This is a genomic window from Crocosphaera sp. (assembly GCF_030064895.1).
Classification (GTDB): Bacteria; Cyanobacteriota; Cyanobacteriia; order Cyanobacteriales; family Microcystaceae; genus Crocosphaera.
In genome coordinates this window covers 1-57,671 of sequence record NZ_JASJEB010000029.1, presented here as the reverse complement: position 1 = coordinate 57,671, position 57,671 = coordinate 1, and the positions used below count along the sequence as shown (strand labels likewise).

The following is a 57,671-nucleotide window of genomic DNA, read 5'->3' as shown; positions in this document are numbered from 1 at the left end:
AAAAAAGTAAATTCTCCTCAATCTTCAGAGACAGCTTTTAAACAGCTTGAAATAGAATTATAAAATTTTTATAATAGCTTTAGTATTATGTTTTTTCCTGGACTAATAATACATTGAAGCTGTTTTTGTTGAATGATTTTTCTGGATCTTTGTTGTTCATATTGTGACCAAACTACAGTAGTTTTTTCTTCACATTTCTCAAATAACCCAACTAGACGAATAGGGCATCAAAGACTTTGTATTGGGTTAATGCTGCAAGTTGTTTAACAGCTTGTTCGTAGTACAATGTATTATTAGACGCGGGAAACATTTTGTATATTTAGTACACATTATGCCCACATTGAGCGATCGCGGATTTTCTGAGAAATGCGAGCATATCATGAAAAGCCTTACTTTGTTGTATTATTAGGTTTAAATATTCTTTAAACAGTTCCAATGAAAATTTCTAATTTCCTCAAAAACTTGAATTTTCCAGCTTTAATAACTGGTTTTATCGGTATTTCCTTAGTTTTAGGTATATTTTTTAGGTTTTATCATTTAGATACAAAATTTTATTCTTATGATGAAACTCATTCCTCTCTAAGGGTTTCAGGATATTATAGTCGTGAAATGTTTAGTGAGCTAGAGAATCAAGATACAATTTTTAGTATTGATGAGTTCCAGAAGTATCAACAGCCTCAACCTAATAAAGGAATTGATAAAATTATTATTGGCTTATCAGAAGAAGATCCCAATCATACTCCGGTTTACTTTATATTGGCTAGATTGTGGTCACAATTTTTTCAAAGTTTCCTAAACCCAGTACAAGCTATTCGTTCATTTTCAGCTTTTTGTGACCTCCTATCTTTGGTTGCAATGTATCTACTATGCCGAGAATTATTTAACTCATCAAGAGTTGCGGCCATCGGTGTTGCCTTAATGGCTGTTTCTCCTTTTCATATATTATATGGTCAATATGCTAGACCTTATAGTATTTTTACGACAATGATTTTATTCTCTAGTTTTTCCTTGTTATTAGCTCTGAGAAAAAAATCATTTTTAAGTTGGTTATCTTACACTATAATTTCTATTTTTAGCTTTTATACTAATCTCTTCACAGCTTTAGTAATATTCAGTCATTTTATCTTTGTTTTTGGGGTAGAAAGATTCCGATTTACTAAAGTATTCTGGTCTTTTATGCTATCGAGTTTAGTGGTATTATCGTCCGGGTTTGTCTGGTTATCTGGAACTCTGTCTGATAATAGTGACAAAGGAAGAATTGGCAGTTTGCAATTTTTAAAATTATCTCACGTTGTTAAAACGCACCTACATAGAATTGCTAGGGTTTTTGTAGATACTCATAATCTTGGCGGTATTGTTCGTGTTGAATCCAATCCCTTCTTAACGACTCTTTTGCAAGGGACATTGATGGCCTTTTTATTAATTCTAATTATTTATTCTCTAATATATTTAATTCAAAAATCTAGCACAAAAGAGTGGCTTTTTGTTTTATCATTAGTTGGAGTTACAGGTTTAGTTTTGGGAGGTGTTGTTAAGTTAATACCTAGTCAGATGGAAACTCGATACTATATTCCAGTATACTTAGGTATTCAGATGTCTTTAGCTTATCTTTTAGCTCACAAAATAAATCAAAAATTCAATCTGTTTGCTGGGATCTTCATTTTTTTAATAAGCTTAGGCGTTCTCTCTGGTATAATTAGTTCACAAACAGAAGTTTGGTGGGTTAATCTTCCTAGTTCAATTATACAAGCCCCTCAAGTTGTTCAAGCTGTGAATAATAGTGAAAATCCTGTTATCATTTGGAATGATCATAAAGATTTTAGGGGTAATTGGAATACCCATATTTTATTAGGTTTGAGTAATAAATTTAAGCCAGATGTCAGTTTTTTTTACCTCAATAAAAATATTAATTTGGATGAATTATTAAGCAAAAATCCTTCTCTGTTTTTATATCGACCTCATCAAGAAATACAAAAGAAACTGAGTGAACGCTATCATCTAAAACCAGCATACCAAGAAGAAGAAAAGCCTTGGCTATGGCAACTAACTTTATCTAAAAAATAATTAATTTCAGCAAACAAAGGACTTTATAAGTTAGAAGTTCCTTACTGCGTTTCGGCGCTATCGCACAAAAATCACTTATTTTTTGCCTTTTTACTTTTTATTTTTGCCTTTACCTGAAAGGAGCGATTACCTTGATGGTGGAAGACCCTTCAACGAGATCAACGCATCTATGACGAATTTAGCCACAGGGGCCGCTACCGTTGACCCATAAGTATTCGCCCCTTGGGGTTCATCTACCAACACCAAAACCACATATTTAGGGGACTCTACAGGTAAAATAGAGACAAAACTGGTAATCTTAGCATTGGGCAAATAACCGCCCCTAGGCCCCGCTTTTTGTGCCGTTCCCGTTTTCCCCCCAATACGATAATTTTCCGTTTTCGCCGCTGAACCCTCATCCACTACCGTTTGCATTAATTCCACCACAGTTTGACTCACTTCTGGGGAAAAAATTTGTTTGCTAGGATATTTAGGCTGCCAGTGTAGGGTTCCTTCCACATCCACTAACCCTTTCACCAAATGAGGGGTCACTAATTTTCCCCCATTGGCCAATGCACCCTGTAACTGGACTAACTTCATGGGGGTTAAAGCGAACCCTTGACCAAAAGAAGAAGTGGCCACTTCAATCGATCGCTCCATAAATATTTTTTCTGATTTTAACCGTCCTCGAACCTCTCCAGGTAAATCAATGCCTGTTTTTTTATCAATATCCAATGCTTGTAAACGCCGATAATAATCCTCTTTTTTCAACCGTCGCATCATGTGAACCATGGCCACATTACTAGAAGTTTGCAAAATTTCCGCAATATTAATCGACCCGTTCCCTCTCAAAGTAGCATTTCTAATAGGCCAACCATCCACCGTTACCAACCCAGAATCATGAAACACCGTATTGCGTTGAATTACCCCTGCTTCTAAAGCTAAAGCGACGTTAATGGGTTTAAAGGTAGAACCAGGTTCATATAAATCACTCACAGTCCAATTCTTCAATAAGTCCATCCTAGACTCATAAAACTCGTTGGGGTCAAACGTCGGTTCACAAACCAAAGACAAAATTGAGCCATCCGTCGCATCCATAACGATCACGGCCCCTCGTTTGGCGTTAAATTTCTGGATTTGTTGTTGCAAAGCAGTCCTGACGGCCCGTTGCAAACGCATATCCACCGTTAATTGTACTCGCCAGTCATTAGACTTTAGTAAATTGTGGGGCAGGGAGTTGGGGAGAATGGCACCCAAGGCCGTTCTTCTGACAAATAAGCTTTCTAAATCCCGTTGTAGGAGTTTTTCTTGACTTAATTCTACGCCAGCTTGTCCTTTTCTTTCATGATCCACAAATCCGATCACATCGGCCATCATCTTTTCTTGAGGATAAAAACGCTGATAGGTTCTATCCACATCGATCCCATCTAACCCCAATCTTTCAATTTGTTTAGCCACCCCTTCGCTTAATCCTCGGGCGATAGGAATGCCTGTTTTACGCTCTTGAAAGCGTTCCATCAGTTCCTGAGGGGTTTTATTCTCCAGAATAGTGCTTAATTTAGCTGCTACCTCAGCTTGAGGGCGTTTAAATTGAATGGGGTGAACATATAAAATATATTGCAAGCGATCGGTGGCTAAAATGTTACCCTCACTGTCAATAATCGGCCTACGTGGGATATAAGGACTGATATTGACCGTTTGTTGTAAATTAGCCTTCCTTTTTAATTCCTCTGCCTGAACAATCTGCAACTGATAAGCTTTCCAGGCTAACCCTAACATTCCAGTCACCAAAACTGCCCACACCAATAACAGACGAAATTTCGGCAAGGGACTGGGTTTTGCTTTGCCTCTGCGTCTGGGAGTGTTAACAGAATTTTTAGTAATTCTCTTTCGAGAAACGGGTTTTTTAGAAGAACGAGAAGAACGCTTTGGAGATCGAGAGTTACCCATGGCCGGTTCGAGTGTGAGTTTTTTCTAGAAGACAAAAACCTAGACAATCCTGTACAAAACTAGACATTAATGTCTAGGAATTATTTTAAAATCTTAACCAGTTAAGCATTGACTTACTTTAATATCAAGTGCTAGGATAGCAAGGATTGGTGAGATTAGTAAGGGAGACTTCGTGGGTTCATCTTTTCTCAAAAAAGCGAAAACCAAGCTAGAGAAAGTATCAAAGAAGAATCTATAAATAAGTCCTAGACATCCTTTATATATCTCCAAAAACAACAAAGTTTTGTTGAACAATGCCGATGGCTTATCGGTGAACGCCTGTGGACAAGAATGAGCCGTCTCCCTTGGTTGAAGCAGGAATTGAACATCAAGCCTGTCTAGGTTTGTATAGGTTTCATGAAGCAGAAGTAATTAGTTAGTAAGCAATAGGAGTGTCTGGAATAATAGCAGGTGTTGGGGTTTCAGTAGTCTGATCAGCCACTTCCATCACAGAAACCTTTGCAGGGCTGATAAACAGGGATTTATGAGGGTTGGGAAGGGTTAAACCAGATCCGGGTTGTTCGGCCTGTTCTGCCATTTTGTGCTTTAAAGATTCATTGCTGGCAGTTAGTTGGCGTTCGTTTCTTTGTAGGGTTTTCAGTTTGGAAAATTCTCTAGTCCAAAGTGTGGGAGCGTACACAGTCCAAGCATATACCCCTAAGGTAATAGCCACTAAACCACAAGTAAAGGTGGTGGAACCTTTTTGTACCAATAAAAGAAATTGTAAGGCTAAAGGCAGTTGTTTCCTTTGAGTGGGTAAGGGTGTAACCTTAGAACGAGATTGAGAAGCCTTACGAGTAATATTTGTTGGGGCAACAGATTGATAATGACGGGTTGCAGTCGCTTTTTGAAGACGACGGGAACGGCTTGGAGGTGGTGTGGGTATATAATTGCGTGCGGCAGTCATAGTGATTTTTTATGAGTCTTGCAAAGACTTTAATTGTAAATAACGCTAAAAGAGCCAGATTTCGGTCAGAATCTTAAAACATGACTGATGGGTTAGACGGCCAAAACGGTTACTATGTTGCATCTGTTGAAAAATTAATAATTGATAGCTATCATGTCATGAAACCTAGACATTTATCAACAGACTTAGACCAGAAAAAGTGTTAGAAATATCAAATTAGCTTTTTTCTTCTACCTAAAATCTAGGCATCGTTCAGAAGTCAAAAGTTAGAAATCAAAAGTCACTCATTTTACTTCTTCCTAAAGTAAGAGGATTCAAAAAATGATTATTTTCTGGTTTTTCTTCTTCATAAATGAAGAGGCTTTAGACCATTATCGGGCTTATTCCCTACTTTTGCCTTTTGCCTTTTTATTTTTGCCTTTGCCCGAAGGGCGCGGTAAGGTTAAATTAAGATTAAATTGGCAAAAAACAAGCAAATAGAAAGTCCCTCCCTTTAATAAGACCTTGGATAAAGAAAATATTAAAAATAGCTCACTCAGACTAACTATTTTAATCTTTTCTCTTAAAATTAATTAAAATTTAAGATTTATTCACCCAAAATGTATAGTAATATCCAGATAAAGAGATAAATTTGACTTAGGTGTGAGAGGAGATTTTTAGAACCATCAAATTGTCTTGATCAAGATTTGAAGGAAAACCAATAAATATGATTGCAACAGCACCCTCCTCCAACGGATACCATATTAATGGGACGAGACCCGATTTACCTCCCATTAGTGGTTGGGAAGCCGAAATCGCTTCAGTTGTACAACACGACGATCTTATTTTTGCCCCTCATTCTAATATTAATCTCGCTAATGTAAAATCTGGGTTTGCTTGCGCCCTTCATATGCACCAACCCACTATTCCTGCTGGTCATAACGGTGCGTTGATTAGTAACCTCCAACATATGTTTGACAATCAACATATTGGGGACAATCATAACGCTCCTACTTTTGCTTGGTGTTATAAGCGAATTGGGGAATTTGTCCCTGATTTAGTTAATAATGGTTGCAATCCTCGCATTATGTTGGACTATTCTGGCAATTTATTATGGGATTTTCAACAAACTCCTCGAAATGATATCCTCGAACCCCTCAAGCGTATGGCTTGTGACCCCCAATATCAGCCTTATGTGGAATGGTTAGGAACGATGTGGAGTCACGCGGTTGCCCCTTCTACTCCTATTCCTGACCTCAAGTTACAGATACAAGCTTGGCAGCATCAGTTTGCAGCTTTATTCGGTTATGATGCCCTGAGACGGGTTAAAGGTTTCTCTCCCCCAGAAATGCACTTACCCAATAATCCTGATACTCTCTACGAATATATCAAAGCTCTGAAAGAGTGTGGTTATCGTTGGTTATTGGTACAAGAAGATTCTGTGGAACGGTTAAACGGGGATGACTTACACAAAAACGGTGATGATAAATACGTTCCTAACCGTTTAGTCGCCCGTAACTCCAAAGGAGAAACTATTAGTATTACGGCGTTGATTAAAACCCAAGGGTCTGATACTAAGTTAGTTGCTCAAATGCAGCCCTATCATGAAGCTAAAGCAAGAGGAAGACAAAAACTAGGTAATGTTGAAGTACCTAGCTGTGTTTCTCAGATCGCCGACGGAGAAAACGGCGGTGTGATGATGAATGAGTTTCCCGACGGTTTCCGCAATGCTTTTTATGGCATTAAAGATAATAATGAGGGTGTAGTTGGCCTTAATGGCACCGAATACATCGAACTCTTACAACAGGCCGGTGTTACTGAGGATGATTATCCCGTTTGTCAAGCGGTGGGTCAACATAAAATCTGGAATAAAATTGGTACTGATAAAGTAACACCTGAAGCAGTTGCCAAGGCGATCGAAGAGTTGAAAGCGACAGATGATCGCTTCCACATGGACGGTGCGTCTTGGACCAATGATCTCAGTTGGGTTGAAGGTTATGAAAACGTCTTAGAACCCATGAACCAACTTAGTGCTGATTTTCACGGAAAATTCGATTCTCGTGTACAACAAGATCCTAATGTTACTCGGACAACTGAGTATCAGGAAGCTTTGCTGTACACCATGTTAGTTGAAACTAGCTGTTTCCGTTATTGGGGACAGGGAACTTGGACAGACTTTGCTCGCGAACTTTATGATCGCGGTGAACGCTTCGTAAAATAAGTCTTTGTTGGGTACATTTTTTGCGATCGCCTCTTGAGTTGAGGGGCGATCTTTTTTGTCATAAATCTATTTATAATTCATTAAGATCAACCCCTAATTCTCTTAATTTTTCTTCTAATTTTTTAGCTTTTTCTTGTGCTTGTTTAGCTTCTTCTTGAGAGGTTAAATAGCGTTTACCTTGTTGATCATACCAATATAACCATTCCCGTTCTACTCCTTGATAAATTCCTATTTCTCTACCTATTCCTAAATTAATTTCTGCTAACCAAACTGGTTCCCCTTCCAATAATTCATATTTTCCATTTTCAAGTTTATACACTTCTAAACGGGGTTTTCTCTTTCTTAAAGGGTTATAAATTACATAGTATAATACCCCAATTTTTGCGTAATCTTCTTTCTTCTGTGTATATTCTCCCCTTCTATTGTGAGAGACAACTTCTAAAACCATTGTGGGGATAACCAGTTCATCCCATAACACATAAGATAATCTTAAATCTTCATCAATAATACGGGGAACTCCTATACTTAAAAAACCATCGGGAACTATGACATCTGTAGGGTTTTCTGGGTCATAATATATACCCATATCTACACCGAAATACCAGTCCATTCTCTCTTCCCAAATAAGGGCTAAAATATCTTTGAGAATATGGGGAATTAAGTCTTGTAGTTCTTTATCCACGGGAGTATCATCTGAGTCGGGTAATTCTTCAGCAGAGGGTAAACAATGACGGGGATTATAGTTTAATAGCATGGTTTTTGTCTAAATGAGCTATTACTTTTCATTGTAACTTATTAGCAATAAAAAATAACTAATAAAATATTATAATTCATCAATATCAACCCCTAATTCTCGTAATTTTTCTTCTAATTTTGTAGCTTTTTCTTGAGGGGTTAAATAGCGTTTACCTTGTTGATCATACCAATATAACCATTCTCGTTCTACTCCTTGATAAATTCCTATTTCTTTACCTATTCCTAGATTAATTTCTGATAACCAAACTGGTTCCCCTGCTAATAATTCATATTTTCCATTTTCAAGTTTATAGACTTCTAAACGAGGTTTTCTCTTTCTTAAAGGGTTATAAATTACATAGTATAATACCCCCATTTTTGCGTAATCTTCTTTCTTTTGTGTATATTCTCCCCGTCGGTTTTTAGAGACAACTTCTAAAACCATTGTGGGGATAACCAGTTCATCCCATAACACATAAGATAACCTTAAATCTTCATCAATAATACGGGGAACTCCTATACTTAAAAAACCATCGGGAACTATAACATCTGTAGGGTTTTCTGGGTCATAATAAATACCCATATTAATGCCAAAATACCAGTCCATTCTATCAGACCAAAGGGTGGCTAAAATAATTTGTAGAACTTGGGGAACTAAGATATGTATTTCGTTATCCACGGGAGTATCATCACAGTCGGGTAATTCTTCAGCAGAGGGTAAACAATGACGGGGATTATAGTTTAATAGCATTGTCAGAAATTGAATTCGCTTGAGAAGCTTTTATCGCTATATTATTGTAATAAGATAGCATTTTCCACAGTCATGAGGTACACCTAATATCTAACTCCTAACTCCTAACTCCTAACTCTTATATTATCCTATTCTTCGGAAAACCAATCAGTTTTTATTTTTTCAGAAGAATAGGAACGGGGAACTTTAATGTTTATTTTTCACTTATATTTGTTCGGAACTTTGATCCATAATTTCATAAAATCTCTTTCTACCTCGATCATAATCTTTACTTTTGTAGCCTAAAATTTCACGAATAATCCATTTTTGTGGAATACCATCTCTGAGTAGAGAAGAGATAGCATCGTATAAAATGTCGTCTTCATCAATAAAGTTTTCTTTGAACCATTTTTTACTATTTCGGTAGCGAGTTTTCGGGTTTTCATTGTCAAAATGAATAAACATTGCACCGAATAAAGAAGGAAAAGACTTTTTAGAGATTTTATTTTGTTCAGTGGTGATAATTTCTAAGTCTTCTGTTGTTATTTTTTTGAGATATTCTGTTTGTTGTTTTTTGGAAATTAAGGTTTTGGAAAGTTTTTTTAATTGCCCTGGTTTAACATAAGGTAAAAGAGAGTATAAATAATCAAATGCAACTGCTGTTAATAGTGTAGAACCTAAAAGATTTAATTGTTTATCAGGATTTACTCTTTCTAGGTTATCTTTTTCATGCTTTGCTAATAAGGGTGCAATTAAGTGTTTATTAACCCAATTATAGGAGTGAGAAAAACCGCGATCGACATGAATTGCTGCTATTAATGCTTTGAGAGATTTTTCAAAAGGATTAGTATTTTTAACTCGTAAAAGATGTCTTTCTTGTTTAACATCTAGAAAGGGATAACTTTCCCCTAAACCTAAACTAAACCAGAGATTAGTTAGTCTTTCTTTTTCTAAGAATTTATCCCGTAAAGCGGTCATTTTACTAAGGGTTAAATAAGGAAAATGATGATATAAATAATCAATAATAATCAGTGGAAGTAAGTTTTCTCCTAGAGATTCTAAGCGTTGATTATCGCTGTCAGGTTGATTAATTTGTTTTCCATAAGAAGGATCACTTAATGACAGAAAAAGCAGGTCTGTATTTTTAAAGTTGAAGCTAATTTTTTCTTGAACTAGAGATGAATTCCACTGCATAGACAATTTTTTTGAGGAGTTTATCTTTATTATAGTAGATTACTCCGGGGTATTTTTAGTGAAAATTAAGATTGACCAAACATTGAACATTGAACATTGAACATTGAACATTTTGGTTTCAAGCCTCTCCCTTTAGGGAGAAAGAAGTTTGGGAGAGGTTTCAAGCCTACTTCAAAACGAATGATAAATGATAAATGAAATGACTGTTTATATTAACCTTCGCAATGACTATTTAAACATGATTTTCTAGAATGTTAATTGCATCGTCGCAATTTTCAACACATTTATCCAGTCCCATGTCTTGATATAATTTACGTGCATTACGAAAGGCTTCCATTGCATCATCATGACGTTGAATATCTTTAAAAGATAAGCCTAAATTAAAGTTAGTAATAGCTTCTTCTAGTTTATTTCCAGTTCTTTTGAAAATATTTAAAGCTTCTTGATGATAATTAATAGCTTCTTCGTGTTGTCTTAAAAAGTTATAAGTATTGCCTAAACCGCATAAAGACATACCTTCTCCTTCTTTATCTCCTATTTCTCTAGAAATGTTTAAATGTTGTTTATAATAGGTTATCGCTTTTTGGTATTCTCCTAAAGAATCATAAGCAGTGCCTAAATTGCTTAAAGTATTCCCTTCTCCTTGTTTATTCCCAATGTCTCTATAAATCTCTAAAGCTTGTTGATAATAGGTTATGGCTTTTTTGTGTTTTCCTAAAGAATCATAAGCAGTGCCTAAATTGCCTAAAGCATTTCCTTCGCTTTGTCTATTTCCTATTTCTCTATAAATCTCCAAAGCTTGTTGATAATAGATTATAGCTTGTTGGTACTGTCCTAAAGCATGATAAGCAATGCCTAAATTGCTTAAAGAAATGGCTTCTCTTCCCCTCTCTCCTATTTTTCTAGAAATCTCTGAAGCTTGTTGATGAAAGATAATCGCTTTTTGATATTGTCCTAAAGGTTGATAAGTATTACCTAATTGATTATAAATATTACCAATGATTAATAAATCATTTTTCGTTTTTTCGTCAGGAGACGTATTATATTCATTTAATAAGTTCAATAATTGTTCAATTCTTGCTTGTTTTTTTTGTGAGTCTAAATTGTTAATAGTATTATTAGAAAAAATAATATTACGACTATTAGTAATTAAATTCTTACGATTTGTTTTAAAAGTAAAAACTTTTCTCCTCCATGCCCAAAAATCAGGTGCATATTTTGCCAAACGAGTTAAGGCATAATCTGGTAAAAATAATAGTATAGGATGAGGTATACTTGTTCTTAAATCATCTCGTACAAAATTAAGATTAGTCAATACAGAAGGATATTCTTCTACAATACCAATAGATTTTTCTAACCCAGTAATTAGTAAAATTAATTTTTTATTCTGTTGAATATTAATCTGTTTTAATGCAGTAACTAATTCATCCCTTAAAAAACGAAGACTAGGATCAGAAAAATCTAATATTTCAAATTGAATATTATTACAGTCAGGATGTTCAAGTAAAGCATCAATTAAAATATCTCTATCTTGGGAAAATTTGATTTCTACAAAGCCAATATTTAATCGCTCATCAGCAAAATCGATAAATGTCAACAGTTCAGTAAAAGTCTGTTGATTAATGTTTAAAAATGACTCTTTTTCTTGATTAATATTAGATATTTTCTGGGTTTTGCTGTTCATTTTTTAATGCTTCCTGAAAAAGAGAACTTTGTTTTAAAACAGGGTTAATATAATTCCATCGGTTATTACCATTATATTCCAAGACTGATAAATTAAAGAGTAATAATTGTCCAATTTCATCCTTATTAATATTTTTACTTAAACAAACTTTTGCTAACAGAGGATAATATTCATTTAAGTTAATTCTTTCAAAGTTAAATTGTTCTTGATTAACAACATAAGTAACATCCTCAGCCATTACTTTATTATGATTCCTTCCAGCAGCAGTTAAACAAGCATTTGCCGTCATTTGCATTAGCTGACGAACATGACCACCACTGGCTTTTACTAAGTCTAATAATTGTTGACGGGACTCAAAAACTGCATCAATATTAACACGTTGTTCGATTAAATTTACTAAACTTTCTAACTTATCTTGCTTATAATCTAAGTCCCATTCTCCAGCATTAAATTCATAAATATTAACCATCGGCATAATATTAGAACTCCCAAAGATTTTATTCAAATTTTTATCAGAATAAACGGCAGAAATAGGAACCGTATAAATAATTGTTGTATTTAATGCTTGTAATTGAGCAGCATAATCAAAAAATAGATGTTGACCAACATTAGGAGGAATGCGATCTAAATTATCTAAGATAATTAAAAATCCTTTTTCATATTGCGGTTCTTTTTGTCTCAATTTCTTAAAAGCATCAGCTAACAAAAGATTAATGTCTGCTTGTAAGCGACTAATATCTTTTTGTAACGTTTGTCTAATGGTTTGTTTTTGTTTTTGAGATCCTCTAATTCTTGCTAATACTTTTGATAACAATTTAGAAATAAACGGTATTTCAAAACCTGCTTCAGCATCAACTTGAATACTGACAGATTTTTCCACACTTTCTTCCGTTTCTTCGGTAATATCCTTAAACCAAGATTCAAATTGACTTAAAAGTTTATCATCAAATTTTGCTCCTATTTTATATAATTCGTCTGCAACTTTTTTGATAATCAGTAAATACAAATCAGTGTATTCTGCGTCGTTAATATCTAATTCAACATCCGCCTCTAAATAAACAATATAATATTCTGATTTTAACTGTTTCTCAAGTCTTCTTAACTCCGTACTTTTTCCACAACCACGATGTCCTGTAAATAAAATTGTACAAAATTCTTCTGGTTCAAGAAAATCTAATTTTGTATTGATCTTTTGTATAGTTTCTGTCTTACGAACGGAAGATAAATCAACATAATATCTATCAATATCTTCCCCCGTTAAAGGTTCAGGGTTACAGATACGATACGCTTCCTTTAAATTAGTAGCACGATGGGGTGAAAGCGAAGTCATATATAATAAGTAATGTTAGTTGTCAAAAATAGCTAAATATATAATATAGCAGTTCCCATACTTGCGAGGTACACAGTTTTCTAGTTTTAGGAGTTCGGAGTTCGGAGTTCGGAGTTCGGAGTTCGGGAAACGCTATAACATAGCAGTCTTAGCTTTTCCGAACAAATTTATATCAAAATTTATTCAAAAATTAAACTATTCTTAATTTTTGCTCCTTAAGCTATGGATAAGCTATGCAAAAACTAATCTTAGTTGTTTATTCAATCTTAATCTAGGAAAATTTATGTTACGTCGTCAATTGTTGTTGGGGGCATTGGTTTTATTGCCTTTATTCGGGGGGTGTGCTAACAACTCCCAAACCGCCGAAAACCCTTCTCAGGTAGCATCCTCAACAGCTAAGTCTGAAATTATCATGGGTTTAATTCCCGCAGAAGACAATGAAGAAATGTTGGCTAAATTTGAGCCGATGCGCGCTCATTTAGAAGAAAAAATGGGAATGCCGGTTAAAGTTTTTCAAGCTACTGATTATGCTGGTGTTATTGAAGCCATGAAACGCGATCGAGTTGATATTGCTTGGTTTGGTCCTCTTTCCTATGTTTTAGCTGAACAGGAAGCAGAAGCAGAAGCTTTTGCTGTGGGAGTCAAAGAGGGTGGGACTTCTACCTATCAAAGCATGATTTTTGTGCCAGCAGATTCTCCTGCTAAATCCATCGCCGATCTAAAAGGGGCCGATGTTGCCTTTGTTGATCCGGCTTCCACATCTGGCTCTTTAGTGCCTAGCTATATGGTAAAGAAAATTACAGGAGAAATGCCTGATCAATTTTTTGGCAAGGTAACTTATGCCGGTTCTCATGATGCAGCACAATTGGCAGTGAAAAACAAGACAGTAGCAGCAGCCGGCAGTAATGATATCACCCACGAAAAGATGCTAGAAAAGGGTTTAATTAAAGATAACGATCTGCGTATCCTAGAAACCTCTGATCCTATTCCTGGTTCTCCTTTAACCTATCGTGCTGATTTAGATCCTGAAATTAAAGCCCAGATCAAAGAGATTATTCTCAATGCTCATAATGAGATTGAAGTTACAGGTTATGGTACTTTAGCTCGTTATGAAGAAGTAACGGCCCAAGACTATCAAGTGATTCGGGATATTGTGCAACAGTTAGGATTACAAAAAGAGCAAATCCTTAAATGAACTTGAGTTCGGAGTTCGGAGTTCGGAGTTCGGAGTTGATAGCTGTTTCCCCGTCTTCCCACACTCCCCACCCCTCCCACACTCACTTAACACGGAATATTGATACATTCAAATGACTACTATCAAATTTAAAGGGGTGACGAAAACCTTTAATAACGATTTTCAGGCAATCCATAAAACAGATTTAACCATTAATGCAGGAGAGTTTACTGTTATTCTGGGATCTTCGGGTGCAGGAAAATCAACTCTCTTACGCATGGTCAATGGTTTAGAAACCCCCTCCCAAGGGGAAATTTTCATTGATCAACGGAAGTTAACCCCAAAAAATCAGCGTCATATTCGAGCCAAGGTGGGGATGATTTTCCAACAGTTTAATTTGGTTAATCGTCTCAACGTTATGACTAATGTATTAATTGGGCGTTCCTATTATCGTAATTGGTGGGAGAGTCTTTTGTATCTCTTTCCCAAACAAGATTATGAGTTGGCTCACTGGGCCCTGGAAAGGGTTGGATTAACGGATAAAGCTTGGCAGAGGGCTAGTGATTTATCTGGAGGACAACAACAAAGGGTAGCTATCGCCCGCGTTTTGGTACAAAAACCCCAGATTATTATTGCCGATGAACCTGTGGCCAGTTTAGATCCTGCCACAAGCATAGAGATATTGGAACTGCTTTTCAAAATCTGTAAAGAAGATGGAGTAAGCGTATTAGCGAGTTTACACCAAGTTAATTTGGCTATGCAGTTTGCAGATCGCATTATTGGCCTTAAACAAGGGAAAGTCGTATTTGATGATCAACCCATTAACCTGCTCCAGAATAGTCTTCTAGAGACAATTTATCATAAAGAAGATCATGAAAATATCCCTGTGGCCTAGACATTGGCCTACTAAAAATGGATTACCCACTCGTGAGATAATTTTATTTGTTGTCATCGCCATCATAATTTTATTGGCAACGGCTCCTCTCGTAGAATTTAACCCCATTACTATTGTTAAATCAACTGGTAATTTCTTCAATTTTGTATCCAACTTAGTGACTATTCCTGAGTGGAGTTATGTCCCAACTCTTAGCTATAAAATGCTCGAAACTATTGCTATGGGTTTTTTAAGTACGGTATTTTCTTGTTGTTTTAGTTTACCACTGGGAATATTAGCGGCCAGAAATAGTAGTCCTTTGCCTATAGTTTTTCATATTGTGAGAAACTTACTTAGTTTGATGAGAGCTTTACCTGAAATTGTTTGGGCGTTACTGTTTGTTTCTGCTTTGGGTTTAGGTCCTTTTCCTGGTATTTTAGCCCTTACTTTTGTGACAACGGGGTTTATGGGCAAATTCTTCGCAGAGAGCATTGAAGTGGTTGATGTGGGGATGATTGAAGGGGTACAAGCAACGGGAGCAAATTGGTTACAAAAGGTTATTTTTTCTATGTTGCCCCAAGCAATGCCGGATTTTATTGGCACAACTCTTTATATTCTTGATAACACTATTCGTTCAGCGACAGTACTCGGTTTTGTGGGTGCCGGTGGTATTGGTTATGAGTTGATTTCTTCAATTCGTTTATTTAATTATAGTCGTTTAATTTTAATTGTTTTGGCAATTTATTTGATGGTGACTATTTTAGATTATTTATCAACTCAACTACGTTCTTATATTATTTAATTAACAGAAAACATAATGATGTCTAAGTTACCCCCAAAACCATTTAATTGGCAACTTGTGATATTAATAATCGTGTTAGTTTTAACGATTATTTGTTTAGTTTATTTACAGTTACCCTTTGGAGAATTATTTCGTAGTGGGGGCAATATTACAGAATATTTAAGTCGTTATACTCGCCCAGATTTTAGTGAGTTTTTTGAATATGTCTGGTTGATGGTGAGTACCGTTGCTATTGCTCTTTGGGGTACGGTTTTATCTCTAATTTTAAGTTTTTTCTTAGCACCAATAGCCGCTAAAAATCTTTCCCCTCATCCCTTAATTTATCGAATTGTCAGAGAAATTCTTAACTTTTTTCGTGCCATGCCAGATTTAGTTTTGGCCCTAGTTTTTGTGGCAGCATTAGGGTTAGGACCTCTTCCTGGTTTCTTAGCTTTAGGAATTCATACTACGGGTTTTTTAGGAAAATTTTTGGCTGAAAGTATGGAAAGAGTTGATAAAGGTGTTTATGAGGGTGTAAGTGCCACTGGGACAAATACTTTACAGTTAATTATGTATGCAGCTTGGCCGTCTATTTTACAAGAAGCCATTGGTTATACTCTCTATATTTTTGATCGTAACGTTCGTATGGCTACGGTATTAGGTTTAGTGGGTGCGGGCGGTATCGGTGTAGAATTGAATACAAATCTTAGATTTTTTAACTATGAAAAATCTGCTAGTTTAATAATAATAATTTTTGTGACAATTATTGCTATTGACTATTTATCTACTTGGCTAAGGAAGCAAGTTTTATGATGATTTATGAACGTTCTTTATGGGTTAAAGCTTTGACAGCCCATTCCCTAGAAACTGTCTATAATTTGGCTGAAGAAATTGCTAAAAATTGGCAAATTAAACATCAAAGTTTACCCAAAAATGGCTTAAGTCTCTTAACCCTACAAGATGGGGTTTTTCATGAGCCTTATTATCTCGGAGAAATTCCTATTTCTCATGCTCATTTAAGTCTCATTAATGAACAAGGGGATAGTTATGATGGGGCAGCACAAGTTATGACAGATTCTGAAGATTTAGCGATTGCTTTAGCGGTTTGTGATGCGGTAATGGCTAATCAACTTAAAGGTTGGGAACAAGTTGCTAATTATATTGAATTAGGCATGAAAAAAAGAGAAGAAGAAAATAATATTCGTGGAGTAATGTTAGCTAAAACAAAAGTCAACTTTTCTTTACTCAGTCAGGAGGAAAATAATGCTGAAAATTAATTCTATTTGGCAACCCCAAACCCAACAACAGATTTTTCGTAAACTTCTTCATTGTTTTAGTTTTCCAGGGGAAATTATTAGTTTAAAGGAACATCTAGGTACAGATTCAATTTTAGTTGGAATTCTTGCTACTATTTTAGATCAAAGTGTTACTTGGAATGATGATGATAATTTGGTTTCACAGAGCGATCGCCTTTTATTACAAAGTCCTTTAGACAGTGCTAAAAATGCTCAATATATTGTCAAAAATGCTCTTAATACTCCTTCAGAAAACTTAGAGATTAATTTAGGACATTTATCAAACCCAGAAAAAGGTGCAACCCTTATTTTACGAGGAGAAGCTATGGGAAAAGGTAATTTAAAATTACACTTAACAGGTCCAGGAATTGCTAATAGTAACACCATCTTTTTACAAGGATTTGATCCTAATTGGTTGACCCTGAGAAATCAATGGAATCGGAATTTTCCTTTAGGAGTGGATTTAATTTTAGTAGACACTGAGCAAGTATTAGCTTTACCACGCACCACTATAATCTCTTGTTCTTGTCCAGAACAAGAAATTTAACTTGATGATAATTTATTCTTAACTTGAATAAGATTATTTGCTAATAAAATGTTGTGAGGTAACGTGAGTTCGGGGTTCGGAGTTCGGAGTTCGGATTTGGAACATTTTTAACTAAAGAATAAGGGTTTCGAGTTAACAATGTGACTCTTAAAGCATCGATTTTATGTTCTCTCGAACTCACGTTGAGGTAAAATCCCACGTTATTAATTAATGAAACGTCGTAATTTTTTAGTTTATTCTTTACTATTTCTAGTAGCTTGTAATAGCAATTCTCCCAATTCTTCTACCAACCCCAATGGAGAACCAGATACATTGCGTTTTGCCGTCACGGATGTACAAGGTTTAGAAGAGTTGCAACGGGACTTTGAACCATTTCGTGACGCATTAGCTGAAACATTAGGTAAAGAAATCAAATTTTTTCCAGTCGCTGATCGCACCGCCGCAGCCGTTGCTTTACAATCCGATCAGGTTGATATTGTCTTAACTGGTCCTGCTGAATATGTGGTAATGCAAGCTAAAACCCAGGCTGTACCCTTTATTGCCATTACCCGTCCTAACTATCGCTCCGTTATTGCTGTCCATAAAAACGGTGGGATTAACTCCTTAGAGGATCTCAAGGGGAAAACTATCGCCATGTCTGATCTCGGTTCCACTAGCGGACAACTAGGCCCTACGAAAATCTTAGTTGATGCTGGACTACAACCCGAAAAAGATATCGAAATTAAGATGCTAGGGGATGCAGACTTACAAGCGTTTCAAAACGAAGATGTAGAAGCTTGGGGAGGGGCAGCATTAGACTACGATCGCTTTATGGAAGCCAAAAACCTCAAATCAGAAGATTATCCCATTGTCAAAAAAGGGGATCTCTTACCCAGTGATGTGTTTATTGCCAGTAACAAATTAAAGCCCGAATATGTAGAAGAAATTAAAAAGGGCATGGTGGAAAATCAAGAGCAATTAATTGGGGCTATTGTCTCAGTTGATGCCAACGAAAAATATCAAGGTTCAACTTTAGTTGAAGCTAAAGACTCGGATTATGATCCCATTCGTCAAACCTATCAAGCCATTGGTATTGATGATTTTACTGAATTTGTTGGGGATTGATATGGGTTCGGAGTTCGGAGTTCGGAGTTCGGAGTTCGGGGTTCAGGGTTCGGAGTTCGGAGTTCGGAGTTCGGAGTTCGGAAACGTTTATTTTTGTCTAGGTACTTAATTGAAACAATGTTATCGCTGAAAATTAGCGACCTTACCAAAGTTTATCCTAACGGAACAGTTGCCTTAGATCAGGTTAGTTTCTCGGCACAACCAGGAGAAGGAATTGTCTTGTTAGGGGCAAATGGTTCGGGAAAATCCACCTTATTACGTTGTATCTTGGGCTTAGAAACTGCTACTTCTGGGGATATTTCCATCGGCAATTGGCAATTATCTAAGCTTAATGCTCAACAATTACGGCAAATGCGATCGCAAGTTGGTATGGTGTTCCAAAAATTCCATTTAGTGGGCAGTTTATCGGCTTTCCATAACGTTTTACAGGGTGCGTTAGGACGTAGCACTAGCCCTCGTTATTGGTTTCCGGCCACTGCTCCAGAAACAGAGAGAAAACGCGCTATGGAATGTTTAGATCGGGTTAATTTAAGCCATATCGCCCAACAAAGAGCCGATACCCTATCCGGTGGACAACAGCAAAGAGTGGCGATCGCCCGAACTTTGATGCAACACCCCAAATTGATCTTAGTGGATGAACCTGTTGCCAGTCTTGATCCGCAAGCTGGTAGAGAGGTGATGGATTTATTATGGTCTATTATCCGAGAACAAGGACTAACCGTTATTTGTACCCTGCATCAATTGGAATTAGCCAAAGAATACGGCAATCGTATTATTGGTTTACAGAATGGCAAAATTCAGATGGATACCACCGTTAAATCCCTTGAGGATCAAGATTTAACCCTTCTCTATAAAGGCGATCGTAACTTACCATAATCTGAGTTCGGGGTTAGGGGTTCGGAGTTCGGAGTTAAAACAGTAATAAAATGAAATTAAATACTTCTCAAAATCAGTCAAAAAATTCACCTCCTCCCCGTTTTCGTAAACCCTCTTTTACCGTTTGGTTAGGGATAGGTATTTTGTTAGCTTTTTTCCTACATGGTTTATATATTAGTGATCTAACACCTGAGAGAATTTATAAAGGTTTTTTTCGCTTGGGAACATTTCTAGCAGAGGCATTTCCTCCTAAACCAGATCGATTAATTAATATTATTAAAGCCACCATTGAAACCTTTGAAATGGCTTTAGTAGGAACAGTTTTCGGAGCTATATTCAGTTTACCTTTATCTTTTCTTGCTGCTAAAAATACCAGTCCTAATCGGTTTATCTATAGCTTAAGTCGCGGTTTTATTACCCTGTTACGAGTTATTCCTGATCTCGTTTGGGGTTTATTATTTATTGTTGTAGTTGGATTGGGTGCAGGTGCCGGAATTTTAGCCATTATGGTTGATGTCATGGGTTTTTGTGGTAAGTTTTTTGCTGAACGAATCGAAGAAATTGATCCTAAACCAGTAGAAGCGTTACGAGCTTTAGGTGCATCTCAATGGGGTATTATTGTTGGGGCTATTCTTCCTGTAACTATGCCTTCTTTTGTGGCTTCTACTTTGTATTCTTTAGAAGCATCCGTGCGTTCTGCGGTGGTTTTGGGTTTAGTGGGTGCAGGAGGTATTGGGGTAGAATTGGCTACTTCCATGCAATTATTACGTTACGACGAAGCATTAATGACCATTATTGTTATTTTTGTGGTGGTTTTATTAGTAGAACAAATATCAACAGTGATTCGCAAAAGTTTGATTTAGTATAATTTCGATGTTAGCTTCTTGCCGAAGAAGCTAAATTAAATAATTTAACTTCTTTTAAGATAATAAACTGACAGTTACTATTTTTAGTATTCTTGAAAGAGTAGGGTAATTAAAGGATTAGATTCCAATGGAGGAACAACCAAAGTGGAAGTGGGTACAAGATTTAGTGAAATGGTCTCCTACTGGTGGGATGATAGGATTTACAGCTTATTGTTGGCTTCAAGACCAAGGAATAACATCTCAAACCATTCTCTCGTCCACCGGAACTGCCGTCTTGGCCATCTGGACGGCATTTAGCGGAGGTTTTATGGAGGAATTTAAGAAGGAAGTCAATCAGCGAGGAAAAACGTATGCTCAGGCTTTAGCTAATATTATATTTGAGCGTTTCCCTAAAACTGTACGCTGGAAGTTGTCTAGATTTGAACAGCAGTATAAGAAAAGTTTATTTGATTACTACCGCGACTTTAAAACCGAAGGCTTTAAGATTGGGTTACCTGTGCTAGATTTAGAGGATGTTTTTGTTCCCCTAAAATTAGCAGTAGAAATTCCCAGGAATGTTGCTAATAACAGCTTAATTCCAAAAACGAAAGACTCTTCGGAGCAAGAAATTTGGACTTATTTAGCTAATAGTTCTCAAATTCGTGCATATCAACACATTGCTATTCTGGCACCACCAGGGTATGGTAAAACCACATTGTTGCAGAAAGTAACCCTAACCTATGCAAAAAAAGCCCATCGAAAGTATAAAGCTCCTGACTTAGTTCCCATTCTTCTCTATTTACGGAATCAGCACAAAGAAATTACCGGCAATTCCCCTCCTACATTGCCGGAACTGATTAATGCACAAGTTAAAAATCAGCCAGCATTCAAGAAACTTACACCACCCCCTCATTGGTTCTCCCAACGGCTAAAAAAAGGTAAATGTTTGGTTATGTTAGATGGACTTGATGAAGTTGCCAATGCTGCCGACAGAGAGAAAGTTAGTAAGTGGGTTAATGAGCAAATACAGCAATACAGCCAGTGTCTTTTTCTGCTTACTTCTCGTCCTCATGGCTATGACAGTAATTTATTTGAAGCAATAGGGATTGTATTAGAAGTTAAGTCTTTTAACATACAACAGATTAAACAGTTTATTCATCGTTGGTATTTACAAACAGAGTGTCGCATGAGGCAAGGTCGTTTAGATCCCGCAGTTGAAGCTGTTGCTAAGGATAATGCAGATAATTTAATTGATCGAATCATTAAAAATCCATCGATCTGTCAGATGGCCAGTAATCCTCTCTTGGTGACAATGATTGCTACAGTTCATTATTGTGGTGATGCTTTGCCTGGACGTAGAGTAGAACTCTATAAAAAAATCTGTGATGTCTTACTAGGTGCAAGACAAAGTGCAAAAAAAATTGAGACTCCATTGACAGGAGAACAAAACAAATCAGTGTTGCAGGTGTTAGCACTAGAATTAATGCAGAGAGAAACTCGCAAATTTACACTGACTCAAGGAACAGAAATAATCAAGGAAAAACTATCAGGTGTTAATGAAACCGTAATTCCAGAGGATTTCTTGAAGCAAATTAAGGAAGTTAATGGCCTGCTAGTGGAGAAAGAATTAGGATATTATGAATTTGCTCATCTCAGTTTTCAAGAGTATCTAGCGGCAGCCGAAGTCAAAGAATCACAGGGAGAATCTCTTTTGCTTGAAAAGTTTGAAAATCCTTGGTGTGCTGAAATGATTCGTCTCTATGCGGCTCAAAGTGATGCAACAAATTTAATTCAATTTGCTTTAGATAATCCCACCTCTGTTAAGGCACTCAAACTAGCATTAGACTGTGATGAGGAAGCATTAAGAGTTGAGGCTAAAATCCGTCAACAACTCAAGACCAGACTAGATGAGTCTTTAGAATCTCTTGACCCCGAACTTTTTAAAGTAGCCTCAGAAGCCATCTTGGCTAGAAACCTAAGCGATTCCAACTTTTTACAAATTGATGAGAATTTAGTTATTGCTCAGAGTTATATTACCAATGCTGAGTATCAAGTTTTTCTAGATGATGAAGTAAACAAAATAAAATTTGAGACCAGATTTGAATCAGGAGATAGTAAGAAAAACGTTAGTTTAAATGACTGGGAGTCCAGAGATCAATTCTGTGATTGGCTCACAAGAAAAGCTCATTATTTTATCCGAAAGCGGTCGGATAGCACAAAATCTACCCTCGAAACCTGTTATAGATTGATATCAAAAGAAGAATTAAAACATTCTTCTATATCAGATGATTCGGAATTTTCTGAAAATGGTATTCGCTTAGTTCGATTGCTAATTCCTGATGTTAAGTATCGTCAACTTGCTGCTTATCTAGCAGCAGGAAAATGGGCAGAAGCTGACCAAGAAACTGCTAACGTTATGCTTCAAGTTTCCAACCGAGAGTCTGAAGGATACTTAAGGGAGTCTGATATCAATAACTTCCCCTGTGACGACTTACGTACCATTGATCAACTGTGGGTACACTACAGCAAGGGAAAATTTGGCTTCAGCGTCCAGAAAAAAATCTATATGGATGAACTTGGTGGAACAAGACAGTATAATAAAAAAATCTGGGAGGAGTTTTGCGATCGCGTCGGTTGGAGAAAAGTCGGAGACACTGGTTACTCAAACCTCACTTGGGAATTACAAGACACTACACCAGTGGGACACCTACCAGCACCACGACACCTACCAGCAAATCCGCCGCGTGGTCCGGTATTCTTCTCTCGTGCGGTGATTCTTCTCTCGCGCAAAGACTTGTAACCTGTAAGGTATAACACTTTCAGGCGTTTGTCAAGACATAATTTTTCGTTCTTTTTTTACGAAGTCACGCGCTTCGCAAAGGCAAAAATCAAAAGGCAAAAGGCGAAAATTAATTCTTTAAATTTTTCTTTTTAGTAACAATTGAAGTAGCAATTATTTTAATTAACTGTTCGCATTCCCAATCGAATACTAGAAACTTTTTCTTCAGGCATTAATACTAAATCCGCTTCTCATACCCCCCTTATCTTATAGCATTTCCCATAGCTGTGAGGTACACCTTGAGTGACCCTATTTTTCTTTTATTAAACCTTCCAAAATATTAAAAGCAAAAACTCTGTACCTCATGAGTCTGGGAAATGCTATATATCATCATAATTCCCATAGAGAGCGGATTTGGTTCAATTTTTATAGAGGGGGTGTGGCAACAGGATTTGGTATAATTCAGCTTTGATTAGAATTTTAAGCCAATCGCCAGTATAAAATTCTAATTCTTTTCTCATCAATTTCTCAGACAACTTAACTAACTATTATTCTCAACTCAGAATCAATTCATAATGCTTGAATCTTAATCTTTCATAATAATAATGCCCATTTTTTCTCCACAATTTATATATGATGATTTGGATTATTGGACATTTCTTAGCGATATGTATTGGATTGAGTTTGGGGTTGATTGGTGGAGGAGGTTCTATCTTAGCTGTACCTATCTTAGTTTATGTTATGGGATTAGGAGCGAAAACAGCGATCGCCATGAGTTTAGTGATTGTCGGTACGGTTAGTTTTATTGGTGCGATTCCCCACTGGTTGGAAGGAAATGTTAATGGCCGAGTGGCGGCTATTTTTGCTCCTACTGCTATGTTAGGGACTTATCTCGGTGCGCAGATGGCGGGATTTCCCTTTATTACCGAAACCATTCAACTGATTTGCTTTGCCATTGTTATGGTATTGGCTAGTTTGATGATGATTGGGCAAGGAAGACAAAAAATCAAAGAAAAACAAGGTTTTAAGCATAAGAATCAACATAATTGGTCTTTTATCTTTCTAGAAGGATTAGGAGTCGGTGTCTTGACTGGTTTTGTTGGGGTGGGAGGCGGTTTTGCCATCATTCCAGTTTTAGTCCTCTTAGGGGGTCTTCCTATGAAGGAAGCCATTGGCACTTCTCTAATTATTATTACTTTTAAATCAATAACGGGGTTTTTGGGTTATCTTTCCCAAGTGAATCTAGATTGGATTTTAATGATTTCTTTTACCATTGCCGCCAGTTTAGGAACCATTTCAGGAGCTTATTTCACTCGCTTTATTGAGACTAAAAAATTACAGAAAGCTTTTGGTTATTTTGTTTTCGCTGTAGGCATTTTTATTTTAGTTCAACATTAATTTTCTCAGCTATTTATTGGATGAAAACTGTTATGGATTCGGACAGTTGATTTTTGTATTATTTTATGCTACAAGTAATATAAAGTAATACAACATAATACAAGGAGGTCGATCACCATGCCTGTTATTGTTATGGAAACCATTGCAGCAGAACCTCATCCTAACGCTGATGCGCTGAGAATCTATCAGATGAAAGCACCTGGAAAATCAGAAATTCAAATCATAGCTAACTTAGATAATATGTATCAAGTTGGTGAAATTGTGGCTGTCGCATTAGTTGATTCAGTGTTGAAAGACGGGACAAAAATCAAGCCGAGTAAGCTACGGGGTGTTTATTCTTATGGAATGGCCTTAGGTAAAGTAGATGCGGAAGTTGGTACAGATATTTCAGAGATTTACTGTCAGAAAACTATTACTAATGACCGACAAGAGATTACGTTTCTTAAATGGACAAGCATTGAATTATTACACAATGTTCGGCGTACTTTAGAGGTTCTCGAGAAAAAATTGCAAGTTACCTATCGCGCCAAAATTAAATTACATGGAACAAATGCAGGGGTACAAATTACACCTGATGGAAAAGTTGCAGCCCAAAAAAGAAGCCAAATTATTACCCCTAAATCTGACAATGCGGGGTTTGCTGCTTGGGTAGATCAAAATATAGAATACTTTGCAGCTTTAAAAAGTCAAAATCATGTCACTCTCTATGGAGAATGGTGCGGTTCTAGCATTCAAAAAGGAGTCGCATTAAATCAAATTGATCGAAAATTTTTTGCTATCTTTGCCATGCAATATGGAGGGGTTAATGGAGAGATTGCTAAGTTAGAAATACGACCGGAAAAAATTAGAGAATTCTTACCAGAACATGAAGACATTTTTGTTCTTCCTTTCTATGGTGAGTCTATTACCCTCAACTTTGCTGATGAGAAACAATTAAAAATAGCATCAGATACTATCAATAAGATGGTTGAATTAGTGGAAAAAGTTGATCCTTGGGTAAAAGATACGTTTGATATCGAAGGGGTTGGGGAAGGATTGGTTATGTATCCCGTTGTTAACCATGTTGTTGAAAGAGAAAACTACACAGAATTGATGTTTAAAGCTAAAGGAATTAAGCATCACGTTATTCAACAAAAACAATCCGTTCAAATTAAGGCTGAAGTTGCTAGTAATATTCAAGAATTTGTTGATTTATTTGTCACTGAAGCTAGGTTACAACAAGGGGTAACGGAAGCTTGTAATGGTGAATACGATATCAAGAAAATGGGACAGTTTTTGAAATGGATTTCTATGGATATCAACAAAGAAAGTGTAGCGGAATTAGAGGCATCAAAATTAACTTGGAATGAAGTTAATAAACCTCTAATGAATAAAGGGAGAGACTGGTACCAAAAGAAATGTTTATAACTCATTTTTGTGCTAGTAAATCTTTCAAATAATGAACATTCTTTTATATTAGAATCAAATTATTTTGGAGATTCTAATGATTTTAGAGCTATTCTAACATGATAGGAAATCACTGTTTTTCTATTGAGGTTCAAATATTTGGCAGAACACGCACCAAGATAAGCTATTAAGCATCTAAATTACTATACTAGACAGACGGGGAGACGGGGGGAAAGGGAGACGGGGAGAGGGTTTGCTAATTTGTTGCTTAACCTCATGATGTGCGGTTTAAATGCACAACAGCTTAAAGCATCTATAGTGAGCATAGAGAGAAGTTGCTGGATATTTTGTTATTTTCAGCTTACTACTTCTCTCTTTCCTTATCCCGAACTAAGGTTAATTAATAACGTGCTACTTCTTTTCCTTTGATATAAACAGACTTAATACTATTGAGATGAATATTATTGCTTTGAATTAAGAGAAAATCGGCATCAAAACCTTTAGCAATTTTTCCTTTACTCTCTCCTATTCCTGATGCTTCTGCTGGATAAGTAGAAACTAATTTCCAAGCTTCCTCAAAGGACATAATTCCCATTTCAGTTAATTTAAAAGGGGCAGAAAATAGAGAAGGATAATGATAGTCAGAACACAAACAATCTACAACACCCTTCTTAGCTGCCATTTCAACACTCATCCAACCCACATGAGAACCCCCTCGGATGAGATTAGGCGCACCCATTAAAACTGAAGCCCCATAATCTCTCGATTTAGCAGCAATATCCACGTTAGCAGGGAATTCAGCGATAGAAACGCCCCATTTAGCACTTAATTGTACTTTAGCTTCTGTATCATCATCGTGAGATGCAAGGGGAATATGATGATCATGGGCTAAACTAACTAATTCTTCCACCTGTTGTAACCCTTTTTCTTGATTATTTAAAGCTGTTTTTATTAGCTTCTGTAATTCCTCATCACTCATTTTATGTCTGCGTCGTAAAGAGTTAAGATGGCGGTTCAATTTATAGTCATCTCCAACAGGAGGAAGATGATCATTGAGTGACAATAAATCAATTTTTCTCTGTTTCAACCAATCACATAATTCCTCATATTCATCTGTATTCGCTTGTTCATGACGGATATGAATTCTACTATCAGTTTTTAAACTATTTTTGCCTTCTCCTAAAACAAAATCAATAATTTCTCTTGCTGTTTCCCGACTGCGTAAACCCGGTTCATAAGAATCAGTAATAGAATAAAAAAAAGTTGTGATTCCTGAAGCAATTAAATGGCGATCGTTTTCTAATATTCCCATCTTTAAAGGAAAATGTGATCCAGGCCGTGGGGCGATCGCTCTTTCAAACGCATCTCCATGTATATCTACGATTCCAGGGAGCATTAATAACCCTTTTGCGTCAATTGTAGGCAATTTCTTAGTAATAGTTTCATCTATAGCCAAGAATTTCCCGTTTTCAATGATAACTGTGCCATTTTTGACCCAACCATCAGGGGTAAGAATATCTGTTCCTTCAATCGCAAATTTATCCATTATGGTTTATTTTCAAAACTTGTAGTAGTTTAAGATGTAGAGATTAAAAATAAGTTTAACATTAAGTTATATTCTAGTTAAAATCTTATAAATTAATCTACTATAGCCTTTCTCGGACTCATGAGGTACACCTAATACCTAACTCCGAACTCCGAACTCCGAACTCCGAACTCCTAAAACTAGAAAACTCTGTACCTCACAAGTATGAGAAGTGCTATATTGTTTTGTCTCTAATGACTAATTAATGTTTATCGTTGGAAAAATTTATCAATGGGTTATGTAGCTATACAAGGGGGAGAAGAGGCGATCGCAGAAGCAATTAATCTCTTAGATGTATTGCGTACGAATGATCAAAAAAACGATCCTTTATCTGCTCAAACTATCGAAAATCAACTACATTTCTTACATAGTAGAGTGTTATCAGAAGGGGGTTTATATCATCCCGAATTAGCCTCTTTAGCCATTAAACAAAGCGCAGGAGACATCCTCGAAGCAGCTTTTTATCTCCGGGCCTATCGTTCCACCAAACCCCGTTTAGGAGAAACCCCTGTCCATCATGGGGAAAACTTAAGATTAATTCGTCGTATTTCCGCCGCATTTAAGGAAATTCCAGGGGGACAAATGTTAGGCCCCACTTCTGATTATTTACAGCGATTATTCCGTTTTAACTTATTGAATGAATCCCCCGATGAATTTCGTAATATTGCCCAATCTTGGCTGAAAAATATCCCCGATGAAGCTTTACCAACCTCTTTCCCCAAAGTATTAGCTAGTTTGAGGGCAGAAGGGTTATTGCCTCCTATTATCAATAAACCCACATTACCCTTTGATATTACCCGTGAACCCCTAATTTTTCCCGTCTCTCGCTCAGCAGCATTAGCAACCATGGCCAGAGCAGAAACCGGATCAATTTTAGCGATCGCCTATTCTAATATGAGGGGTTATGGTGATGTACACCCCACCGTAGCAGAGTTGAGGGTAGGTTATTTACCGGTTATGTTACCCCATCCCATCACAGGAGACTTACAAGAAGTTGGAGAGGTATTGATGACTGAATGCGAAATTGTTGCTATGTATAACAGTAAAGATAAAGATAGTGTACCAACCTTTGGGTTAGGGTATGGTGCCTGTTTTGGTCATAATGAGGTAAAAGCGATCGCAATGGCTATTTTAGATCGCGCCTTACAAAAAGGACAAACCCAAGGTATCGAAAACCCCTCCGAAGATCCCGAATTTGTCTTATTACACATCGATGGTGTTCAATCTATGGGTTTTGCTTCTCACTACAAAATGCCCCATTATGTCACCTTTCAATCCGATCTTGATCGCCTTCGCACTACGCAACAGAAAAGTGGCTCAAAGTTGTAATGAAGTTGAGTGTGGGGAGACGGGGAGACGGGGAGACGGGGAGACGGATATTAACCTAAACTCCGAACTCCGAACTCCCGACTGTAATGTTTATTTTTGTCCAGATACTTATGTCAACAGAAACCTTAAACAGCACAAAAAACTATGGCTATCAATTTGGGTTTATTGACGAATATGCTAAAAAAGAAATTCGTCGTAGTCTTCTCAAAGCGGTTGCTATTCCTGGTTATCAAGTTCCTTATGCTTCCAGGGAAATGCCCATGGCCAGAGGGTTTGGCACAGGGGGACTGCAAATAACTCTGTCTTTGGTGGGTGTAGGAGATACCCTCAAAGTGATTGATCAAGGTAGCGATGAATCGGTTAATGCTGTCAATATTCGTAAATTTGTCGCTCAAACTTGTCCAGGGGTCAATCTTACCAAAAAAACTGTTGAAGCAGATATTATTCAAACCCGTCATCGTATCCCTGAAATACCGATGAAAAAAGGACAAATTTTAGTGTTACAAGTCCCTTACCCCGATCCTTTAATTGTGGTTGAGGCCAACGAGGAAAAACGAAAAATCATGCACGGGGAAAAAGATTATGCTCGTTTATGGGTCAAACTTTACGAAGATATGGTTAAATTCAAGGAAATTACTATTTCTCATCGTTATCCTACCTGCGTTAACCATCATTATGTCATTGATCCTTCCCCCATTCCCCGTTTTGATGTTCCTAAATTAAACAATTCTCCCGTTTTACATCTGTTTGGAGCAGGTAGAGAAAAGAAAATTTATGCCATTCCTCCCTATACTCAAACTACACCTTTAACCTTCCAAGATATTGGTTTTCGAGTTGAAGATTTTACCGATGAAAACGGAGAAAGACGTGCTTGTAGTCGTTGTGGTTCAACAGACAGTTATTTAGATGAATTACAACACAAAAGTGGTGAAAAAATCTATCAATGTTCAGATAGTGATTATTGTAACTCTCAACTAATGTGAGTTCGGAGTTCGGAGTTCGGAGTTCGGAGTTATTATTTTTTCAACGAGATAATAGGGGTTTAAGACTTCAAACTTTTTCCTAGTTATCTATAAATTCTTTTTCGTCGAACTCATGTCTAATTAAACTAATTATAAAAACTAATTGAAACTTATGGAAAAAATACTAGAAGTTAGGGAATTAACTAAAATTTATGGTGACGGTTGCTCTCAATGTCTGACATCCACGGGAGCAGAATATAACAGAAATATTTGTCCCCATTGTGGCAGTATTGTCGCCACTGATAACCTCAATTTTGATCTGTATCCAGGGGAAATTTTAGGCATTATGGGAGAGTCTGGGAGTGGTAAATCAACTCTGGTTAAAATGCTCTATTTTGATGAAAAACCCACCTCTGGAAAAGGGATTTTTTGGGATCAAGGGGAAGCTTATGACCTCTTTCAACTCAATGCTGCTCAAGGAAGATGGTTACGCCATCATAAACTGGGAATGGTTTATCAAAATCCCCATTTAGGTTTGAATTTTAAGGTTTCTGCTGGTGGGAATATTGCTGAAAGATTATTGATGAATGATTGTTTTGAATACGCTAAAATTCGTCAAAAAGCCAGAGAATTATTGGATCGGACAGAGTTTCCGATACCAAGAATGGATCAATTACCGGGTCAATTTTCTGGGGGAATGCAGCAACGGGTACAAATTGCTTGTGCTTTAGCAACCGAACCCCCATTACTGCTTTTAGATGAGGTAACAACGGGATTAGATTTATCTGTACAAGCGCGTATTCTTGATTTAATTCTACAATTACAACAACAATTAAATGTTTCAATGATTGTCGTTTCTCACGATTTAGGGGTGATTAAATTGTTAGCTCATCGTACTTTAATTATGAAACAGGGTCGAATTGTTGAATCAGGTTTAACGGATCAAGTATTAGAAGATCCTCAACATCAATATACCCAACAATTAGTTTCATCTGCTTTATATTAAGTAACAATAAAGTGTTATTGTAAGGCTTAATATAAACAGTAAACTATAGTTGGAAAATTTATCACCGTGTAAGGTTGGGAGTGCAAGCATCTTGCTTGCTATTTTTCCAGTTAGTGAGTAAGATTCTCACATTCCTATTACATCATTTTAGCTGAAACAGTCCACTACAATAATGTCCGAATGACAATTAAGAAATCGTATAACTCCAACCTCGAAACCCCCAACTCAGATTACTTATAAAAAAATGATTCTCCGTTCCATCAAACAGATAATTTATGCCGTAATAGTAACCATAACCTTTGATAGTTTTTGGCCTATTAACGCTCAAATAGTAGTACGAATTCCTGATAAACCATTAGATGTTCATAGGATATACGAAGATAAACAGGGGCAACTTTGGCTAATAACATATCAAAGAGAATTTTATCGCCTCGACTCAGAGAATAATCAAGCTATTCTCATCGACTCAACACAAGGATTATATGTTCATAGGATATACGAAGATAAACAGGGGCAATTTTGGCTAGGTACAAATCAAGGATTTTATCGCCTCGACTCAGAAAATAATCAAGCTATTCTCATCGACTCAACACAAGGATTATATGTTCATAGGATATACGAAGATAAACAGGGGCAATTTTGGCTAATAACAAATCAAGGAGTTTATCGCCTCGACTCAGAAAATAATCAAGCTATTCTCATCGACTCAACACAAGGATTATCTTTTCCTACGATATACGAAGATAAACAAGGGCAACTTTGGCTAATAACAAATCAAGGAGTTTATCGCCTCGACTCAGAGAATAATCAAGCTATTCTCATCGACTCAACACAAGGATTATCTTTTCCTACGATATACGAAGATAAACAAGGGCAACTTTGGCTAGGAACAGATCAAGGATTTTATCGCCTCGACTCAGAGAATAATCAAGCTATTCTCATCAACTCAACACAAGGATTAGATGTTTATGAGATATACGAAGATAAACAGGGGCAACTTTGGCTAAGAACAGATCAAGGATTCTATCGCTATGATGAAGATGTCAAAATTGATGTTGCTATAGAAAGTGGTGGAAACGCAGGAATATTTGTTAATTTGCTTAAAAATATATTGCCTAATATTGGTTATATTAGTCCCCTTACACTGAAACCTTGTTATACCTATACAGATTCTAATTGTAATGATAATAATGCTCCTTACCCTAAATCATTTCCTCGTGAATTTGAGGTTATTTTTGAATATGATAAAGAATCATATTTTAATGATCAGTTAAAAGAAGAAAGATATCAAGCACTAGACAATGACATTAAAGAAGAATCAATTGGTAATGGACAACGTAAACTTTATATTAGCGTAAGAGATAAATGGGGTAATATTTATGAAGTCAAAGCCCAAACTATTTTTGTTGGTGGTTGGGAAATTTTTACAGGTATTGGTGCAATTATTATTGTCATTGCTAGTTGGGTGGGCAGTGGGTTTGCTCTAATTATTGCCCCTTATAATCAATTTTTCCATGACTTATTAATGAATCCTTTTCTGCGTAAATATGCTTCTTTAGGCTTCATTCCTATTGCTCTTTCTTTCATTCCTCCTTTACGTAATTATGTTTTACGACGCTATCTGAAACAACTACGTCAAGATGAACAGTTTAGTCAATGGAGAGATAAATTTATTGTGCCATCGGTCGATTTTATTCCTAATAATTTTGGCGAGAAAATTCAACAAAAACGCACTATCTTTTTACAAGGTCGTTCGGGTATTGGTAAAACATCTTATTTTCAATATTTAACGGATTATTATAGCGATAAAACATATCATTTACTCCCTAAGAATATTATTCCTGTTTTTATTCCTCTCTCTCGTTATCAAGGCAATGAACCAGAAAAAATGTTTCAAAGTCAATTAGAAAAATACGGTAGATTATTCGATAAAAATTTAACTGCATGGTTTTTAAAACAAGGAAATTTTTTAATATTTTTGGATGGATTAAATGAATTAAGCGAAGCAGATAGAAGAAAAATTAATACTTTTGTTGATCAAAATTGCCAAGCAAACTATTTTTGTTTAAGTTCTCAAGAAACTTATGCTAATTTTAATTTACCCGTTGTTCAGTTATCCTCATTAGGAAAAATAGAAATTAAACATTTACTACAAAAAAAATTAGGAGAAGCAAAAACCCAAGATGTCTTAAAACAATTTAATGAATCGAGCTATGAACTCTATAAAATTCCTCAAAACTTAGAATTTGCAATTGAACTAATTAAAAATAATCAACCCTTACCCCAATCTCAACAAGCTTTATATCAAGCCATTTTAAAACCTATTTTTGATGAATGGGAAAATAACGGAAAATCAGATTTTGATGATATTTTATGCAAAAAATCTTATAATATGCTTATCAATCACAATCAATTTTTCAATCAGTCAGAACCAAAAGTTACCGATGAATTAAGAAATGAATTAGTAAAGCAAAAATTCTTAGTTCAACGGACAGATAACTATCAGTTTCAGCATGATTTAATTCGTGCTTATTTAGCTTCTCTCTATTTTACTCCTCGGTGGCAAAACTTGATTAAAGATGATAGTTTAACCATTGATGAAAATTGGCGTTCTTTATTAGAATTTAGTTTGAATAACTTTACTGAACCAGAAGAAGCCAAAAAACTAATGTTTATTATTGTAGCAAAAAATCCTTCTTTAGCAGGAAAAGTTTTTACTTATTTACAAAAAATAAGACTAGATTTATGTGAAACTTGGTCAGATCAATTCTTTAGTGAATTAGGTAAACAATTAAACAGAGAAAGGGAGGAGTCTTAACGAAGTCAGAAGTTCCTCACTCCGCTCCGGCGCTATCGCACAGAAGTCAGAAGTTAGAAGTTGTTTTTATAAAGAGAATTTATACCTCGCTCTAAAAATTAGGCTATTACAGAGATTGTTCGTTTCTTCGGAATGATAATTAAAGATAAGAAAATGTCTTAACTAATTCTTATACTGCTATAGGTATAATTAAATACGAAACATTTGTAGGCTGATACACTCCCCACCTTACTTCAGTTTAAACAAAATCATCATGTCAAATCATCTTATTTTAAAAATTGAGAACTTAAGTAAACGCTTTTTTCTCCATGAACAACAAAAATCTATTCCCTCGGCTCAAAATGTTTCTATGGAGGCTTTTTCTGGAAAAATCACGGCGATAACAGGAGATTCTGGTGTCGGAAAATCAAGTATTTTAAAATGTGTTTATGGGACTTATTTAGCAAGCCAAGGTTCTATTTTTTATTATACAAAAGACGGAGAATATCTAGATTTAGCAAAGGTAACGGAACAAGAAATGATTCGTTTACGCAAGACTGATATTAGTTTTGTTACTCAATTTTTGCACTGTTTACCCAGACAATCTACCATAGATGTAGTAGCTAAACCTCTCTTTGATTTAGGTATGAATCAAAAAGAAGCTAGGGAAAAAACCAAACATCTCTTAGCAGAAATAAAACTCCCTGAAAGATTATGGAATTTGTCACCAAGTACGTTTTCAGGGGGAGAAAAACAACGAGTAAATATTGCTAGAGGGATGATTTTTTCACCTCGTCTTTTACTTTTGGATGAACCTACAGCTAGTTTAGATAAAGCTTCCGTGGAAAGAGTTGTTAAAGTTATTGAACGGATTAAAACATCTGGAACAGCAATTTTAATTATTCTCCATGATCCTGATTTAGTATCACGTCTAGCTGATTTTGAGGTTTATTTATCTCCTGAAGATATTAAGATAAAAGAGCGAAGTTTTGAGTCAGTAAAAACTAATTAATTATTGGAGTTCAAAAACCATGAAAACTTACTTTACAAATGCTCAAATTATTCTCAAAGATCAAGTATTAGAATCTGCTTCTCTTCTAATTGAAGATGGAATAATCACTGCAATTAATCCTGATATACCTACTAATGTAGAAGAAATTAATTTACAGGGACAATATTTAATGCCGGGGATGATTGATGCTCATTGTGATGCCATAGAAAAAGAAATTGAACCCAGGGCTAATACATTTTTTCCTATGGATTTTGCCATAGCTCAAATTGATAGAAAAAATGCGATCGCTGGTATTACAACACCGTTTCATAGTATTTCTTTTGCTCATGAAGAATTAGGAGTAAGAAACAATGAAATGGCAGCAGAAATTGTTAGAAAAATTCATCAATATCAACCATTTGCCTTAGTAGATAATCGGGTTCATTGTCGTTATGAAATTACCGATACTACCAGTTTACCCATTCTCTTAGACTTATTAGGAGAAGATAGTGTGCATTTATTCTCTTTAATGGATCATACACCAGGACAAGGACAATTTAAAGACTTACAAGCGTATCGAGATTATTTGAGAAATACCTATAAAAAAACTGAGTCTGAAACTGATGTAATGGTAGCCAAAAAATTAGAGAATGCACAAGGGGCCCAAGAAAGAATTAAAACCCTTGTAACTAAAGCTCATTTGCATAATGTAGCTATTGCTTCCCATGATGATGATACACAAGAAAGAATAGAAACAATGACAAATCTAGGGATTACAATTAGCGAATTTCCTATCAATTTAGAAACTGCACAAAAAGCAATTGAAATGGGTTTAAATACTATTTTTGGCGCACCCAATATTTTACGGGGTAAAAGTCAAAGTGGTTCAATGAAAGCTATTACAGCTATTACCCATAATGTTGCTAGTTGTTTATGCTCTGACTACTCTCCAGCTACTTTATTAACCGCAGCTTTTCGTCTGCCAACCCTAGCCCATTTAACCTTACCAGAAGCCATTTCTCTTGTCACTGCTAATCCGGCCAAAGCACTTTTATTAGGCGATCGTGGTAACATTACTGTGGGGAAAAGAGCCGATTTAATTGTAGTACAAATAGTTAATAACTTACCCCAAGTAACTCAAACATGGGTAAATGGTATTAATATTTATGGTTGTTTTTATGAGAATTGAGATAATTTATCTAACTTATAAAGCAAAACAAAAAAAAATTTTTGTTTCAAAAAAGTTCATTTGTTTCATTTAAAATTGAGTAATCCCTCGCTTATTTACTTGCTCTTAAATTGCTTATTTTTCCTCAATAATTAAAGGTATTTCATTATTTTCATGAGTGGAGGATAACTGTTTAATAGTTAAGTAAAGAAAACCACTAAGTACCGCAGCAAAAAAGCACCAAACTGAGACAAAAGTAACTTCAAACAACATTTGACTAATGATAAATGATATAATAATCAGACTCCCAAACAGTTTTAATATGGTCGATTCCGTTATCAGAAAAGGAATGGCAATGATTGATAAATATAAATATTTATTTGGTTCATAAAAAGGAATAAACTTCAGATCATAGAAGATATTTCCTGAAAATACTTGAGGATCAATTCCATTATAAATTATCCATGTTAACAAATAAGTTCCTAACAAAAAGCCAAGGACAGTCAATGCTAATAAAACTCTCTTTTTTGGTTGGTCTTGCTCTAAAAAATAGATAGAAAGAGGACTCAATATTAACCAAAGAAATGTAGCAAACAGTAAAAATCCATAAGTTCCTACCATCGTCAATTGACTTAAGGACTCATTATCAATTCCAGTCCAAACTAACCCTTCTAAACTTTGCTGTAAAGCGAATAAACAGGGAAATGAACCTAACAAAAGATACCGCTTTGAACAGGTTTGTTTAATTGTTCCTATCCCTAACAATGATAAACCTACTGCTGCTGTAAAGCTTGCTGTTGCAGAAAAACACATAATGTCTACTCTAAATTGTTATAAACGACCCCAGGTTGCTATGCTGAACCTGGGGTTTTGAATCGTCCTAATAAACTTTAAAATTATTGAGGTTCCAATTTCAACACTGCCATAAAAGCTTCTTGAGGAACATCAACCGTACCGATCGCTTTCATACGTTTTTTCCCTTTAGCTTGCTTTTGCAGTAGTTTTTTCTTACGAGAAATATCCCCCCCGTAACACTTAGCTAAAACATCCTTACGCAAAGCAGGGATATGTTCACTAGCAATAACTTTAGCACCGATTGCAGCTTGAATAGGAACCTTAAACTGATGACGAGGAATCAACTCTTTTAACTTCTCTGTCAAAGCGCGACCAACATAATAAGCTTTATCACGGTGAACGATCATGGCCAAAGCATCCACACCATCCCCATTCACCAGAAGATCCAGTTTAACCAAAGGATTTGCCCGATAACCAATCAATTGATACTCCATACTAGCGTAACCCCTGGATCTCGACTTTAATTGGTCAAAAAAGTCCGTTACCACCTCAGCTAAAGGCAACTCATAGATCAAAGCAGTTCTCGATAGAGTAAAGTAACGCATATCCTTAAACACACCGCGACGACTTTGACACAACTCCATCAAAGTCCCCACATAAGTTTCAGGGGTGATCATTTCCACCTCAATATAGGGTTCTTCTATTTTTTCCCGTTCTTGGGGTGGGGGAAGTAAACTAGGATTATCGATTTCCATTACTTCCCCATCAAGGTTGGTGACACGATAAATTACAGAAGGGGCCGTGGTAATTAAATCTAAATCATATTCCCGTTCTAAACGTTCTTGAACAATTTCCATGTGCAGTAAACCCAAGAAACCACACCGGAAACCAAACCCCATCGCGCTAGAGGTTTCTGGTTCGTAAGAAAGGGCTGCATCGTTGAGTTTAAGGCGGTTTAAAGCTTCTCTTAAATCTTCGTATTGATCGGAGTCAGTGGGAAATAAACCACAAAATACCATGGGTTTAGCTTCCGTATAACCAGGTAAAGGTTCTTCGGCCTTTTCTTCTGCGAGAGTAATAGTGTCCCCAACCCGCGCATCTTCTACAGTTTTGATCGCTGCGGCCAGATAACCTACCTCTCCTGCATGAAGGGAATCTACCTGTATTTGCTCGGGAGATAATACCCCTAACTCGTCAATTTCGTATTCCTTTCCAGAGGCCATTAAACGAATGCGATCGCCTGTGTTTAGAGTTCCATCCATGATGCGAAAATAAACGATCACACCCCGATAGGGATCGTAATAACTATCAAAAATCAAGGCCCGTAAAGGTTTTTCCACCGTATCATCAGGAGGGGGAACCAAATGGACAATAGATTCTAAAATTTCGTCAACCCCTATCCCTGCTTTGGCCGAAGCTTTAATGATATCACTGCAATCTAACCCTACCACTTCTTCTATTTCGCTGGCCACCCGTTCCGGTTCAGATCCGGGTAAATCGATTTTATTTAAAATAGGGATAATTTCTAGGTTATTTTCCAAGGCCAGATAAACATTAGCCAGGGTTTGCGCTTCTACACCTTGGGAGGAATCTACCACTAATAACGCCCCTTCGCAAGCGGCTAAGGAACGGGACACTTCGTAGGAAAAGTCCACGTGGCCAGGAGTATCAATGAGGTTGAGAACGTAATCTTCCCCATCTTTTGAGCGATAATTCATCCTAGCTGCTTGTAATTTGATGGTAATTCCTCTTTCCCGTTCCAAATCCATGTTATCGAGGAATTGCTCTTTCATTTGCCGTTGCGCAACGGTTTCGGTCATTTGTAACATGCGATCGGCAAGGGTTGACTTACCATGATCAATATGAGCAATGATACAAAAGTTACGAATGCGAGAAACAGGAACGTCGGTCATAGAATCTGTTGGTGAGGTAGGTTTGCAAAAATTGGCCTTATGTTACTTAGTCTAAGATTTTTCAGTTTTTTTGACTACCAAAAAAGGAGGGCGTAAGCTCTCCTTTTTCTCTTGTGAGTTTAAATTATGTCTACGGTAAACTCCGATTAGTTCCTTAAAAGGAGGCAGGAGGTCGATATATATGGGGATTTTAACCCACATCTAACCCAGGTGCGCTTGCTTTAGTTTTACTCAAAATCTTCCTTCTTCCTTCTTCCCTCCTGCTCCCCTCCTGGGAAGGGTTAGGGATTAAACATCCAGAAAACACACCCCAGTCTGCTGTTGAGCAGCCAGTGGACATCAAGTTGTATGACAATTTCAAAATAATGTTAAACAATCAATTAAACTATATTTACTTACATGGATTTGCCTCTAGTTCCCAATCTCTTAAAGCACAAAAATTTAAAAAGCTTTTTGCTAGTAAAAATATCTCTTTAATAATTCCTGATTTGAATCAAAATGATTTTTATAATTTAACTTTAACTCGACAAATTGAACAAATATCAAGCTATATCGAAAATACTCCTAATTCTGTTGTTTTAGTCGGCTCAAGTTTGGGCGCATTAGTTTCAGCTTTCGCAGCAGAAAAGCAGGAAAAAGTCAAGGGAATAATTTTGTTAGCACCTGCTTTTTATTTTTTTAGTCATTGGTTAGAAAGCTTAGATAAAGCTACTCTAAATACTTGGAAAAGTCAAGGAGAATTATCTATTTATCATTATGGATACAAACAAGAATCACTCTTAAGTTACCAATTTATTATTGATGGAAAGAACTATGATGAAACCGTTTTAAAGCGTCCCGTACCTACTTTGATTTTTCATGGTAAAAATGATGAAGTTATTCCCATTAAATCAAGTTATAATTATGCTCAAAACAGAAAATGGGTTAAATTAATAGAACTCGATAGTGATCATTCATTAAATGATATAATTCCTGACATTTGGAGAGATATTCAAGACTATGGAGAACTTAGAGTTTAGAATATTAAAACCTGGTAACTGGTAACTGGTAACTAATAACTGATAACTGATTGACTGAGAAACTATGAAATATGATTGCAAAAAAATTATATCCTTTAGGGTCATTTTTTCGGACTTTAGTGTTTAATAGAGATTAGGAACATTTAGCATATTGAGAGGAGTTAATCAAAAATAGTGTTTGTCCTCAATGGTTATGAATATGTATTGGGTTTTCTACTCGCCTGTAGTTTAATCCCTATTCTCGCCCTAACTGCATCAAAAATCTTACGGCCCAGTGGTGGTGGCCCCGAAAGACGCACCACCTACGAGTCAGGAATGGAACCCATCGGGGGAGCTTGGATTCAATTCAATATCCGTTATTATATGTTTGCCCTGGTATTTGTGGTATTTGACGTAGAAACCGTCTTTCTTTATCCCTGGGCCGTTGCCTTTAATCGTTTAGGTTTACTGGCCTTTGTCGAAGCTTTGATCTTTATCGCTATTCTAGTAGTTGCCCTTGTTTATGCCTGGCGTAAGGGTGCGTTAGAATGGTCATAAAACTTAGCAATTATTTTAAACCCCGTCGTTAACAACGGGATCTTAATCGACAATTGTAGTTTATCGATCCATTATTAATCATTTATGAGTCCGAACCCAACCTCCGATCTATCCGTCTTCGAGCAGTTGCAAAAAGAAAAAATTCTTAACCCTGCTGCTCGTAGTCAAGTTACTCAAGATTTGTCAGAAAATATTATCTTAACCACTGTAGATGATCTCCACAACTGGGCGAGATTATCTAGTTTATGGCCGTTATTATATGGAACCGCTTGTTGTTTCATAGAATTTGCCGCTCTGATCGGTTCTCGTTTCGATTTTGATCGTTTTGGTCTAGTTCCTCGTTCTAGCCCCCGACAAGCCGATTTAATCATCACTGCGGGGACGATTACTATGAAGATGGCTCCTGCTTTAGTCCGTCTTTATGAAGAAATGCCCGATCCTAAGTACGTCATCGCTATGGGTGCTTGTACCATTACCGGGGGAATGTTTAGCAGCGACTCCACAACAGCAGTGCGTGGAGTGGATAAATTAATTCCTGTAGATGTCTATATCCCCGGTTGTCCTCCCCGTCCCGAAGCCATTTTTGACGCTATTATCAAGCTGCGCAAAAAAGTCTCTAACGAAACTATCCAGGAACGGGCTACAGTAATGGAACAAACTCATCGTTACTATAGCACCCCCCATAAAATGAAAGCGGTTTCTCCCATCTTGACCGGAAAATATTTAGCTACACCTACCCGTCAAGCTCCTCCCAAAGAATTGACCGAGGCAATCGGGATGGAAGTTCCCCCTGCTTTATTATCGCAAAAACAGAAGGAGAAAGCTTAATATGGTTGATGAAAATACCCCAGAAACCCCAACTGAGGAAGCGGCCATTGTCGAAGCAGGCCCAGTTTCTAGTTGGTTAACGGAAAATGGTTTTGCTCACGATCTCCTCGAACCGGATCATTTAGGGATCGAGTTAATTAAGGTTTCTCCTGACTTTTTGATCCCTCTTTCTACTGCATTGTACGCCTACGGGTTTAATTATTTACAATGTCAAGGTGCTTATGATCTAGGACCCGGGAAAGAGTTGGTTAGCTTCTATCATTTAGTCAAAGTTAGCGATAACTGCGACAAACCCGAAGAAGTGCGTCTCAAGGTGTTTGTACCCAGAGATAACCCCCATGTTCCTTCTGTTTATTGGATCTGGAAAGCAGCAGATTGGCAAGAGAGGGAAAGTTATGATATGTATGGCATTATCTACGATGGCCACCCCGATCTTAAACGCATTTTGATGCCGGAAGATTGGGTGGGTTGGCCTTTACGGAAGGATTATGTTTCCCCTGATTTTTACGAGTTACAAGACGCTTATTAAGGTTACTGTCTTGTTATCCTTTTTCCCCTCAACTTTGGTTAGGTTGGGGGGGATTTTTATAGTTAGTTCAAAGAAATTTACTTTCTCTCAAATATCATTTTCATTTAATCCTGCATCTTTAAGAATACCTTTTAGTGTTCCTATGGATAAATCTCGATTTCCATGTATTGGTATAACAACAATTGAATATGAAGCTTTTTTACAGCAAATTTTACAAAAAGGAGAAGGAAAAACTAAGGGGGAACAAGTCGCACTAATTGCGGAACCAGGTGCAGGAAAAACAACACTATTACAAGCGATCGCTGACTGGAATTAGATGAAAATTTAGGCATCCCTATTTGGATTTCTCCAGATAATATCAACAATCTCAAGAATTATATAACATCAAAATGGTTAGATAAAATTGGAATTGCAGAAGAATCATACAAAAAAGAAGATGTTTCCAAACTTTAACCTATCCTGAATTTTATCAAGCTTGGCACTCTTGAAAAATAGCTTAAAGTGAGACTTATCACATCTGACAAGTGACTTTTATTATTGCGTCATTGAGTCAAATAAATGAAAATTAAGTTAAGAGCAAAGGCAATAAAGCATTTTTTCTAGGGTTTCTTGGATAAACATAAACTCAGAAGAATTATTAAGAGCCAAAACTCATCATAAAGTCCTACTGAATATAGAATCATGTTAAAGAAAGTAAAAGCGACTTATAGTAACGGTGCATTTATCCCTAACAGTCCGTGCGACTTACCTGAGAATACAGAAGTAGAATTAATGGTTAATCTTCCTTTTGAGTATAATCAAGATGTGTTAGATCCGGAAACTCGTAAAGCTATTGTGCATGAGTTGTTAACCCGAATGCGCCAAACCTCTTTAATGACTCATATTCATCATGCTACCGTTTCAGAATAACCCATGATGCTTAAGCTGATAACTCAAGGATTGATTTTTCCTAAAAACCGTACAAATTAGGTGATATTGACTCCTTTCCCCTAAATATTCCTCAAAATCAAGTTTTTCCGTCTCTAACATCTCTGCTCATGATCACAAAATTAGATCATTGAGCAGCTTTTTTTTCGGGAATACTCCCAATAATTCGTTAAAATCAAAATCAGAGTGATTATTGCTCAACATCCATCTAGCCAAAACAACCGACCAATGGAGATAAAAGCTGTTCAAGCTGGTTATTACGGAGATACTAATTTTCGTACTCCCCCACCAGATTTAGAGTCCTTATTACTAAAAGAGCGTATTATCTATTTAGGATTACCTCTGTTTTCTTCGGATGAACTAAAACAACAAGTTGGCATTGACGTTACTCAACTGATTATCGCTCAATTGCTGTATTTACAGTTCGATAACCCTGAAAAACCTATTTTCTTTTACATCAACTCTACAGGGACATCTTGGTACACAGGAGATGCGATTGGTTTTGAAACGGAAGCTTTTGCCATCTGTGATACCATGAATTACGTTAAGCCTCCCATTCATACCATTTGTATTGGTCAAGCTATGGGAACGGCAGCCATGATCTTATCTGCCGGTACAAAAGGCTGTCGTGCTAGTCTTCCCCATGCTACCATCGTCCTCAATCAAAACCGTTCCGGCGCGCAAGGTCAAGCAACGGATATTCAAATTCGCGCCAAAGAGGTTCTGCAAAATAAGCAGACTATGTTAACAATATTGTCCCAAAATACCGGACAAACCGCCGAAAAAATTGCCAAAGATATCGATCGCACTTTCTATTTAACCCCAGAAAAAGCGAAAGAATATGGGTTAATCGATCGCGTCTTAGAAAGTACAAAAGAACTTCCTAAAGCCTTAAGTCCTGTTGGTTAATCACTTTTTATCCCGAGTTCGCAGTAAGTTGGGAGTGAGATAAAGTAGTTGGTGATAAAGATTATATTCTCGTAAAAAACCATTTAACTCCGAACTCCGAACCCCTAACTCCGAACTCACTTTGTTTACTGTTACTTTGAGTTAAGCTTATGCCTATTGGTGTTCCTAGTGTTCCTTATCGTCTTCCTGGTAGTCAATACGAACGATGGATTGATATCTATACTCGTTTAGGCCAAGAAAGAATTATTTTCCTCGGTCAAGAAGTAAGCGATGGTATCGCTAACCGTATTGTTGCTTTACTGTTATATCTTGATTCGGAAGATCCTAACAAACCCATTTATCTCTACATCAACTCCCCTGGAGGTTCGGTGACTGCTGGTATGGCTATTTATGATACCATGCAGTACATTAAGTCTGAGGTCATTACCATCTGTGTTGGTTTAGCCGCTTCTATGGGGTCATTTTTATTGGCCGCAGGAACCCCTGGAAAGCGTTTGGCTTTACCCCACGCTAGAATTATGATTCACCAACCTATGGGAGGAACCGGAAGAAGACAAGCGACGGATATTGAAATCGAAGCTAATGAAATTCTGCGTATTCGCGCCCAATTGAATCAAATTTTAGCAGATAAATGCGGACAATCTCTCGAAAAAATTGAAAAAGATACAGACAGAGATTATTTTCTGTCTGCTGAAGAAGCTAAAGAATATGGCCTGATTGATAAGGTAATTGACGAAAAAAGTCTTTAGTTAGTCAACCCCTTGGTAATGGTTGTATTGATACTTTCCCCCATGATCTTAAATTGATTATGGGGGGAGCATCCCAAAGTTGCAAATTGTCCTTGATTGATAATAGTTGATCTGATTAATTTCCCCCCGTCTCCCCATCTCCCCCTCTCCCTGTCAAACTCCAAGAATAAGTTTTTGGCAAAAATGGGATGCTCCCATTATGGGGGTACTTTTAGTGAGGTAATTATTCATTATTTAACCTAATATTTTTGTTGATAATACTTATCTATTTTACTAACGGCTGTTAATAAAGGAGACTCTAAAGATTCTACCCAGTCAGAAACTTGACGAGATAATCCTAAAGTTGCACCTTTTTGAGATGTAGATAAATTATCGTTAATAACTTGGTTTTTTATGATTGTTAATTTGTTTAGTAAATTATCTAACATTTCTTGATTTGTTATTTCTTGTAACTGCATTTCATTAGCAATTTCTAGAGCATTATCAATAAGTTTTATAAATTCAAGTTGATTATTTTTCATTTTATTGTTGATTCATCTAAACTTTTAAGAAAATAGAGATGCACCATAATTAAACATCTCTATTGGATTTTCATTGCGCCATTATTCACTCAGTACATTTTAAGGATGTTTCACATTTAGAATATGTTTCCTCAATTTTTTCCCCTTGCGACCACATAATATCGGTATCTCTAGAGTCAACAATAAAGGTTTGTTGTCCCCCTCCAGGATAACATTCGGGAGGGTTTTGGGATCCAGTAATTCCTTGATAAACTGTTGTTCCTTCTGGTAACGTTACAGTTTCAATGAGATTAGCTTTATTTCCCCAGCATTGATCTAATGCTAATTTAATAATAACCTCTCCATTATTATCAAATTTATCTGTGGTTAAATATCTGCCAAATTTATATTTCTCTGTTCCATCATCATTTAATGTATAGTAGCGATAGAAAGTCTCTGGTTCTTCTAAGGTCTTTTCTCTACATTCACCTTCTAAAAAAGTGATAGCAATCTCTTCAGGAAGATTACAATCATAACTCATTTCTTCTGCTTGAGCAAATAATGATAAACTATCCCAGTTTCCCCCAAAGAAAGTGATTAAAAGACACAAAGAAATCCCGACCAATATTTTGCTTATTTTTAGCATATCTTTAACTAAAATTAAAACTTAATCTAGATAATTGTAATCATATTAATACTTATTTGTCAATCAAAAAAATGTTAATTTTTGTCAATCTCTTTTGTCCATATTCATTCTTCAATTTTAGACCATAGGGTGAGCAAATCTATAAGTTATATCAAACAAGAATAAATCCTAAATTATTGCCCACCAAATATTTTTAGTTTGCCATTTTTGTCTTCATTTCCTTGATCTTTCATCTGACTTATACAGTTTTACTTTCACTTGATTCTTCATCTTTTGTCTGACTCATGAGAAACAATCGTAATTTTAATAAGCTGAAAGTTTGACCTAAATTAAGAGGCAATAAAGAAATTCCTTCTAAACGAGATTGTACCCAACCGTCACCCCATAACCATTCATGATAACCATCGATTCCCTGTTTTAAAATCATCCTTAAACAATTATCATCAGCAATCTCAACATAATGTTCAATAGTAACTAATCCGAGAGAACTGGTAAACTTTGAACCTGTGGTTAATGTATCGGGAATATCAGCAGATAAAGTTTGAGGGATTAACCATTTTTTTAAGTGATTACTGTTTAATAAACTATCCCGAATCAGATCATGATTTCCAGGAACTGCAATCCGTAATTGACTTTGTTGAAAGTTGCCTAACATTTGCTTATTTAAACTTATTTAGTAAAGTTAACTATGCCATTCTAGTCTAGCATAAACCTTAAGTATAGTAATCAGTAATGATATGTGAGAAGTAAGAATATGTCAGGACATAATAGCATTATGTCCCGACAAATGCGCCCTTGTAGGGGTTTAATAGTGTTAAACCCAGAAAGCTTATTTTCTCACAACTGAAAAACTATTGCTATACTTTTAATAGAATCAGAAATTTTCTCATCTAAAATGGTGAGTTACGACTATTTTTTATAGTCGTCTAACCCACCTTAAGATAATGTACTAAAAAAAGGTTTCTAATCGTTCTAATGCTATCCAAAACCCTTCTCCTTCGTTCTTATGTCCTTGCCAAATTTCAGGAATAAAAGAAGCATTTGGTGCAGTTTTCTTGAGGTCTTCTGCTAAGGCCGGAAAGTCAACATCTCCGTCTTCTATTTGTAATCCTTCACCGTCTAATCCTTGTGCATCTGCTATGTGTAAATGTGCTGTATAAGGACCTACTTGTTCGATGAATTCTTTAAAGGATAAATGATGATGATTACAAGCTAATTTTGAGTGAGATGTATCTAAACAAACTCGATAATTATGCTGAGAACAAAACTCAGCAATATCTTGAGGATCGACAAATAGATTATGATATCTTTGCCCTCCAAAATGCCAGGGAAAGGGTGGCATAGTTTGGGGTATAATTTCAACGCCTTCTTGGTCTAGTTTTGATAAACTATCTAATAGTAAATCATAATATTTTTGCCGTTGGGTAATGGGTAATGGTTCATCTAAGGTAAACCCTCCAATATTAGTTACAATTAAAGGGAGCGAGGCTTTTTTAAAGTAAGGTTTTAGTTGCAGTGTGATATCAATAACTCTTTGTAATTCTTGGATGGAATGCTGACGATATTCCTCGTCTAACGAACATAAATCTAAAACATGATCTCCTGCAAATAATTCGGGACTATGTACTACATAATCGAGATCATAAGGGTTAGCAAAATATTGCTCAATATCCTGTTCTAAATCTTTATAACTGAGATGAAACTCTAATAAATTTGGGTTAGATTTTATAAATAGTTTAGTAAAATCATGATAACGAACCGGTAAACCCCAAGGGCGACCAAATTGATATTTTTTGGCGGTTATTTGGACTTCTTCTAAGTCACTAGCGAAGAAAAAATCACCCACTTTAAAAGGTCGTTTAGCAGTCTTACCAATTAATTCTTTTTTACGATTAGGTTGTAAACCTTTTCCTGGACTTTTAACCTCGATCATTGCTTCGGTTATCACTTGTCCTGGTTCTAAATCGCAGTTAATAATTAAACTCTTGGCCAGGGTTTCTCTATTCATTAATTCCCCTTGACTTAGCTGCCTCTCTGATGAGGTTCCCAGGGCTTCTTCTACTTGTCTTATCCCCTCAACCATATCCTTAAATTCCTGGGGTAAGAGGCTTACTTTATGGTCGTTCCCTTCCATTGATTTGTCTAAAGTAAAGTGTTTTTCTATTACTTTTGCACCCTGAGAAACGGCTGCGATCGCAACATTAATCCCTCTTTCATGACCAGAATATCCTACAGGACAATCCCCTAATTCTTTTAAGCGGCTAATATAGTTTAAGTTGACATCTTTAAAAGGGGCAGGATAGGTTGAGTTACAATGTAATAAGACATACATTGCCCCAAGTTTTTGTAATAATTGAGAAGATTCACTAATTTCTGCTTCAGTGGACATTCCTGTAGAACAAATTAAGGGTTTTCCTGTCTTTGCTAAGGCTTTTAATAATTCGTGATTAGTCAAGTCAGCAGAGGCAACTTTATAACCAACCATGCCATAATTTTCGAGTATATTTAAACTATTTAAGTCCCAAGGAGTACATAATGGTAAAATACCTTTCTGTTTACAATAATCAAAAGCTTCTAACATTTCTTCGTCAGAAAGTTGGAAACGGGACAATAAATCTAAGGTATATTGTGACCCTAAATCTTCACTAGCATCGTCAGCATTGCCGGCATTATGATAAAGTGATTTTAAGCTTCTAAGTTGAAATTTAGCACAATTTGCACCAGCAGCGATCGCCTCATCAATTAACTTTTTAGCTAAGTCTAAACTACCGTTATGATTGTTACCAATTTCTGCAATAATAAAAGTAGGAGACTCGTTATTAATAATGAAGTCACCGATCTTAATTTCATCGGGACGTTTACGGGCAATGGCAACTAAGCGATCGTTATCATCTAAAAGGGGAATAAATTCAATTTGTTCAGAAAAATAACTATTAATTTTTTCGGGATCTTCTTCAAAAGAAGCATATTTAAACTGCTTATTACTAACCTGAAAAACTGCTTGATTAAGATCGATGGTATTTTGTTCGACTAACCATCGTCGCAAGTCACCATCTGTTAATACACCTTCTAAAACTCCTGATTCGGTGACAGAGAAGATGATGCGACTTTTATTATCACTAATCTTTTTTAAAGCGTTAAGAATACTATCTTCAGAGAAGACGATATATTTAGAGAGATTTCTATCGATCAACATAGGTTATAGAGGGTTATATTGTGATGTTAGTATTAAGCCTAATATAACATTGAGTTTAAAATTTTGATAACTTCTTTCAAATTTAAACCCCATCTTTAACCACGGGATATATAATATTTTAGCAATAAGATAAAGCTTTGAGTAATCCTTGGAATTTTAACTGAATTTCTGCTAACTCTTTTTCGGGTTCGGAGCCTTCCACAATTCCCGCTCCTGCATATAGTCTAGCATGATTTCCCGAGATTAAAGCAGAACGAATCCCGACAATAAACTCACTATTCCCATTATAATCGATCCAACCCAAAGGGGCAGCATAAAACCCTCTTTCAAAACTTTCGTAGCGTTTAATTTCTTGACAAGTGATGTCTGTGGGAAAACCGGAAACAGCAGGGGTGGGATGTAATTTAGCCACCACTTCCAAGGGATGAATATTAGGACTTAATTTCGTATAAATGGGAGTCCAAAGGTGTTGTATATTAGATAATTTTAAAACTTTTAATGGTGAAATTTGTGGGCTTAATCCTAAATTAATTAAACGTTGTACAATAAATTCAATAACGACCTGATGCTCTCGTCTTTCTTTACTACTTTTCAAGAGTTTTTGAGCTAAATAATAATCTTCTTTTTTGGTGTTTCCTCTAGCAGTAGAACCAGCTAAAGCATCGGTTAATAGTTGATTATTTTTTAAGCTTATTAAACGTTCAGGACTCGCACCAACGAAGCAATTATTTTTACCATTATTAATAGCAAAAATATAACAATCGGGATGATAGACTCTTAATCTTTTTAAACAATCAATAATCGAGAACTTTTGAGAACTGCTTAAATCTAAAGCATTAGCTAATACTAATTTCTGAAAATGCTTAGCTTTAATTGATTCTAAAACCGAGGCAACCGATGATTGAAAACCCTGAGCAATTTCATCATTAGTCGTCAAATTAATATGTTTTTTGAGGGGTTTATCAATATTCTGATAATCTTTAATTTGGGTGATTGACTTTAGATTAACTATTGTTTGATTCGCTAATATTTTTATATCAGTTTGAGAATTTATTAAAAGATTGAAGATTAATAAATGTTTTCTTTTTTGCTTTATAATTTCCAGTTTTGGTAAAAAAGCAAAAGCCGAGGGGAAGGGAAATTCTATTATATTTGTTTCAGGAAAAAAGGTAAATCCACAAAAAATATGAGGAAACGAATTAGATAAATTATCTTGATTAATTGTAGTTATTTTTTGAAAACAATCTTTGACAAATTGTTGTGATTGTGTAAATCTATTATTAATATTTGATTGAGAAGACTCAGTTACACCATAGCCTAAAATTGCTTCAGTTTTGCTTTGATTTTCCCAATAAAAATAAATTTCATCTTGAGAGAAATTATTTATTTTTTCAGAAGTTAAAAATGCTAAAATAGATAAGGGATCAACATCAGGAATTATCTGGCATAAACTGACAATAATTGATTTATTTTCTCCATATAAAGTTGCTTGATGGGATAAAAGTAATTTTTCAAGATAATTTTGATCATACCTGATATTCGTAGTCTCAGGAATGATTGGTGTAGCAACAGACATCGTAAAGTTATTTATAATTTGTTTCACTTTAGCCCGATATTGATGGTATGTCTTTAATATTGTCCATACCTTTGATTGCACCTCTTTTGAGGATCATATCATAGAGATTATTCCTATATAGATATTTTATGACCACAACCTCAAGTTTGCCCCCATCAAAAGGAAAATTGTGGCTTGCTGCCATCAAACCCCCCATGTATAGCGTTGCTATTATACCAATTACTGTAGGAACTGCAACGGCCTTTGCACAAACTACAATATTTGACCCCAAAATTTTTGGTACTTTCCTAACCTCAGCTATTTTGATTATTGCTTGGTTAAATATTAGCAATGATGTCTTTGATGCTGATACAGGAATTGATAAAAATAAAGCCCATTCTATTGTTAACTTAACAGGAAATAAGCCCTTAATGTTTTGGTTAGCCAATGGGTTTTTAAGCTTAGGAATTTTAGGTATTCTTTTAATCGCTTGGTGGCAACAAGATATAACAGTTTTAGCTATTATACTACTTTGTTGTCTTTTAGGCTACAGTTATCAAGGGCCTCCTTTTCGTTTAGGTTATCAAGGGTTAGGGGAAATTATTTGTTTTTTCACCTTTGGGCCAATGGCAATCGCTGCTGCTTATTATTCTCAAACGCAGGATTTTTCTTGGTCAATTTTAGCCACTGGAACCCTGATCGGAATTAGTACCTCTATTATCCTCTTTTGTTCTCATTTTCATCAAGTTAAAGATGATTTAGCAGCAGGAAAACGGTCTCCTATTGTTCGTTTAGGAACGAAACTAGGATCTCAAGTGTTAATGGTAACAACTATTTTATTCTTTGTTTTGATCCCTATATTTTCTTTATCGGGTATCTTTTCTTTCTGGACGTTTCTCACATTTTTGAGTGTTCCTCTTGCTTATCAATTAGTCAGTCATGTTAACAAAAATCATGACCAACCTGATCGAGTTAGTAATTGTAAATTTATTGCAGTTAGACTTCACTTTGTTAGTGGAATTTTATTAGCTTTAGGATTAATTATCCCACAACTCTAATAAGATTCATTTCTGATTTATAAATAAGGTGGGTATTTTTCCCATCTTATACCAACTTCAAAAAGTAGGTGTTAACGGCCGTTAACCCCTAAAATATAAAGTGATAAGTTTCTTAGAAGAGGGATATATAACGTTCATTAGTTCTCTTCCTACCATATATCCTCAGGATCTTTGCGAGATACACCTGGGGTAGAAGTATTCGGGGAACTGCCACTCGTTTGTGAATCATTAACCGTAGCATAATGGGGTAGTAATAACCTATTCCATTGGTCTGTTTTCTGAAGAAAGGCATTTCGACATAGGCGAGCTCTACGAAGTATTGTTTCATCTTTAGGTCTAACTCCATTATTCAAAACAATTAATCTTCTCTCAAATATTTCCGCATATCTTTCTGGATTACTACCAAATACAAAACAAGTTAAATGAAATAATCTTCTATCCCCTGGACTATGTTCTCCCCAAGCAGGAGATGTACTAAAGGCAAAATAATCAGATGCAGATAAAATTATATCTGCCGCTTTATTAGGAGAATATTTCCTATACATCATTACAGAGGCAAATTCGTCAACAGTGTCTTCTTCTTGCCCCACCGCATTTAAAGGTAAAATGTCAATCAAACCATGACCCAACTCATGGTAAAAGACAAAAATGGAGAAGTTAATTGTGTTTTTTAATGATTCATCATCCGAGTAACCCAATTCCTTAAAACGGTTAAATGACTTGGTGATGAATTCATAACAAAGACCGATCTCTTTACGTGCACTAGACCAATAAGCACCTTGATTACAATTTCCGAGAAAGACATTAATATTTTCTCTTATAACTAAACCTGAACTGTTTAAGTAGCTAATAATATTTTGTATGTTCTGGATAACGTCTTTTATTTTAGGATCGGAGGAAGGCTGAGACTTAAGAATCAATTTACCTACTTTATTACTTTTTTCTTGTTGCTTAGTTTGCTCCTTTATGTTTTGGGCATTGGCAACCCAAGTTATTGGTAATAAAGAAAGTTGTGGAGTTATTATTGACAAAAGAGTTAAAATGAGTATTTTAAACATATCTATTTTTTCATAAAAGGTTGATTAGAATTTCAATTTTTAGAATTAATTAAATTCACTAATATTCGTATTTTTTTCACTTATAAATTCAGGAGCAAAATTTAAAAATGTTTGGATAGGAATTGCCCAACTAGATTTGCTCATTTCTTCTTTTTTCTCAACAGAAGCAACAGTACCATCTTCAAAAATATAGGGATTGCCCCAAAGAGGATACTTATGTCTGCCGTTAAGACCAATTACTTGCATTTCTTCGTTGAGTAAAGCACCTCCACTCATCCCTTTTTCTACATCATTGCTATAACCAATGCGATATCCCCCCCGAAAAGATAAATCGCTAATCATATCGACTTTCCCTGTGGTAAAAACAAAACCATCATCAACTGATGAATCAGCTTCATAGGGAAAACCCACCGCATAAACTTTTTCTCCAATCTCAGGGATTTTTATCGATGATAATGAAGCTATTTTATAATCTTCCTCACTCACAAACTGTAAAACCCCCAAATCATACCTGCCAAAATTTAATTTAACTACTTCAGCTGGATAAACTTTACCGTTAGGAGTTTTTATTTTGTAGGATTGATTTTGTCTGCCAAAAATTAAAACATGGTCATTGGTGACCACTTGATAAACATTATTTTCTCTTTTAATTAAAACTCCTGAACCTGAATTATCACCAGAAAAAACTTTAACTGTTATGCTTCTAGCATAGGCTTTAATTTTCTCGTCTTGAGAATTTTTATTAATGGTTTGTTCTTGCTGAGGAAAATTACCTGAGTCCGATGGAAGACTGTCTTCAGGTATAGTAGTTTCTTCACAGTCAATATTCAATTCGTTACTAAACACAGGCAAAAGCCATTGAGTAACAGCACCTGCCATAAAACAACTCAAACCAAATATCAAGGTTGTGGAAAGTTTTTTCATAAAAATTAAACTGTTAGTTTTGCATTTAATCAAATAGGGGGAGTGTATTTGCTCCCGAAATAATTTAATTAATGACTACCATACCGTACCACTATCAGAAGTAGGAGGTTTAGGAGGACTTGTTGTACTAGGAGGAATAGTTAATTGTTCAGTTGAACTATTATTATTACTGTTGTTTTCAGAACTATTACCTAATCTTAGAGGAACTCCTGGTGCTGACTGAATATGACCAGTTAAATTTAGAGCAACTGAACCATTGCTAGTTGTGACTAAATTACTTCTTTTTATTTTTTGCCCGTTGCCACCACCAAGTTGGTTTGATGGACCACCTGCACCATCTCTTGTATTATCTATTTCTGCTAATGTTTGAGCTGGATTTTGATTTGGTTTTAAAGTTAATAATATATTTGAACCAGAGGGGTCACAACTTTCTCCTGCACAAATCACATTATAGTTTCTAACTCGCCCTGCTACTAGGACTTGAGGTTGAAACTGATTCAGACGTTGAGCAACCTCTTGACATCTTTGAACAGGGGTATAGGGAGGCTCAAAATACTTACTAGTCCATCGAAAAATTTGAACAGTTTTTCCTTTTGCTTGTGCATAGGTTACGGGAGTACCTTCAGAATCGACAGCACATTCAAATTGCACAGATTGAGCTTGAGTAGGATTTATTAATACTAATGATGAAGTAACAAATGTGGTAGCAATAATAATCAGATTTTGTGTTTGTTTCTGCATTTTTTTTTGATTATATTAGTTGACAGTGTTCAAGTATTGTTGATTATTTGATTTAACTTAGGCCCAAACCAAAAATAATTTCTCCGTATTTTTAAGATTGAATTTATAGTTAAGTGGTTGGACAAATTTAAAGTCATCTGTGAAAAAAGGTAACAGGCAACAGGTAACAGGCAACAGGTAAAGGTTATAGCCTTTTTAACATAAGTTAATACAGTACTGCTTACTTATGTCCAACTACTTATTAGATAAATCAACTTACAAATTTGGTATCTTATTTTTTTCTAGTGTCTTTAGCAACCAACAATCCTACACAAATCATCTTCGGTTGTCCCAGTAATGGGAAATACTTTTAATCCAGAATAACTAAGATTGTCGGGTAACTGTTCAGTAAACACCTCATAATTTAAAAGAGAATTATTCTTTTGATTGAGAAGTTTTTCTCCTTCCGTTTTGAGAGTTTGAGGGGGATATTGAGCTTTTAACTCTTGAATCTTTTCTATTCGTTTTTCTGGTGTAGGATGAGTCTTACTAGGTGTTTGAGCACCTGGCATTCTTCCTAACACTTTCAATACATTAATGCAGCCATCGGATTCAAATCCCGCCTTAACACTATAGAGATAACCTTTTTTGTCAGCTTCAAACTCATGTTGGTGGCTTATCTCTATTACTCTTTTTTTGAATCTTTCTTCTGCTTCTGCATCAATTCTCCTCTTGATTTCTTCTATTTCTGCTTGACTTGTTTGAGCAGTACCCCCAAATATTGCTGCTCCTATTTGTATTAGCTGACCTGCAGTCCCTCCGACTTCTCCACCAATAGCAGTTCCTGTTCCTGCTGCCAATTGTGCTAACTTATTTTGAATTTCAGCATCTTGTTCGGCAATTAATTTTTCTTGTTCTGCCTTTTTTAATTCGTTTAGTGCTGCTTCGTTTTGTAGTGCTGGTCCGTAACCGAGATGTTGTTCCACATGGTGTCCCATTTCATGACCAATTACACAGGCAAGGGCTGAAGAATCTCCTTCTATGTGTTTTAACAAACCTTTGTTAAAAGTGAGAACATTAATATCAGAAGCATAAGCATTTACTTCATTACTGGGAGAAATTACAATTCGCCAAGGTTTATCATCTAAACTGTTAGCTCGAGCAATTCTATCTACAATTACGTAAACAGCAAAATAATCATCAGGCAATTCAGCTTTGGGTTTTTCATATAATTGATTAGGACTATTTTGTTTTGCTGAACTTGGGTTGGCAAAGCTAGGTGCTTGATTGATAATTAAAGTGAGGGATACTAATCCTGTGAATATTTGTGCTGATAATTTTTTGATCATTGTTTTTATAACATAAACAAACATCAACTTTAAAAAAATATAGAAGAAAAAGAGATATTACTTAAAATCTTCTATAAGGTTAAAGAAGAAAAGATTATTTACCCACTAAGTGTAAGAAAAAAATCCTTAAAAGTCAATGATTTTAAAAATTAGCTTGAATAGAATAATCAAGGGAAAACAAAAAAATGAAAGCATGGGTGAATAAAAAAACTGAAATATCTTTATTTTGGAGATAAATGGTTAAATACGAGACTTGGAAAAATCGTCTCAGAATTATCCGAATATCCCTATGAAACCTCACCACAAGCGATGGAGAAACCATTTTTGATACTTCAAAACAGGAATTTATGGGATATAAAAAGGGAGCATCCCATTTTTGTAGTTAGGAAGTTCAAGAGAAAATAGTTTAGTTACCAGAATTAAACATAGGAATAGGTAAAGATTTATGAATCTGTCAAGGGATTGAAAGAGAATGGTTATACTGATATGATTCCCAAGAAAAAAGATATGAAATCCCGAAGAAAAAATCAAAAATTTAGACAAAAAACTAGAAGTAGAACGTAAATAAAAGGAAAAATTATCTGAATTATTGGAACAGTATCAGGCAAAATTTGGTACAATAAAATAAGTTGAAATTTTTAACAGCAGCAGCTCATTTTTTAAGCGATGGTAACAATAAAAACCAAAATCATAAATGATGCTTGGATTAATTTAACTTGGGATGAATTTTCACAATTATGGGATGATTCAACCTACGAAAAAGCCAAGTTTTATTATTACAATCAACAAGCAAGAATTGAAATGTCACCATTAGGAAACGATCATGCAAGTGATCACGCTATCATTACCCATGCTATCTATTTATATGCGAGTTTATGCAATATTCCTTTAAATGCAAAAGATTGTTGCAGTTACCGTAAAATAGGAGTCAAAGAAGCACAACCCGACTTGTCTTTTTATGTAGGAAATAATGTGGATGTTATTCCCTATGGGACTGGTGTTATTGACTTAAATATCTATCCATCTCCTAATTTAGTCATCGAAGTTGCTAATACTTCTCTTGCGGATGATAAAGGAGAAAAACGTCTTTTATACGAAGATTTTGGGGTAGAAGAATACTGGATAGTTGATGTTAAAAACGTGAATATTATTGCTTTTAAAATAGAAGATAAAGGAAGTAAAAGAATTACCCAGTCTCAAGTTTTACCTGATTTAGATATTAATATTTTAGTAGAAGCTTTGCACAAAAGTAGACAAAGCAACCACTCAGAAGTTAGTCGCTGGTTATTACAAAAATTTCAGAATTTATGAACCTTTTAATCTAACTTTAGTTAACCATTGAATTACCTCTTGACCTAAATTTTTGCCATCCAGAAGATCAATTTCTCTTATTCCTGTAGGACTGGTAACATTAACCTCTGTTAAATAACCACCAATAACATCAATACCCACAAAATATAAGCCATTTTCACTCAATTGTGGGCCAACAACTTCACAAATATTCTCTTCTCTAGGGGTCAATTCTGCTTTTTCAACCCGTCCTCCAACAGCCATATTACCACGAAATTCTTGACCAGTAGGAACTCTATTAACTGCCCCAATAGGTTTCCCATCTAAGAGAATAATTCGTTTATCTCCGTTTTTTGCTTCCGGTAAAAATCGTTGAATCATCACCGGTTCTTGACCTTGATGAGTACTCACTTCAATAATAGAATTAAAATTGTGATCGTTAGGTTCTAAAAATAAAATTCCTTCCCCTGCTTTCCCTCCCAAAGGTTTAAGAACTGCCTGTTTTTTCTCCTCAACAAACTTACGAATAATATTCTTATCTTGACTAACAACAGTTTCCGGCATCACCGAGTAGAATTGTAACGTATACATCTTCTCGTTAGCTTCTCGTAGTCCTTGAGGAGAATTAATAACCAGGGTTTTTTCTGGATTAATTAACTCTAAAATATAAGTAGCATACAGATAACGAATAGTAACCGGCGGGTCTTTTCTCATAAATACAGCGTCCATATCTTCTAGACACCTTAATTCCGGAGAAGATAACTCATACCATTCAGGAACACTAAGCCATTTTCCCTCTTTTAAAGTAACAGGAATCAACTGAACTTGAGAGAGAATAGCCCAAGCTTTCCCTTCAATTACACTGAGTTGATGAAGTTCTGTGATCCAAACTTCATGGCCCAAAACCTGTGCTGCTTCCATCATGGCCACAGTGCTATCGTGGCCAGGATCAAGTTTAGAGATGGGATCGATAATAAAAGCTAGTTTCATTACGCTACTGACTGCTCCAATAAGCCATCAAGTTCCCCCGATAATTCTAGGTCATATAATTCATTACAACCCCCAACATGGCGATCGTTGATGAAAATTTCCGGTAAACTGCGTTTTCCGTTGGCCCGTTCAGCCATTTTATCCCTAGCGTCTTCATCCCCATCGATACAATATTCAATATAATCTACGCCTTTTTTGTCTAATAAAGCTTTCGCTCGAATGCAAAAGGGACAGGTACTCCAAGTGTAAATTTCAACGTTAGCTGCCATCGGTATCTCAAATGTTAATTGTTATTTCGATTGTACTATTTTCTGACAGCAGTTTTCAGTTGCATAGATTAAACATTAAAATTTCAACACTCCCCAGTCTCCCAGTCTCCCAGTCTCCCAGTCTCCCAGTCTCCCAGTCTCCCAGTCTCCCAGTCTCCCAGTCTCCCAGTCTCCCAGTCTCCCAGTCTCCCAGTCTCCCAG

52 protein-coding genes and 1 pseudogene are annotated in these 57,671 nt (G+C 35.9%); 31 read left to right on the top strand and 22 right to left on the bottom strand.

Annotation, left to right across the window (positions count from 1 at the left end):
- The first annotated feature begins 435 nt into the window (after positions 1-435).
- A complete protein-coding gene (locus QNJ66_RS09985; protein ID WP_300505904.1) occupies positions 436-2,064 on the top strand; it encodes a glycosyltransferase family 39 protein in 1,629 nt (542 codons plus the stop codon).
- A gap of 126 nt (positions 2,065-2,190) precedes the next feature.
- On the opposite strand, the gene QNJ66_RS09980 is transcribed toward QNJ66_RS09985, so the two are convergent.
- Together QNJ66_RS09980 and QNJ66_RS09975 are read right to left on the bottom strand one after the other, a co-directional pair.
- On the bottom strand, positions 2,191-3,993 hold the full coding sequence (locus QNJ66_RS09980; RefSeq protein WP_300505901.1) for a penicillin-binding protein 2: 1,803 nt from the start codon (positions 3,991-3,993) through the stop codon (positions 2,191-2,193).
- A 415-nt stretch (positions 3,994-4,408) separates the two neighbouring features.
- The gene (locus QNJ66_RS09975; protein ID WP_300505899.1) at positions 4,409-4,939 is read right to left on the bottom strand and encodes a hypothetical protein; all 531 of its coding nucleotides are present in this window, start codon (positions 4,937-4,939) and stop codon (positions 4,409-4,411) included.
- 321 nt (positions 4,940-5,260) lie between these two features.
- Here QNJ66_RS09975 and QNJ66_RS09970 point away from each other — a divergent pair, with 321 nt between their 5' ends.
- Positions 5,261-5,419, top strand: coding sequence for a hypothetical protein (locus tag QNJ66_RS09970; protein ID WP_300505897.1), 159 nt, complete (start codon positions 5,261-5,263; stop codon positions 5,417-5,419).
- A 226-nt stretch (positions 5,420-5,645) separates the two neighbouring features.
- Positions 5,646-7,139 (top strand): glycosyl hydrolase family 57, encoded by a 1,494-nt coding sequence (locus QNJ66_RS09965; protein WP_300505894.1) that lies wholly within the window; start codon positions 5,646-5,648, stop codon positions 7,137-7,139.
- A 70-nt stretch (positions 7,140-7,209) separates the two neighbouring features.
- Here QNJ66_RS09965 and QNJ66_RS09960 read toward each other — a convergent pair whose 3' ends face one another.
- The 5 genes from QNJ66_RS09960 to QNJ66_RS09940 form a co-directional block, all read right to left on the bottom strand.
- Positions 7,210-7,893, bottom strand: a complete 684-nt coding sequence (locus QNJ66_RS09960; protein ID WP_300505890.1) for a Uma2 family endonuclease — start codon at positions 7,891-7,893, stop codon at positions 7,210-7,212.
- A 69-nt stretch (positions 7,894-7,962) separates the two neighbouring features.
- Positions 7,963-8,625, bottom strand: a complete 663-nt coding sequence (locus QNJ66_RS09955; RefSeq protein ID WP_300505887.1) for a Uma2 family endonuclease — start codon at positions 8,623-8,625, stop codon at positions 7,963-7,965.
- Between the two features lie 204 nt (positions 8,626-8,829).
- Complete coding sequence (locus QNJ66_RS09950) at positions 8,830-9,798, bottom strand: ribonuclease III domain-containing protein (RefSeq protein ID WP_300505884.1); 969 nt, start codon at positions 9,796-9,798, stop codon at positions 8,830-8,832.
- 232 nt (positions 9,799-10,030) lie between these two features.
- Entirely contained in the window at positions 10,031-11,482 is a 1,452-nt protein-coding gene (locus tag QNJ66_RS09945; protein WP_300505881.1) for a tetratricopeptide repeat protein, read from the bottom strand.
- The gene (locus tag QNJ66_RS09940) at positions 11,454-12,812 is read right to left on the bottom strand and encodes an ATP-binding protein (RefSeq protein ID WP_300505879.1); all 1,359 of its coding nucleotides are present in this window, start codon (positions 12,810-12,812) and stop codon (positions 11,454-11,456) included. The genes QNJ66_RS09945 and QNJ66_RS09940 overlap by 29 nt, the downstream gene beginning before the upstream one ends.
- A 283-nt stretch (positions 12,813-13,095) precedes the next feature.
- Here QNJ66_RS09940 and phnD point away from each other — a divergent pair, with 283 nt between their 5' ends.
- From phnD to QNJ66_RS09880, 12 genes are all read left to right on the top strand, one after another.
- Positions 13,096-14,007, top strand: a complete 912-nt coding sequence (phnD, locus tag QNJ66_RS09935; RefSeq protein ID WP_300505876.1) for a phosphonate ABC transporter substrate-binding protein — start codon at positions 13,096-13,098, stop codon at positions 14,005-14,007.
- A 112-nt stretch (positions 14,008-14,119) separates the two neighbouring features.
- Positions 14,120-14,881 (top strand): phosphonate ABC transporter ATP-binding protein, encoded by a 762-nt coding sequence (gene phnC / locus QNJ66_RS09930; protein WP_300505873.1) that lies wholly within the window; start codon positions 14,120-14,122, stop codon positions 14,879-14,881.
- Positions 14,859-15,662 carry a phosphonate ABC transporter, permease protein PhnE gene (gene phnE, locus QNJ66_RS09925; RefSeq protein ID WP_300505870.1) on the top strand — a complete coding sequence of 268 codons (804 nt, stop codon included), beginning with the start codon at positions 14,859-14,861 and terminating at the stop codon, positions 15,660-15,662. The genes phnC (QNJ66_RS09930) and phnE (QNJ66_RS09925) overlap by 23 nt, the downstream gene beginning before the upstream one ends.
- Positions 15,663-15,677: 15 nt before the next feature.
- A complete protein-coding gene (phnE, locus tag QNJ66_RS09920) occupies positions 15,678-16,454 on the top strand; it encodes a phosphonate ABC transporter, permease protein PhnE (RefSeq protein ID WP_366146278.1) in 777 nt (258 codons plus the stop codon).
- Complete coding sequence (gene phnG / locus QNJ66_RS09915) at positions 16,451-16,918, top strand: phosphonate C-P lyase system protein PhnG (RefSeq protein WP_300505867.1); 468 nt, start codon at positions 16,451-16,453, stop codon at positions 16,916-16,918. Before phnE (QNJ66_RS09920) ends, phnG begins: the two co-directional genes overlap by 4 nt.
- The gene (gene phnH / locus QNJ66_RS09910) at positions 16,905-17,483 is read left to right on the top strand and encodes a phosphonate C-P lyase system protein PhnH (RefSeq protein WP_300505864.1); all 579 of its coding nucleotides are present in this window, start codon (positions 16,905-16,907) and stop codon (positions 17,481-17,483) included. The genes phnG and phnH overlap by 14 nt, the downstream gene beginning before the upstream one ends.
- 210 nt (positions 17,484-17,693) lie before the next feature.
- Positions 17,694-18,587 (top strand): phosphate/phosphite/phosphonate ABC transporter substrate-binding protein, encoded by an 894-nt coding sequence (locus QNJ66_RS09905; protein WP_300505861.1) that lies wholly within the window; start codon positions 17,694-17,696, stop codon positions 18,585-18,587.
- Positions 18,588-18,704: 117 nt separating this feature from the next.
- The gene (phnC, locus tag QNJ66_RS09900; protein WP_300505858.1) at positions 18,705-19,463 is read left to right on the top strand and encodes a phosphonate ABC transporter ATP-binding protein; all 759 of its coding nucleotides are present in this window, start codon (positions 18,705-18,707) and stop codon (positions 19,461-19,463) included.
- A gap of 50 nt (positions 19,464-19,513) precedes the next feature.
- A complete protein-coding gene (gene phnE / locus QNJ66_RS09895; RefSeq protein WP_300505855.1) occupies positions 19,514-20,326 on the top strand; it encodes a phosphonate ABC transporter, permease protein PhnE in 813 nt (270 codons plus the stop codon).
- A 130-nt stretch (positions 20,327-20,456) separates the two neighbouring features.
- Entirely contained in the window at positions 20,457-23,108 is a 2,652-nt protein-coding gene (locus QNJ66_RS09890; protein WP_300505852.1) for a GUN4 domain-containing protein, read from the top strand.
- A 612-nt stretch (positions 23,109-23,720) separates the two neighbouring features.
- Positions 23,721-24,485 (top strand): sulfite exporter TauE/SafE family protein, encoded by a 765-nt coding sequence (locus QNJ66_RS09885; RefSeq protein WP_300505849.1) that lies wholly within the window; start codon positions 23,721-23,723, stop codon positions 24,483-24,485.
- 117 nt (positions 24,486-24,602) lie between these two features.
- Positions 24,603-25,892, top strand: a complete 1,290-nt coding sequence (locus tag QNJ66_RS09880; RefSeq protein WP_300505846.1) for an RNA ligase family protein — start codon at positions 24,603-24,605, stop codon at positions 25,890-25,892.
- A 379-nt stretch (positions 25,893-26,271) separates the two neighbouring features.
- On the opposite strand, the gene QNJ66_RS09875 is transcribed toward QNJ66_RS09880, so the two are convergent.
- Entirely contained in the window at positions 26,272-27,417 is a 1,146-nt protein-coding gene (locus QNJ66_RS09875; RefSeq protein ID WP_300505843.1) for an alpha-D-ribose 1-methylphosphonate 5-triphosphate diphosphatase, read from the bottom strand.
- Positions 27,418-27,687: 270 nt separating this feature from the next.
- Here QNJ66_RS09875 and QNJ66_RS09870 point away from each other — a divergent pair, with 270 nt between their 5' ends.
- The 6 genes from QNJ66_RS09870 to QNJ66_RS09845 all read left to right on the top strand — a co-directional run bounded on the left by QNJ66_RS09870 (position 27,688) and on the right by QNJ66_RS09845 (position 35,730).
- The gene (locus tag QNJ66_RS09870; protein ID WP_300505840.1) at positions 27,688-28,785 is read left to right on the top strand and encodes a carbon-phosphorus lyase complex subunit PhnI; all 1,098 of its coding nucleotides are present in this window, start codon (positions 27,688-27,690) and stop codon (positions 28,783-28,785) included.
- Between the two features lie 110 nt (positions 28,786-28,895).
- Positions 28,896-29,768 carry an alpha-D-ribose 1-methylphosphonate 5-phosphate C-P-lyase PhnJ gene (locus tag QNJ66_RS09865; protein ID WP_300505838.1) on the top strand — a complete coding sequence of 291 codons (873 nt, stop codon included), beginning with the start codon at positions 28,896-28,898 and terminating at the stop codon, positions 29,766-29,768.
- Positions 29,769-29,919: 151 nt separating this feature from the next.
- Positions 29,920-30,753, top strand: a complete 834-nt coding sequence (locus tag QNJ66_RS09860) for an ATP-binding cassette domain-containing protein (RefSeq protein ID WP_300505835.1) — start codon at positions 29,920-29,922, stop codon at positions 30,751-30,753.
- A gap of 244 nt (positions 30,754-30,997) precedes the next feature.
- Positions 30,998-33,571, top strand: a complete 2,574-nt coding sequence (locus tag QNJ66_RS09855; RefSeq protein ID WP_300505832.1) for a two-component regulator propeller domain-containing protein — start codon at positions 30,998-31,000, stop codon at positions 33,569-33,571.
- A 253-nt stretch (positions 33,572-33,824) separates the two neighbouring features.
- A complete protein-coding gene (phnL, locus tag QNJ66_RS09850; RefSeq protein ID WP_300505830.1) occupies positions 33,825-34,562 on the top strand; it encodes a phosphonate C-P lyase system protein PhnL in 738 nt (245 codons plus the stop codon).
- A 19-nt stretch (positions 34,563-34,581) separates the two neighbouring features.
- Positions 34,582-35,730, top strand: coding sequence for an alpha-D-ribose 1-methylphosphonate 5-triphosphate diphosphatase (locus QNJ66_RS09845; RefSeq protein ID WP_300505827.1), 1,149 nt, complete (start codon positions 34,582-34,584; stop codon positions 35,728-35,730).
- Between the two features lie 114 nt (positions 35,731-35,844).
- Here QNJ66_RS09845 and QNJ66_RS09840 read toward each other — a convergent pair whose 3' ends face one another.
- A complete protein-coding gene (locus QNJ66_RS09840) occupies positions 35,845-36,522 on the bottom strand; it encodes a DUF6629 family protein (RefSeq protein WP_300505824.1) in 678 nt (225 codons plus the stop codon).
- 83 nt (positions 36,523-36,605) lie between these two features.
- Positions 36,606-38,417, bottom strand: coding sequence for a translation elongation factor 4 (gene lepA, locus QNJ66_RS09835; RefSeq protein WP_300505821.1), 1,812 nt, complete (start codon positions 38,415-38,417; stop codon positions 36,606-36,608).
- Positions 38,418-38,782: 365 nt separating this feature from the next.
- Here lepA and QNJ66_RS09830 point away from each other — a divergent pair, with 365 nt between their 5' ends.
- The 4 genes from QNJ66_RS09830 (at position 38,783) to QNJ66_RS09815 (ending at position 41,330) form a co-directional block, all read left to right on the top strand.
- The gene (locus QNJ66_RS09830; RefSeq protein WP_300505818.1) at positions 38,783-39,436 is read left to right on the top strand and encodes a YqiA/YcfP family alpha/beta fold hydrolase; all 654 of its coding nucleotides are present in this window, start codon (positions 38,783-38,785) and stop codon (positions 39,434-39,436) included.
- A 174-nt stretch (positions 39,437-39,610) separates the two neighbouring features.
- Positions 39,611-39,973 (top strand): photosynthetic/respiratory NAD(P)H-quinone oxidoreductase subunit C, encoded by a 363-nt coding sequence (ndhC, locus tag QNJ66_RS09825; protein WP_300505816.1) that lies wholly within the window; start codon positions 39,611-39,613, stop codon positions 39,971-39,973.
- Between the two features lie 84 nt (positions 39,974-40,057).
- A complete protein-coding gene (gene ndhK, locus QNJ66_RS09820) occupies positions 40,058-40,801 on the top strand; it encodes a photosynthetic/respiratory NAD(P)H-quinone oxidoreductase subunit K (protein WP_300505814.1) in 744 nt (247 codons plus the stop codon).
- A 1-nt stretch (position 40,802) separates the two neighbouring features.
- A complete protein-coding gene (locus QNJ66_RS09815; RefSeq protein WP_300505812.1) occupies positions 40,803-41,330 on the top strand; it encodes an NAD(P)H-quinone oxidoreductase subunit J in 528 nt (175 codons plus the stop codon).
- A gap of 87 nt (positions 41,331-41,417) precedes the next feature.
- Here the strand turns inward: QNJ66_RS09815 and QNJ66_RS09810 are convergent.
- Positions 41,418-41,516 (bottom strand): annotated as a pseudogene (locus tag QNJ66_RS09810) (type II toxin-antitoxin system HicA family toxin); the annotation flags it as partial.
- Between QNJ66_RS09810 and QNJ66_RS09805 the strand changes: the two are divergent.
- The 4 genes from QNJ66_RS09805 (at position 41,473) to QNJ66_RS09790 (ending at position 43,915) form a co-directional block, all read left to right on the top strand.
- A complete protein-coding gene (locus tag QNJ66_RS09805; protein WP_300505809.1) occupies positions 41,473-41,646 on the top strand; it encodes a hypothetical protein in 174 nt (57 codons plus the stop codon). The pseudogene QNJ66_RS09810 and the gene QNJ66_RS09805 overlap by 44 nt on opposite strands.
- A 365-nt stretch (positions 41,647-42,011) precedes the next feature.
- On the top strand, positions 42,012-42,239 hold the full coding sequence (locus tag QNJ66_RS09800; protein WP_300505806.1) for an antitoxin family protein: 228 nt from the start codon (positions 42,012-42,014) through the stop codon (positions 42,237-42,239).
- A gap of 246 nt (positions 42,240-42,485) precedes the next feature.
- Positions 42,486-43,166, top strand: a complete 681-nt coding sequence (locus QNJ66_RS09795; protein WP_300505921.1) for an ATP-dependent Clp protease proteolytic subunit — start codon at positions 42,486-42,488, stop codon at positions 43,164-43,166.
- Between the two features lie 149 nt (positions 43,167-43,315).
- Positions 43,316-43,915, top strand: coding sequence for an ATP-dependent Clp protease proteolytic subunit (locus QNJ66_RS09790; protein ID WP_300505804.1), 600 nt, complete (start codon positions 43,316-43,318; stop codon positions 43,913-43,915).
- Positions 43,916-44,154: 239 nt separating this feature from the next.
- Here QNJ66_RS09790 and QNJ66_RS09785 read toward each other — a convergent pair whose 3' ends face one another.
- The 5 genes from QNJ66_RS09785 to QNJ66_RS09765 all read right to left on the bottom strand — a co-directional run bounded on the left by QNJ66_RS09785 (position 44,155) and on the right by QNJ66_RS09765 (position 49,833).
- Positions 44,155-44,436, bottom strand: a complete 282-nt coding sequence (locus QNJ66_RS09785; RefSeq protein ID WP_300505801.1) for a hypothetical protein — start codon at positions 44,434-44,436, stop codon at positions 44,155-44,157.
- A gap of 85 nt (positions 44,437-44,521) precedes the next feature.
- A complete protein-coding gene (locus QNJ66_RS09780) occupies positions 44,522-45,061 on the bottom strand; it encodes a hypothetical protein (RefSeq protein ID WP_300505798.1) in 540 nt (179 codons plus the stop codon).
- Between the two features lie 238 nt (positions 45,062-45,299).
- Positions 45,300-45,716, bottom strand: coding sequence for a hypothetical protein (locus QNJ66_RS09775; RefSeq protein ID WP_300505796.1), 417 nt, complete (start codon positions 45,714-45,716; stop codon positions 45,300-45,302).
- A 294-nt stretch (positions 45,717-46,010) separates the two neighbouring features.
- Positions 46,011-48,257, bottom strand: coding sequence for an N-acetylneuraminate synthase family protein (locus QNJ66_RS09770; RefSeq protein WP_300505793.1), 2,247 nt, complete (start codon positions 48,255-48,257; stop codon positions 46,011-46,013).
- A 118-nt stretch (positions 48,258-48,375) separates the two neighbouring features.
- Positions 48,376-49,833, bottom strand: coding sequence for an isochorismate synthase (locus tag QNJ66_RS09765; RefSeq protein ID WP_300505919.1), 1,458 nt, complete (start codon positions 49,831-49,833; stop codon positions 48,376-48,378).
- 128 nt (positions 49,834-49,961) lie between these two features.
- Here QNJ66_RS09765 and menA point away from each other — a divergent pair, with 128 nt between their 5' ends.
- Positions 49,962-50,870 (top strand): 2-carboxy-1,4-naphthoquinone phytyltransferase, encoded by a 909-nt coding sequence (gene menA / locus QNJ66_RS09760; RefSeq protein WP_300505791.1) that lies wholly within the window; start codon positions 49,962-49,964, stop codon positions 50,868-50,870.
- Positions 50,871-51,019: 149 nt separating this feature from the next.
- Here the strand turns inward: menA and QNJ66_RS09755 are convergent, their stop codons facing one another.
- From QNJ66_RS09755 to QNJ66_RS09740, 4 genes are all read right to left on the bottom strand, one after another.
- Positions 51,020-51,928 carry a DUF4344 domain-containing metallopeptidase gene (locus QNJ66_RS09755; protein ID WP_300505788.1) on the bottom strand — a complete coding sequence of 303 codons (909 nt, stop codon included), beginning with the start codon at positions 51,926-51,928 and terminating at the stop codon, positions 51,020-51,022.
- A gap of 45 nt (positions 51,929-51,973) precedes the next feature.
- On the bottom strand, positions 51,974-52,852 hold the full coding sequence (locus tag QNJ66_RS09750) for a serine protease (RefSeq protein ID WP_300505784.1): 879 nt from the start codon (positions 52,850-52,852) through the stop codon (positions 51,974-51,976).
- A gap of 75 nt (positions 52,853-52,927) precedes the next feature.
- Complete coding sequence (locus tag QNJ66_RS09745) at positions 52,928-53,593, bottom strand: COP23 domain-containing protein (protein WP_300505781.1); 666 nt, start codon at positions 53,591-53,593, stop codon at positions 52,928-52,930.
- 290 nt (positions 53,594-53,883) lie between these two features.
- Positions 53,884-54,921, bottom strand: a complete 1,038-nt coding sequence (locus tag QNJ66_RS09740; protein WP_300505779.1) for a M48 family metallopeptidase — start codon at positions 54,919-54,921, stop codon at positions 53,884-53,886.
- A gap of 666 nt (positions 54,922-55,587) precedes the next feature.
- Between QNJ66_RS09740 and QNJ66_RS09735 the strand changes: the two genes are divergently transcribed.
- Positions 55,588-56,232, top strand: a complete 645-nt coding sequence (locus QNJ66_RS09735) for a Uma2 family endonuclease (protein WP_300505776.1) — start codon at positions 55,588-55,590, stop codon at positions 56,230-56,232.
- Here the strand turns inward: QNJ66_RS09735 and gshB are convergent.
- The gene (gene gshB / locus QNJ66_RS09730; protein ID WP_300505774.1) at positions 56,227-57,201 is read right to left on the bottom strand and encodes a glutathione synthase; all 975 of its coding nucleotides are present in this window, start codon (positions 57,199-57,201) and stop codon (positions 56,227-56,229) included. The two genes, QNJ66_RS09735 and gshB, sit on opposite strands and share 6 nt — an antisense overlap.
- Positions 57,201-57,470: a glutaredoxin 3 gene (grxC, locus tag QNJ66_RS09725; RefSeq protein ID WP_300505772.1), complete on the bottom strand. Its 270-nt coding sequence runs from the start codon at positions 57,468-57,470 to the stop codon at positions 57,201-57,203. The genes gshB and grxC overlap by 1 nt, the downstream gene beginning before the upstream one ends.
- Between the last annotated feature and the right edge of the window lie 201 nt (positions 57,471-57,671).

What these genes read in the sequence shown, in the direction of transcription:
- QNJ66_RS09985 (WP_300505904.1), top strand. Translation starts at nt 436, where the DNA reads ATGAAAATTTCTAATTTCCTCAAAAACTTGAATTTTCCAGCTTTAATA.
- QNJ66_RS09980 (WP_300505901.1), bottom strand. Translation starts at nt 3,993, where the DNA reads ATGGGTAACTCTCGATCTCCAAAGCGTTCTTCTCGTTCTTCTAAAAAA.
- QNJ66_RS09975 (WP_300505899.1), bottom strand. Translation starts at nt 4,939, where the DNA reads ATGACTGCCGCACGCAATTATATACCCACACCACCTCCAAGCCGTTCC.
- QNJ66_RS09970 (WP_300505897.1), top strand. Translation starts at nt 5,261, where the DNA reads ATGATTATTTTCTGGTTTTTCTTCTTCATAAATGAAGAGGCTTTAGAC.
- QNJ66_RS09965 (WP_300505894.1), top strand. Translation starts at nt 5,646, where the DNA reads ATGATTGCAACAGCACCCTCCTCCAACGGATACCATATTAATGGGACG.
- QNJ66_RS09960 (WP_300505890.1), bottom strand. Translation starts at nt 7,893, where the DNA reads ATGCTATTAAACTATAATCCCCGTCATTGTTTACCCTCTGCTGAAGAA.
- QNJ66_RS09955 (WP_300505887.1), bottom strand. Translation starts at nt 8,625, where the DNA reads ATGCTATTAAACTATAATCCCCGTCATTGTTTACCCTCTGCTGAAGAA.
- QNJ66_RS09950 (WP_300505884.1), bottom strand. Translation starts at nt 9,798, where the DNA reads ATGCAGTGGAATTCATCTCTAGTTCAAGAAAAAATTAGCTTCAACTTT.
- QNJ66_RS09945 (WP_300505881.1), bottom strand. Translation starts at nt 11,482, where the DNA reads ATGAACAGCAAAACCCAGAAAATATCTAATATTAATCAAGAAAAAGAG.
- QNJ66_RS09940 (WP_300505879.1), bottom strand. Translation starts at nt 12,812, where the DNA reads ATGACTTCGCTTTCACCCCATCGTGCTACTAATTTAAAGGAAGCGTAT.
- phnD (WP_300505876.1), top strand. Translation starts at nt 13,096, where the DNA reads ATGTTACGTCGTCAATTGTTGTTGGGGGCATTGGTTTTATTGCCTTTA.
- phnC (WP_300505873.1), top strand. Translation starts at nt 14,120, where the DNA reads ATGACTACTATCAAATTTAAAGGGGTGACGAAAACCTTTAATAACGAT.
- phnE (WP_300505870.1), top strand. Translation starts at nt 14,859, where the DNA reads ATGAAAATATCCCTGTGGCCTAGACATTGGCCTACTAAAAATGGATTA.
- phnE (WP_366146278.1), top strand. Translation starts at nt 15,678, where the DNA reads ATGATGTCTAAGTTACCCCCAAAACCATTTAATTGGCAACTTGTGATA.
- phnG (WP_300505867.1), top strand. Translation starts at nt 16,451, where the DNA reads ATGATGATTTATGAACGTTCTTTATGGGTTAAAGCTTTGACAGCCCAT.
- phnH (WP_300505864.1), top strand. Translation starts at nt 16,905, where the DNA reads ATGCTGAAAATTAATTCTATTTGGCAACCCCAAACCCAACAACAGATT.
- QNJ66_RS09905 (WP_300505861.1), top strand. Translation starts at nt 17,694, where the DNA reads ATGAAACGTCGTAATTTTTTAGTTTATTCTTTACTATTTCTAGTAGCT.
- phnC (WP_300505858.1), top strand. Translation starts at nt 18,705, where the DNA reads ATGTTATCGCTGAAAATTAGCGACCTTACCAAAGTTTATCCTAACGGA.
- phnE (WP_300505855.1), top strand. Translation starts at nt 19,514, where the DNA reads ATGAAATTAAATACTTCTCAAAATCAGTCAAAAAATTCACCTCCTCCC.
- QNJ66_RS09890 (WP_300505852.1), top strand. Translation starts at nt 20,457, where the DNA reads ATGGAGGAACAACCAAAGTGGAAGTGGGTACAAGATTTAGTGAAATGG.
- QNJ66_RS09885 (WP_300505849.1), top strand. Translation starts at nt 23,721, where the DNA reads ATGATGATTTGGATTATTGGACATTTCTTAGCGATATGTATTGGATTG.
- QNJ66_RS09880 (WP_300505846.1), top strand. Translation starts at nt 24,603, where the DNA reads ATGCCTGTTATTGTTATGGAAACCATTGCAGCAGAACCTCATCCTAAC.
- QNJ66_RS09875 (WP_300505843.1), bottom strand. Translation starts at nt 27,417, where the DNA reads ATGGATAAATTTGCGATTGAAGGAACAGATATTCTTACCCCTGATGGT.
- QNJ66_RS09870 (WP_300505840.1), top strand. Translation starts at nt 27,688, where the DNA reads ATGGGTTATGTAGCTATACAAGGGGGAGAAGAGGCGATCGCAGAAGCA.
- QNJ66_RS09865 (WP_300505838.1), top strand. Translation starts at nt 28,896, where the DNA reads ATGTCAACAGAAACCTTAAACAGCACAAAAAACTATGGCTATCAATTT.
- QNJ66_RS09860 (WP_300505835.1), top strand. Translation starts at nt 29,920, where the DNA reads ATGGAAAAAATACTAGAAGTTAGGGAATTAACTAAAATTTATGGTGAC.
- QNJ66_RS09855 (WP_300505832.1), top strand. Translation starts at nt 30,998, where the DNA reads ATGATTCTCCGTTCCATCAAACAGATAATTTATGCCGTAATAGTAACC.
- phnL (WP_300505830.1), top strand. Translation starts at nt 33,825, where the DNA reads ATGTCAAATCATCTTATTTTAAAAATTGAGAACTTAAGTAAACGCTTT.
- QNJ66_RS09845 (WP_300505827.1), top strand. Translation starts at nt 34,582, where the DNA reads ATGAAAACTTACTTTACAAATGCTCAAATTATTCTCAAAGATCAAGTA.
- QNJ66_RS09840 (WP_300505824.1), bottom strand. Translation starts at nt 36,522, where the DNA reads ATGTGTTTTTCTGCAACAGCAAGCTTTACAGCAGCAGTAGGTTTATCA.
- lepA (WP_300505821.1), bottom strand. Translation starts at nt 38,417, where the DNA reads ATGACCGACGTTCCTGTTTCTCGCATTCGTAACTTTTGTATCATTGCT.
- QNJ66_RS09830 (WP_300505818.1), top strand. Translation starts at nt 38,783, where the DNA reads ATGTTAAACAATCAATTAAACTATATTTACTTACATGGATTTGCCTCT.
- ndhK (WP_300505814.1), top strand. Translation starts at nt 40,058, where the DNA reads ATGAGTCCGAACCCAACCTCCGATCTATCCGTCTTCGAGCAGTTGCAA.
- QNJ66_RS09815 (WP_300505812.1), top strand. Translation starts at nt 40,803, where the DNA reads ATGGTTGATGAAAATACCCCAGAAACCCCAACTGAGGAAGCGGCCATT.
- QNJ66_RS09805 (WP_300505809.1), top strand. Translation starts at nt 41,473, where the DNA reads ATGGATAAATCTCGATTTCCATGTATTGGTATAACAACAATTGAATAT.
- QNJ66_RS09800 (WP_300505806.1), top strand. Translation starts at nt 42,012, where the DNA reads ATGTTAAAGAAAGTAAAAGCGACTTATAGTAACGGTGCATTTATCCCT.
- QNJ66_RS09795 (WP_300505921.1), top strand. Translation starts at nt 42,486, where the DNA reads ATGGAGATAAAAGCTGTTCAAGCTGGTTATTACGGAGATACTAATTTT.
- QNJ66_RS09790 (WP_300505804.1), top strand. Translation starts at nt 43,316, where the DNA reads ATGCCTATTGGTGTTCCTAGTGTTCCTTATCGTCTTCCTGGTAGTCAA.
- QNJ66_RS09785 (WP_300505801.1), bottom strand. Translation starts at nt 44,436, where the DNA reads ATGAAAAATAATCAACTTGAATTTATAAAACTTATTGATAATGCTCTA.
- QNJ66_RS09780 (WP_300505798.1), bottom strand. Translation starts at nt 45,061, where the DNA reads ATGCTAAAAATAAGCAAAATATTGGTCGGGATTTCTTTGTGTCTTTTA.
- QNJ66_RS09775 (WP_300505796.1), bottom strand. Translation starts at nt 45,716, where the DNA reads ATGTTAGGCAACTTTCAACAAAGTCAATTACGGATTGCAGTTCCTGGA.
- QNJ66_RS09770 (WP_300505793.1), bottom strand. Translation starts at nt 48,257, where the DNA reads ATGTTGATCGATAGAAATCTCTCTAAATATATCGTCTTCTCTGAAGAT.
- QNJ66_RS09765 (WP_300505919.1), bottom strand. Translation starts at nt 49,833, where the DNA reads ATGTCTGTTGCTACACCAATCATTCCTGAGACTACGAATATCAGGTAT.
- menA (WP_300505791.1), top strand. Translation starts at nt 49,962, where the DNA reads ATGACCACAACCTCAAGTTTGCCCCCATCAAAAGGAAAATTGTGGCTT.
- QNJ66_RS09755 (WP_300505788.1), bottom strand. Translation starts at nt 51,928, where the DNA reads ATGTTTAAAATACTCATTTTAACTCTTTTGTCAATAATAACTCCACAA.
- QNJ66_RS09750 (WP_300505784.1), bottom strand. Translation starts at nt 52,852, where the DNA reads ATGAAAAAACTTTCCACAACCTTGATATTTGGTTTGAGTTGTTTTATG.
- QNJ66_RS09745 (WP_300505781.1), bottom strand. Translation starts at nt 53,593, where the DNA reads ATGCAGAAACAAACACAAAATCTGATTATTATTGCTACCACATTTGTT.
- QNJ66_RS09740 (WP_300505779.1), bottom strand. Translation starts at nt 54,921, where the DNA reads ATGATCAAAAAATTATCAGCACAAATATTCACAGGATTAGTATCCCTC.
- QNJ66_RS09735 (WP_300505776.1), top strand. Translation starts at nt 55,588, where the DNA reads ATGGTAACAATAAAAACCAAAATCATAAATGATGCTTGGATTAATTTA.
- gshB (WP_300505774.1), bottom strand. Translation starts at nt 57,201, where the DNA reads ATGAAACTAGCTTTTATTATCGATCCCATCTCTAAACTTGATCCTGGC.
- grxC (WP_300505772.1), bottom strand. Translation starts at nt 57,470, where the DNA reads ATGGCAGCTAACGTTGAAATTTACACTTGGAGTACCTGTCCCTTTTGC.